Annotated in this window: 52 protein-coding genes and 6 tRNA genes (1 of these 58 cut by a window edge); 30 read left to right on the top strand and 28 right to left on the bottom strand. The window is 55.7% G+C overall.

Going from position 1 to position 57,671, the window contains the following annotated elements; all coding sequences use genetic code 11:
* The 11 genes from C816_RS15230 to C816_RS15180 form a co-directional block, all read right to left on the bottom strand.
* The coding region annotated (locus C816_RS15230; RefSeq protein WP_016323292.1) for an RNA-guided endonuclease InsQ/TnpB family protein crosses the window boundary (this coding region is incomplete at its 3' end): on the bottom strand, positions 1 to 137 show 137 of its 674 nt. The annotated region extends 537 nt beyond the left edge of the window.
* A 516-nt stretch (positions 138 to 653) separates the two neighbouring features.
* Positions 654 to 1,406, bottom strand: coding sequence for an amino acid ABC transporter ATP-binding protein (locus tag C816_RS15225; RefSeq protein ID WP_016323291.1), 753 nt, complete (start codon positions 1,404 to 1,406; stop codon positions 654 to 656).
* Positions 1,407 to 1,419: 13 nt separating this feature from the next.
* Positions 1,420 to 2,109: an amino acid ABC transporter permease gene (locus C816_RS15220; RefSeq protein WP_016323290.1), complete on the bottom strand. Its 690-nt coding sequence runs from the start codon at positions 2,107 to 2,109 to the stop codon at positions 1,420 to 1,422.
* A 394-nt stretch (positions 2,110 to 2,503) separates the two neighbouring features.
* Positions 2,504 to 3,328 carry a transporter substrate-binding domain-containing protein gene (locus C816_RS15215; RefSeq protein ID WP_016323289.1) on the bottom strand — a complete coding sequence of 275 codons (825 nt, stop codon included), beginning with the start codon at positions 3,326 to 3,328 and terminating at the stop codon, positions 2,504 to 2,506.
* Between the two features lie 444 nt (positions 3,329 to 3,772).
* A complete protein-coding gene (locus C816_RS15210) occupies positions 3,773 to 4,162 on the bottom strand; it encodes a VOC family protein (RefSeq protein WP_016323288.1) in 390 nt (129 codons plus the stop codon).
* 207 nt (positions 4,163 to 4,369) lie between these two features.
* Positions 4,370 to 6,742 carry a glycyl radical protein gene (locus tag C816_RS15205; protein WP_016323287.1) on the bottom strand — a complete coding sequence of 791 codons (2,373 nt, stop codon included), beginning with the start codon at positions 6,740 to 6,742 and terminating at the stop codon, positions 4,370 to 4,372.
* A 425-nt stretch (positions 6,743 to 7,167) separates the two neighbouring features.
* Positions 7,168 to 8,103 (bottom strand): S1C family serine protease, encoded by a 936-nt coding sequence (locus C816_RS15200; protein WP_207636940.1) that lies wholly within the window; start codon positions 8,101 to 8,103, stop codon positions 7,168 to 7,170.
* A gap of 86 nt (positions 8,104 to 8,189) precedes the next feature.
* A complete protein-coding gene (locus tag C816_RS15195; protein ID WP_016323285.1) occupies positions 8,190 to 8,840 on the bottom strand; it encodes a GTP pyrophosphokinase in 651 nt (216 codons plus the stop codon).
* Position 8,841: 1 nt separating this feature from the next.
* Positions 8,842 to 9,039: a hypothetical protein gene (locus tag C816_RS15190; protein ID WP_016323284.1), complete on the bottom strand. Its 198-nt coding sequence runs from the start codon at positions 9,037 to 9,039 to the stop codon at positions 8,842 to 8,844.
* Entirely contained in the window at positions 9,036 to 9,293 is a 258-nt protein-coding gene (locus C816_RS15185; protein ID WP_016323283.1) for a hypothetical protein, read from the bottom strand. Before C816_RS15185 ends, C816_RS15190 begins: the two co-directional genes overlap by 4 nt.
* A gap of 90 nt (positions 9,294 to 9,383) precedes the next feature.
* Positions 9,384 to 9,800 (bottom strand): MATE family efflux transporter, encoded by a 417-nt coding sequence (locus tag C816_RS15180; protein WP_016323282.1) that lies wholly within the window; start codon positions 9,798 to 9,800, stop codon positions 9,384 to 9,386.
* A gap of 53 nt (positions 9,801 to 9,853) precedes the next feature.
* On the opposite strand from C816_RS15180, the gene C816_RS25710 reads away from it, so the two are divergent.
* From C816_RS25710 to C816_RS23835, 9 genes are all read left to right on the top strand, one after another.
* The gene (locus tag C816_RS25710) at positions 9,854 to 10,264 is read left to right on the top strand and encodes an ATP-binding cassette domain-containing protein (protein ID WP_016323281.1); all 411 of its coding nucleotides are present in this window, start codon (positions 9,854 to 9,856) and stop codon (positions 10,262 to 10,264) included.
* On the top strand, positions 10,237 to 11,001 hold the full coding sequence (locus C816_RS23840) for an ABC transporter permease (RefSeq protein WP_242832213.1): 765 nt from the start codon (positions 10,237 to 10,239) through the stop codon (positions 10,999 to 11,001). The genes C816_RS25710 and C816_RS23840 overlap by 28 nt, the downstream gene beginning before the upstream one ends.
* A gap of 402 nt (positions 11,002 to 11,403) precedes the next feature.
* Entirely contained in the window at positions 11,404 to 11,835 is a 432-nt protein-coding gene (locus C816_RS25060; RefSeq protein ID WP_016323279.1) for a Gldg family protein, read from the top strand.
* A 32-nt stretch (positions 11,836 to 11,867) separates the two neighbouring features.
* Entirely contained in the window at positions 11,868 to 12,182 is a 315-nt protein-coding gene (locus C816_RS25055) for a hypothetical protein (protein ID WP_016323278.1), read from the top strand.
* Between the two features lie 36 nt (positions 12,183 to 12,218).
* Positions 12,219 to 12,455 (top strand): hypothetical protein, encoded by a 237-nt coding sequence (locus C816_RS25050; protein WP_016323277.1) that lies wholly within the window; start codon positions 12,219 to 12,221, stop codon positions 12,453 to 12,455.
* Entirely contained in the window at positions 12,442 to 12,705 is a 264-nt protein-coding gene (locus tag C816_RS25045) for a hypothetical protein (RefSeq protein ID WP_016323276.1), read from the top strand. Before C816_RS25050 ends, C816_RS25045 begins: the two co-directional genes overlap by 14 nt.
* 41 nt (positions 12,706 to 12,746) lie before the next feature.
* The gene (locus C816_RS25040) at positions 12,747 to 13,226 is read left to right on the top strand and encodes a DUF4340 domain-containing protein (protein ID WP_016323275.1); all 480 of its coding nucleotides are present in this window, start codon (positions 12,747 to 12,749) and stop codon (positions 13,224 to 13,226) included.
* Positions 13,227 to 13,340: 114 nt separating this feature from the next.
* Entirely contained in the window at positions 13,341 to 13,571 is a 231-nt protein-coding gene (locus tag C816_RS25035) for a hypothetical protein (protein WP_016323274.1), read from the top strand.
* A 96-nt stretch (positions 13,572 to 13,667) separates the two neighbouring features.
* On the top strand, positions 13,668 to 13,820 hold the full coding sequence (locus tag C816_RS23835) for a hypothetical protein (protein ID WP_016323273.1): 153 nt from the start codon (positions 13,668 to 13,670) through the stop codon (positions 13,818 to 13,820).
* A gap of 208 nt (positions 13,821 to 14,028) precedes the next feature.
* Here the strand turns inward: C816_RS23835 and C816_RS15155 are convergent, their stop codons facing one another.
* Complete coding sequence (locus C816_RS15155; protein WP_016323272.1) at positions 14,029 to 14,595, bottom strand: TetR/AcrR family transcriptional regulator; 567 nt, start codon at positions 14,593 to 14,595, stop codon at positions 14,029 to 14,031.
* Positions 14,596 to 14,698: 103 nt separating this feature from the next.
* On the opposite strand from C816_RS15155, the gene C816_RS15150 reads away from it, so the two are divergent.
* The 7 genes from C816_RS15150 to C816_RS15125 all read left to right on the top strand — a co-directional run bounded on the left by C816_RS15150 (position 14,699) and on the right by C816_RS15125 (position 26,046).
* Positions 14,699 to 17,233 (top strand): hypothetical protein, encoded by a 2,535-nt coding sequence (locus C816_RS15150; protein ID WP_016323271.1) that lies wholly within the window; start codon positions 14,699 to 14,701, stop codon positions 17,231 to 17,233.
* A 41-nt stretch (positions 17,234 to 17,274) separates the two neighbouring features.
* A complete protein-coding gene (locus C816_RS15145; protein ID WP_016323270.1) occupies positions 17,275 to 19,380 on the top strand; it encodes an efflux RND transporter permease subunit in 2,106 nt (701 codons plus the stop codon).
* 504 nt (positions 19,381 to 19,884) lie between these two features.
* Positions 19,885 to 20,043, top strand: a complete 159-nt coding sequence (locus C816_RS23830) for a hypothetical protein (protein ID WP_155979032.1) — start codon at positions 19,885 to 19,887, stop codon at positions 20,041 to 20,043.
* 511 nt (positions 20,044 to 20,554) lie between these two features.
* A complete protein-coding gene (locus tag C816_RS15140) occupies positions 20,555 to 21,757 on the top strand; it encodes a PucR family transcriptional regulator (RefSeq protein ID WP_207636939.1) in 1,203 nt (400 codons plus the stop codon).
* A 173-nt stretch (positions 21,758 to 21,930) separates the two neighbouring features.
* Complete coding sequence (locus C816_RS15135; RefSeq protein WP_016323268.1) at positions 21,931 to 23,457, top strand: Na+/H+ antiporter NhaC family protein; 1,527 nt, start codon at positions 21,931 to 21,933, stop codon at positions 23,455 to 23,457.
* A gap of 24 nt (positions 23,458 to 23,481) precedes the next feature.
* Positions 23,482 to 25,152, top strand: a complete 1,671-nt coding sequence (locus C816_RS15130; protein WP_016323267.1) for an amidohydrolase — start codon at positions 23,482 to 23,484, stop codon at positions 25,150 to 25,152.
* Positions 25,153 to 25,257: 105 nt separating this feature from the next.
* The gene (locus C816_RS15125; RefSeq protein ID WP_242832212.1) at positions 25,258 to 26,046 is read left to right on the top strand and encodes an EamA family transporter; all 789 of its coding nucleotides are present in this window, start codon (positions 25,258 to 25,260) and stop codon (positions 26,044 to 26,046) included.
* 530 nt (positions 26,047 to 26,576) lie between these two features.
* Here C816_RS15125 and C816_RS15120 read toward each other — a convergent pair.
* On the bottom strand, positions 26,577 to 32,699 hold the full coding sequence (locus C816_RS15120) for a DUF7601 domain-containing protein (protein WP_016323265.1): 6,123 nt from the start codon (positions 32,697 to 32,699) through the stop codon (positions 26,577 to 26,579).
* Positions 32,700 to 33,031: 332 nt separating this feature from the next.
* On the opposite strand from C816_RS15120, the gene C816_RS15115 reads away from it, so the two are divergent.
* A complete protein-coding gene (locus C816_RS15115) occupies positions 33,032 to 34,138 on the top strand; it encodes a carbamoyl phosphate synthase small subunit (protein ID WP_016323264.1) in 1,107 nt (368 codons plus the stop codon).
* Entirely contained in the window at positions 34,138 to 37,434 is a 3,297-nt protein-coding gene (gene carB, locus C816_RS15110; RefSeq protein ID WP_016323263.1) for a carbamoyl-phosphate synthase large subunit, read from the top strand. The genes C816_RS15115 and carB overlap by 1 nt, the downstream gene beginning before the upstream one ends.
* Before the next feature lie 268 nt (positions 37,435 to 37,702).
* On the opposite strand, the gene C816_RS15105 is transcribed toward carB, so the two are convergent.
* From C816_RS15105 to C816_RS15070, 8 genes are all read right to left on the bottom strand, one after another.
* Positions 37,703 to 37,777: transfer RNA gene (locus C816_RS15105), tRNA-Cys, on the bottom strand.
* Between the two features lie 93 nt (positions 37,778 to 37,870).
* A tRNA-Gly gene (locus C816_RS15100) sits at positions 37,871 to 37,946 on the bottom strand.
* 5 nt (positions 37,947 to 37,951) lie between these two features.
* A tRNA-Phe gene (locus C816_RS15095) sits at positions 37,952 to 38,027 on the bottom strand.
* Positions 38,028 to 38,111: 84 nt separating this feature from the next.
* Positions 38,112 to 38,188, bottom strand: a tRNA-Asp gene (locus tag C816_RS15090).
* A gap of 9 nt (positions 38,189 to 38,197) precedes the next feature.
* Positions 38,198 to 38,274: transfer RNA gene (locus C816_RS15085), tRNA-Val, on the bottom strand.
* 79 nt (positions 38,275 to 38,353) lie between these two features.
* Positions 38,354 to 39,244, bottom strand: a complete 891-nt coding sequence (hslO, locus tag C816_RS15080; RefSeq protein ID WP_016323262.1) for an Hsp33 family molecular chaperone HslO — start codon at positions 39,242 to 39,244, stop codon at positions 38,354 to 38,356.
* A gap of 15 nt (positions 39,245 to 39,259) precedes the next feature.
* Entirely contained in the window at positions 39,260 to 40,015 is a 756-nt protein-coding gene (locus C816_RS15075; protein WP_016323261.1) for a class I SAM-dependent DNA methyltransferase, read from the bottom strand.
* Positions 40,012 to 40,302 carry a YerC/YecD family TrpR-related protein gene (locus C816_RS15070; RefSeq protein ID WP_016323260.1) on the bottom strand — a complete coding sequence of 97 codons (291 nt, stop codon included), beginning with the start codon at positions 40,300 to 40,302 and terminating at the stop codon, positions 40,012 to 40,014. Before C816_RS15070 ends, C816_RS15075 begins: the two co-directional genes overlap by 4 nt.
* A 200-nt stretch (positions 40,303 to 40,502) precedes the next feature.
* On the opposite strand from C816_RS15070, the gene C816_RS15065 reads away from it, so the two are divergent.
* Positions 40,503 to 41,213, top strand: coding sequence for an RsiV family protein (locus C816_RS15065; RefSeq protein WP_016323259.1), 711 nt, complete (start codon positions 40,503 to 40,505; stop codon positions 41,211 to 41,213).
* A 50-nt stretch (positions 41,214 to 41,263) separates the two neighbouring features.
* Here the strand turns inward: C816_RS15065 and upp are convergent, their stop codons facing one another.
* The 4 genes from upp to tsaE are packed head-to-tail and all read right to left on the bottom strand — an operon-like array spanning position 41,264 to position 43,599.
* Complete coding sequence (upp, locus tag C816_RS15060) at positions 41,264 to 41,896, bottom strand: uracil phosphoribosyltransferase (RefSeq protein ID WP_016323258.1); 633 nt, start codon at positions 41,894 to 41,896, stop codon at positions 41,264 to 41,266.
* A gap of 23 nt (positions 41,897 to 41,919) precedes the next feature.
* Positions 41,920 to 42,477 (bottom strand): hypothetical protein, encoded by a 558-nt coding sequence (locus tag C816_RS15055; protein WP_016323257.1) that lies wholly within the window; start codon positions 42,475 to 42,477, stop codon positions 41,920 to 41,922.
* Positions 42,455 to 43,171 (bottom strand): tRNA (adenosine(37)-N6)-threonylcarbamoyltransferase complex dimerization subunit type 1 TsaB, encoded by a 717-nt coding sequence (gene tsaB / locus C816_RS15050; RefSeq protein WP_016323256.1) that lies wholly within the window; start codon positions 43,169 to 43,171, stop codon positions 42,455 to 42,457. Before tsaB ends, C816_RS15055 begins: the two co-directional genes overlap by 23 nt.
* Positions 43,168 to 43,599 carry a tRNA (adenosine(37)-N6)-threonylcarbamoyltransferase complex ATPase subunit type 1 TsaE gene (gene tsaE / locus C816_RS15045; RefSeq protein WP_016323255.1) on the bottom strand — a complete coding sequence of 144 codons (432 nt, stop codon included), beginning with the start codon at positions 43,597 to 43,599 and terminating at the stop codon, positions 43,168 to 43,170. The genes tsaB and tsaE overlap by 4 nt, the downstream gene beginning before the upstream one ends.
* 305 nt (positions 43,600 to 43,904) lie before the next feature.
* On the opposite strand from tsaE, the gene C816_RS15040 reads away from it, so the two are divergent.
* From C816_RS15040 to C816_RS15025, 4 genes are all read left to right on the top strand, one after another.
* Positions 43,905 to 45,092: an FtsW/RodA/SpoVE family cell cycle protein gene (locus tag C816_RS15040; RefSeq protein ID WP_016323254.1), complete on the top strand. Its 1,188-nt coding sequence runs from the start codon at positions 43,905 to 43,907 to the stop codon at positions 45,090 to 45,092.
* A gap of 113 nt (positions 45,093 to 45,205) precedes the next feature.
* The gene (locus C816_RS15035) at positions 45,206 to 46,195 is read left to right on the top strand and encodes an Ig-like domain-containing protein (protein ID WP_016323253.1); all 990 of its coding nucleotides are present in this window, start codon (positions 45,206 to 45,208) and stop codon (positions 46,193 to 46,195) included.
* Between the two features lie 145 nt (positions 46,196 to 46,340).
* Positions 46,341 to 46,874: a phosphatase PAP2 family protein gene (locus C816_RS15030; protein ID WP_016323252.1), complete on the top strand. Its 534-nt coding sequence runs from the start codon at positions 46,341 to 46,343 to the stop codon at positions 46,872 to 46,874.
* A gap of 95 nt (positions 46,875 to 46,969) precedes the next feature.
* Positions 46,970 to 47,046: transfer RNA gene (locus tag C816_RS15025), tRNA-Arg, on the top strand.
* 121 nt (positions 47,047 to 47,167) lie between these two features.
* Here the strand turns inward: C816_RS15025 and C816_RS15020 are convergent.
* Positions 47,168 to 48,313, bottom strand: a complete 1,146-nt coding sequence (locus C816_RS15020; protein ID WP_016323251.1) for a tyrosine-type recombinase/integrase — start codon at positions 48,311 to 48,313, stop codon at positions 47,168 to 47,170.
* 752 nt (positions 48,314 to 49,065) lie between these two features.
* Here C816_RS15020 and C816_RS24575 point away from each other — a divergent pair.
* Positions 49,066 to 49,212, top strand: a complete 147-nt coding sequence (locus tag C816_RS24575; protein ID WP_207636938.1) for a hypothetical protein — start codon at positions 49,066 to 49,068, stop codon at positions 49,210 to 49,212.
* A 222-nt stretch (positions 49,213 to 49,434) separates the two neighbouring features.
* Here the strand turns inward: C816_RS24575 and C816_RS15015 are convergent, their stop codons facing one another.
* Positions 49,435 to 49,971, bottom strand: coding sequence for an RNA polymerase sigma factor (locus tag C816_RS15015; RefSeq protein WP_207636937.1), 537 nt, complete (start codon positions 49,969 to 49,971; stop codon positions 49,435 to 49,437).
* A 257-nt stretch (positions 49,972 to 50,228) separates the two neighbouring features.
* On the opposite strand from C816_RS15015, the gene C816_RS15010 reads away from it, so the two are divergent.
* The 5 genes from C816_RS15010 (at position 50,229) to C816_RS14995 (ending at position 54,210) form a co-directional block, all read left to right on the top strand.
* The gene (locus C816_RS15010; RefSeq protein WP_081646375.1) at positions 50,229 to 50,810 is read left to right on the top strand and encodes an RNA polymerase sigma factor; all 582 of its coding nucleotides are present in this window, start codon (positions 50,229 to 50,231) and stop codon (positions 50,808 to 50,810) included.
* A gap of 136 nt (positions 50,811 to 50,946) precedes the next feature.
* Positions 50,947 to 51,552 carry a DUF4367 domain-containing protein gene (locus C816_RS15005; protein WP_207636936.1) on the top strand — a complete coding sequence of 202 codons (606 nt, stop codon included), beginning with the start codon at positions 50,947 to 50,949 and terminating at the stop codon, positions 51,550 to 51,552.
* Positions 51,553 to 51,624: 72 nt separating this feature from the next.
* A complete protein-coding gene (locus C816_RS23825; protein ID WP_155979031.1) occupies positions 51,625 to 52,056 on the top strand; it encodes a hypothetical protein in 432 nt (143 codons plus the stop codon).
* Between the two features lie 330 nt (positions 52,057 to 52,386).
* Positions 52,387 to 52,917, top strand: coding sequence for a hypothetical protein (locus C816_RS15000; protein ID WP_016323246.1), 531 nt, complete (start codon positions 52,387 to 52,389; stop codon positions 52,915 to 52,917).
* Between the two features lie 30 nt (positions 52,918 to 52,947).
* Positions 52,948 to 54,210, top strand: a complete 1,263-nt coding sequence (locus C816_RS14995) for a DUF4367 domain-containing protein (protein ID WP_016323245.1) — start codon at positions 52,948 to 52,950, stop codon at positions 54,208 to 54,210.
* Between the two features lie 212 nt (positions 54,211 to 54,422).
* Here the strand turns inward: C816_RS14995 and C816_RS25030 are convergent, their stop codons facing one another.
* Complete coding sequence (locus C816_RS25030) at positions 54,423 to 54,554, bottom strand: helix-turn-helix domain-containing protein (protein WP_242832211.1); 132 nt, start codon at positions 54,552 to 54,554, stop codon at positions 54,423 to 54,425.
* A 586-nt stretch (positions 54,555 to 55,140) separates the two neighbouring features.
* Between C816_RS25030 and C816_RS14985 the strand changes: the two genes are divergently transcribed.
* Entirely contained in the window at positions 55,141 to 56,934 is a 1,794-nt protein-coding gene (locus C816_RS14985) for an NACHT domain-containing protein (protein ID WP_016323244.1), read from the top strand.
* The last annotated feature ends 737 nt before the right edge of the window (positions 56,935 to 57,671 follow it).

Genomic DNA, 57,671 nt, shown 5'->3' with positions numbered 1-57,671 from the left:
ATCTGGTTCCAGATGTAGCGGCAGCATCCGAAGGTTTTTTCAAACAGCTCCGCCTGCTCCGCCGTGGGCTCAAGACGCACCTTGATCGTGGTGTACTGCGTCTTCCCGCCCTTCCTGGCAGCGCCTTTTCCATACATCCGGCCGTCTCCCCCCTCAAATTCTGCTCTTGAGACAGCGCTTCTGATTTTGTTATGGTGTACCTTTTCAAACTGAAAATGAGTGTTCAAAAAAATTTCTGAAAACCCCTTAATTTTCTGAATAGACCGCCGATGATAAAGGTGTAGACAGCAAAGCCCTCTGGTTCGTAAAAGTACACTTTTACAAATCAGAGGGCTGGTTATTTATAAAAGAAAAGTTTCGATACCGGCATCCCCGTACAGAAGATGAAACACAGGAACATGATTTTTTCTAAGACGGTTTTCTCTCCCCGCAGGCAGCAGCAGGTGCCGGCGGCGGCTTAAAAGGACCGGCGCGGCCGCGCCGGTCCTTTTGTGGGCTTGGGGGAAATCGCCGCCAGGGACGTACGCCGGGCGTACGGAAAACGTAAGAAAAGACAACCACATGACACTTTCACATCATGCGGCTGCCTTCAGTTGGGAATACTTTTTTATAAAGGCACCTCTGCCCCGCCGGCGTTTTATAATTGTTTCAGATCACCCGTCGCTCTGGGTCTTGCGCAGGAATTGAATGGTCCGCTCGTTCTTGGGGGATGTGAAGAACTCCTCCGGCTTGCCTTCTTCCACCACGACGCCGTCGGCCATGAATACCACCCAGTCCGCCACTTTTCTGGCAAACTCCATCTCATGGGTAACCACCACCATGGTGGAGCCGTCATAGGCCAGCTGGCGCATGACCTCCAATACCTCGCCGGTCAGCTCCGGGTCCAGCGCAGATGTAGGTTCGTCAAACAATATCACCTCGGGATTGATGGCCAGTGCCCGGGCAATGGCCACACGCTGCTGCTGTCCGCCGGACAGCAGATCCGGATAGTGATAAGCCCGCTCGGTCATACCCACCTTATCCAGCATTTCAAAGGCGATCTTCTCCGCCTCAACAGCGGGCACCTTACGGGCGCGAATCAAACCCTCCTCCACATTTTCCAGCGCGGTCATATTGCGGAACAGATTAAAGCTCTGAAATACAAAGCCCATCTTCATCCTCAGCTGGCGGATCTCTTTTTTTGTCACCTTGGTAATATCCTTGTGAAAATCGTCGAACGTAATCTCGCCCTTGTTCGCCGGTTCCAAAAAGCTGATGCACTTGAGCAGCGTAGTCTTGCCGGAGCCGCTGCTGCCCAGGACGGCGATTACATCGCCCTTATCCACAGAGAAGTTGACGCCCTTGAGCACCTGATTCTCGCCAAAGGATTTGTATATGTTCTTTACTTCTAACATGCTGTTACTCATGATCAATCCCCCATTACTGACGGGCAGCCCTTACGGCTTTGGGCTTGTCCCATACCATCTTCTTTTCCAACCGGCTCTGCACCCAGGTAAGGACCGTGCAGATGATCAGATAGAACACCGCCGCCTCGCAATACAGCGCAAAAGGCTCGAACACGCTGGCGGAGATTTGCTGCGCTTTGGTGAAGAGTTCCACGATGGTAATGCAAGATGCCAAAGAGGTATCCTTGGTCAAGCCAATCAGCGAGTTGAACAGCGGCGGGAACGCAATGCGAAATGCCTGCGGCATTATAACCCGTGCCATCGTCTGGGGATAGGTCAGGCCGATCATCGAGGCGGCCTCCCACTGACCCTTGGACACCGCCATGATGGCGGAGCGGAAAATCTCCGCTGTATAGGCGCCCAGGTTCATGGAAAAGGCAATGATGGCAGATGGAAACGCCGGAATGATAATACCCAGAGAGGGCAGGCCGAAAAAGATAATAAACAGCTGAACGATCAGGGGCGTACCTCTGAAAATCCAGATATAGAATCTTGCGAACTGTTTTAACCCCTTGATGTTTGCCACTTGCACCAACGCCAGAAACAGGGCGATAGAACAGCCAAAAATGAAGGACAAAACCGTCAGGGGAATCGTCAGCTTGATGGCCGCCAGACCAATCTGCGGAAATGCCGTGACAAGTATATTAAATACTCTAGAACTCATTGTGGGTCTCCCTTTTACATTATATATCTACCGCACGTACACGGCACAGGTCTTTTCCTGGCCTTGTTTGATAAACAGCGAAATGCCCAGCGGTGAGAGGTTTTTCGCCAGTTGAGACGATTTTCCGCCGCGCTTTGGAAGCCGAGAAGATCACCGCAGAGCGGCGGAAAAACCGCTGTTTGGGCATTTTGACATTTTTCAAACAGGGCCTAAAGCTGTACCAATCGACAAAGTACACAGATACGGCTGTAATCGCTGTTGAAAAGGGGAAAACACGGAAAACTTGTTTGGTAAAATTTTAGCGCAGTCAACGGCGATTTTAACCGCAAAGCTGTGTGCTGAGACGATTGATAAAGCTTCTGAATTTTTTTGCGATGGTTAATCGACTGCCGGCTTACTCAACAGGGTTCGTATAATCGCCCCGCAGATACTTCTGGGACAGCTCTTCCAGAACACCCTCGCTGCGCAGATCATCCAGCGCCTGATTGACCGCGTCATAGAATTCCGTCTGACCCTTCAAAATAGGAATACCGTACTCCTCAGACAGGCCGGGCACCATGAAAGCGACCTTCAGCTGGGCCTCGGGATGCTCGTCCAGATAGTCGTTCAGCGTAGTGGGATCGAAGTTGCAGAAATCGGCACGTCCGGAAAGTACGGTCTGTGCAGCCTGGTCAGTGCCCTCAATCAGCACAATCTCCGCACCGGCCTCGGCATAAATCTGGCCGGTGGTAGAGGCCTTACTGGTGGCAACCTTGGCTCCTTTCAGGTCATCCCAGGATTGAAGCGTATCGTTATCTGACCTGACAACCACTTGACGAGGGATGTAGAGATACGGTCCGGCAAAGTCATATTTCTCCTGACGCTCGGAAGTAATACCCACGGTGTTGATAACCGTATCCAGACGGCCGGAATCAATGCCTGCCAGCAGGGAGTCCCATGCGGCCTCGGTGAACGCTACCTCTACACCCAGCTTCTCAGCAATGGCCTTAGCCAGATCCACGTCGTAACCGGTGAGGTTGTCGTTCTCATCATGATAGGTATAGGGCTTATAGGTACCTTCAATACCAACTTTCAACACACCGGCGGATTTGATGGCATCCAGCTGGCTCGCAGCAGCGCTGCCGCTCTTGCCTTCATCCTGGGCAGCATTGTTCTGGCCGCAGCCAACCAGCGCAACGACAAGAATGAGGCAAATGATTGCAGAAATAAACCGTTTCATTTTTGTACTCTCTCCTTCATCTTTTTTGTTTGCGTTGGACGTTCTTTGGATTGCCCATGTTAATTATACTTCGCATCAAATAGTAACGCAAGTTTATTGTGCCTAATAGCAATCTAATTAGCAATTGTTGACCTTTCAACAATGCCGCATCATGTGTCAATTTGCACAACACTGATGAAGTCCTCTGCGTTCCTCCTTGTGCACCGCGCCGTAATATTGCACTTATTTTTTCCTCATACACCGTTTTTCTTCTCCAACTTGTTAAAAAAATACACAAATTCCTTTCCGCAATTTACGCAGTCCCGCTCTTTTCAATCCTCTAAACGCCATACAAATCCTGGTAGAACTGAAGCCGCCGCTGTGCCTCTTCCAGCTGTGCCACGATAAAAACCAGCCGCCCATAAGGGCGGCTGGCAGCGTTGTACCGCGACGCTCACACAGAGCTTATTGGCCCTCCTCGCAGCTGACTTCCAGGACATTATCCTCAAAAGTGACGGCACGGACCTCGCGGCCGCCGGTTGTGGCGGGCTCATAAAAAATCTTGTAATTTGCGGCGTGGAATTTGGCGATGACCTCATTGAGTTTCTCGCGGCTGTCCACACGAATGGACAAGTGGGCAAAGCCGGTGCGGTTGGGCTCCTTCTTCTCGTCCACAATCTCAGGCTTGGTCATCAGCTCCAGGCGGGCGCCGGTGCCCACGTCCATGATGTAGGAATAATACTGATTTTCCGGCTCATTGTAGGAAAAGGCCACCTTGGCGCCAAAGTAGTCCTCAAAGAACTTTCTGGCCCCCTCCAGATCCTTGACAAACAGTCCCGTGTTGGCAATGTACATGCTGCGTCCTCCTTAAAAAATGTCTGCTCTGATACTTCTTGAAATGAGGTATTGCGTTCCCGGGCTTCTGATATTCTGCCCAGTATCTCGACCTCCATGCCGGCAAGTATCTGGAAGAGATGCCGCCTCTCCTCCACACGCTTGTCTGATGGGGGATCAAAGACTTGCGATGCGCCGTCGATAAGCGCAGCTTTCCTGCCCCTGAATCTACACTTCCTTGAAATGGGCGGTACGATAGATGATGGTGTCCTGGGCATCTTTGTCCAGCTCGGTAAAATAGGCCATGTAGCCAGCCACGCGGACCATCAGCCCCTTGTACTTTTCGGGTGTGCGCTGCGCCTCCCGCAGCGTCTCATCATCTACCACATTGATCTGAATATGCTCGCCGCCGTGCTGGAAATAGGTCTTGATCACGCCCTCGATGCTGGTCAGACCCTTTTCACCCTCCACACCTTTGGGGTCAAAGCGCAGGTTGAACAGCGCGCCGTCGTGGAAGGACGCCTGTCCCATGGAGGCCACGGACTTCACCGTGGCAGTCGGCCCCTTTGTATCACGGCCCATCATGGGCGAGGCGTTATCGCAAAATGCTTCGCCGGCCCGGCGGCCGTCAGGGGTAGCGCCGCACACGGCGCCGTGGGACACGTTGACCGTCTGAGAGTGGACATTGAAGGAATAGGCGCCGCCCCGAGCGTCCGGCCAGGTCTGCACATTTTGGGCAATAAACTGCATCATCTCCCGATAGATACCGTCCACATAGGCATTATCGTTGCCGAATTTCGGGGGCTTGTTCAGCAGCATCTGGCGCAGGCGCTCCTCACCTTCAAAGTTCTTGTCCAATGCCTCGATCAGTTCCGCCATAGTAATATCACGATCCTGGAACACACAGGTGTCAATGGCGGCAATGGAGTCCGCCATATTAGCCGCACCGGTGATATACAGGCCCGCGGTACTGTATCGGGCGCCGCCCTCCTGTACAGAGCGGCCAGCCTCTACGCAGCCCCGGGTAACCATGGAGGCAAAAATCACCGGATAGCGGGTCATATGCATGCTCTGCATGATGTTATACCCGGTGGTAACCATCTTATAGTGGTGCAGGATCTGCTTTTTCAGCGCGTCCTTAAATTCCTCAATATTTCGAAACGCCCGGGGATCGCCGGTCTCCAGCCCCATCAGCTTGCCGCTCTGGGGATCTACGCCGTTGTGCAGAACAAATTCCAGCATCTTTCCCATGTTGACATAGCCGGCATCGGGAGAGCCGTCGGTCCCGCCGCCCCCGGGACCAGGCTGGATACAGCCCACGATGGTCCAATCCCGGGCCTCTTCCATGGTGCAGCCCTTGCCCAGCGCCATCTGCATGGCCACATTGTCGTTGAAAAAACCAGGGTTCGCCTGCCCCTCCTGAATCATTTTACAGCCCTTTCGGATCAATGCCTCCGGCGTGCCTTCCCAAACGCGGACGGCCATTACCGGCTGGGTGGTCTGCAATTCAGAGGCCGCATCCAGACACAGATAGGACAGCTCATTGGTGGCGTCTTCGCCCTCGGGAGTCTGGCCGCCTACCACCAGCAGCTCCCACATGGGATAACCGGCAAAGGAAGTGGCATACCACTTGTCGCGCACCTCGAATACCTCGCAGGCTTTCAGATAAAAGCACTCCAGCATCTCCAAGGCCTCATCCTTGGTGATATTCTTCTCAATCAGAACATCTTTTTCATAGAAGGGCCACATGTACTGGTCAAAGCGGCCGAAGCCGTTGGCAGTGGTGCAAACCTCAATATGGAAATACACATGGACAAACCATATCAGCTGCAGCGCCTGCTGGAAACTGCGGGGCGGATTTTCCGGTACCACCCGGCAGTTCTCCGCGATGGTCAGCAGCTCCTTTTTCCGCTTTTCATCGGCGCAGGCCGCCTGCGCCTCAGCCTCCGCGGCCATACGGCGGGCATACTCGATCAGGCCCTCGCTCTGGATGATGCAGGCCTTCCAAAAGTCAATTTTCCCCTGATCCTCCCGACCGCAGCTGACGGTGTTTCTGATATTTTCACGGCACTCCTCAATATAGCCCTTCAGGCCAACCGTCACCAGCTTTTCGTGGTCGCAGGTGGTCTCGCCGGACACGCCGTTGGTCAGCCCCACCGTAATGATGTCGTCATGAATCCGATCACAGATCTCCGGTGGCAGCGCCTCTTTGGACATATCCTGCATGGACTTTCCCTTCCAGTATTCGAGTGTCCTGCTGATGGTCTCTCGATCTTCGGGGGAAATGTCATAGGGATCGGTCTTTCTCACCGGGAAGGCGTCCAGCTCCGGCAAATAGAACTCCGTGCTGGACTGAAACTCCGGAAACAGGCTGGCGCCCCGGTACTTATTGGTAGGAGTACCCACGATCAGCTCGTCATCCATCAGCAGCGTGGTCATGTGTTCCATGATATACCGAACCACTTTGGCCCGGAAGATAGGGACCGCCTCACCGGCAAACTTCTGATACGCCTCCGTTTGCAGCACCAGACGCTCCGCCGTGATGCAGGGCCTGGAATCAAACAGTTTATTCCGCATTCTTTGAAGCCGTTCATTTAACATGTATGACCCTCCTTTTCGTAACTGCTGAAACGCAATGTATCGCGGGAGATAGTATCGCCATTGTACCCGGCAGATGATTTTCATGCAATATTATTCTTGCGGACAAAAATCTATTTTCTTGCGAACTATTGCCGCATTATTGCTCTCACCGTATCCGGCACCCGCCCGCAATGAGCAACTCCCCATACCGTCACACATCTTTACCTGAAATGGTACGGCAGGAGCAGGCATACCGGCGTATGTCCAAAATTTTTATCCAGCAGTTAGGCCTTGTTTGAAAAATGTCAAAACGCCCAAACGGTGGATCTTGATCCGCCACTCTGCGTTAAATGTTCTTGCCGGGCGTCAGCCCGCCTGCAAAAATCTGCCTTGATTGGCGAAAAAATCTCTCGCCGTTGGGCATTCCGCCTTTTTTCAAACAAGGCCTAGACTGATTTTTGTTCCGTAAGCCTGACAGTGACAACTGCCTCTCTGCCGCTTCGAAAGACGGTGATTTTGACCTGATCTCCGACGCTGTGCCGGTCTAAAACCGCGGTGATGTCCGCGGTGCCGGCAATGGGCGTGCCGTCAATGTCGATGATACGGTCTCCGCTTTTCAAGCCGTTGTCCGCGGCGGAGCTGATTACATAGATTCCCGGTTGGTCGAAATAGGCCGCCGCTCCCGGTCTTGTGAGCTGCGCCGCGCTGATGCCGAGCTGCGGCCGCCCGGTCACGTAGCCGTGTTGGATCAACTCCTGTGTAATCTCCCTGACAGTGTTTGCGGGAACGGCAAAGGCCAGCCCCTCGATGTCACTGCCGGAGGACTTGGCGTTGACAACGCCTACCAGTTCCCCATCCAGGTTGAACAGTCCGCCGCCGGAATTGCCCGGATTCACTGCCGCCGAGGTTTGCAGCAGCGTCATGGTCTGTCCGTCAATGGTGATCTCCCGGTCCTTCGCGCTGATAATGCCCTCTGTCACCGTGCCGCCCAACTCCCCCAGCGGGTTGCCGACGGCGATCACAAAGTCCCCCGCCCGTGCCTGAGAGGAGTCCGCCAGCTCTGCCGGCGTCAGCCCGGCGGCGTCAATTTTCAGCACCGCCAAATCTGTTTTTATGTCGGAGCCTGCCAGCTGAGCGGCGTAGGTCTGGCCGCTGTTCAGGCGCACCTTGACGGTGCTGGCCCCGTCTATGACGTGGCGGTTCGTGACAATATAGCCGTCCGCCGTCAAAATCACGCCGCTTCCGGCTCCTTCCGTCACATACTCCCCGTACCAGCCGCTGACCTGTTTGGTCTCCGTAAACACTTCTACCACACTGGGGAGTGTCTGGTCCACTATGTCCGCCAGGTCGATTACAACCAGGGAGGCGGCAGATGCGTTCATGCCCAGAGCTCCAATGCACAGTAAAACTGTGCAGAGGACTGGTGCAATCCGTTTTTGTAATTCTTTCATATGGCGTTTCCTTTCCGTCACGTAATTTCCATCGGGCCTTCCATCAGCTCCCGAATGGTTTGCAGGGACAAATCCGTGGAGGCGATCCCGTCCGCGCAGTGTTTCAGTTCCTGGACAATCAGCGCCTGATGCGCGATGTCCCGTTTATATTTCAGCTGGTGTTCAATGCTGGCCCAGCAGTCCATGGCGATGGTGCGGAGCTGGCCTCCAGCCGGAAGCGGATGCTCCGGCTCCCTCTCCAAAAACCGCAAGGGCATTGAGAGAATCATGTGATAGCTGCGGTATCCGTTTGGCTTTGGGCGCCGGATATAGTCCTTTTCTTTCAGAATTTCAATGCCTGGGATTTTTCGAATCAGCGCAACCGTCTGGTCAATGTTCTGCACAAAGGGGCAGATCAGCCGTACTCCCGCCGCGTCCTGCACGTCCCGGAGTGCACTGTCTGCTGTAACGGGGAGCTTTTGGCGTTCCAGCTTCGCTTTCATGCTCGCCGCGCTTTTGATTCTGGCTTGAAACGAGGCGATGGGATCTCTCTGTCCCCGGCTGATCTGATACCGGCGGATCATATGGACACAGGAGAGAAATTCTTCTATCGCCCCCTCTAAAAGAATCAGATATTCCCCGTAAAACTCATGCTCCGCGCCGGTAATATCCAACAAAAAATTCTCCATATCAAGCTTCCTTCCGCAATTCGTCCCCGTGAGGCAAAACGGCTCTTGTCAGCCAAAGCGCACACCGCAGAGTACCGTCTTCCGCCAGGACAAAGACCAATGCCACCTCATTTGTGTCATTTCGGATCGTGATATGTCCCACGCCGTCCTCGCCGGCAGTGGCGTCGATCACAGCTCCCTCAGAAAAGGAGAGCGTCATGGCTCGCCGCTTCTCGGAACGCCGGAAACGCTGACCTCTCCGCCGCTGTCCAACAGACAGGTTCCGCCGGTTTCCTCAGTGGAAAACCGAGCGGCGCCGCCTTGAAGCGCGTCCCCATTCTCCGTCTGGAACAGCGCCGCAAGGAAAAGCAAGTCTTTTTCCGCCTCCTCCTCGGAAAAGGCGTCCGGACCCGCGCAGCCGGATAAGATCAGCAGCAGCAATAGAGCGGCCCCTATTTGGGGGACACACAGCATAGGAACCTCCTTCCGGCCGCTTCTCTATCATTGAGACTATGACACCAGTATAGCTGCCAAACCCAAAAACAACTTAAAAAAGGCTGGAAATCAATTTTTTTCACAGGGACGGTCTGCCGCTGCCATCAGTCTGCGGGATGTCCGCAAATACAGCGCGGCTACAAACGCGGTAGAGAGAAGGTCGGCTGCCGGCTGGGCCCAGGCCAGGCCCTCCGCCTCCAGCAGCGCCTGGAGGATGTACAGGGCCGGAATATAGATGATGCCCTGGCGGCTGAGGCTGATTATCAGGGCCTGCGCCGCCGCGCCCATGGCCTGCAAAGCGTTGGTCAGCACATAGAACACGCCGAACAGGAAACTGGTGGTCAGCAGGATATTTGTGAAGGCGAGCGCGTAGTCAGACGACGCCGGTTCCGATAAAAATACGCAGATCACTGAATCCCGGAGCAGATAGCACAATCCCGTCATAACCGCGCTGAGGCCCAGAGAGAAGAGAATGGAAAAGCGCATGATCTGCCTGAAACACCCCAAAGCCTTGCGCCGATGCAGTAGCCCAGCAACGGGTGGGCATCGCGCAGGCCCTGCTGGGAAGTCCCAAGGTCATCATCCTAGACGAGCCCACCGTGGGCCTGGACCCCATCCAGATCATCGAAATTCGGGATCTGATTAAGGAATTGGGGCAGCCCCACACCGTTATTTTCAGCTCCCATATTCTCTCCGAGGTCCAGACGATCTGCGACCAGATGATCATGATCGCCAGGGGAAAGCTGGCGGCCTTTGACACGCCGGAAAATCTGGAGAAACACCTGCTGTCCCCCAATGAAGTGGCGCTGACCTCTGATGCCGCCACGGAGGAAGTATGGAAGCTCCTGTGCGGCATCGGCAGCATTCTGGACCTGACGGTGGAGGGGGCGGGGGCCGGCTTTTGGCCGCGGGCCTTGGAGCCATGCTCTACAATATCGAGGCAGCTGTGAGCAACTTTGAATTTGCGCTCAGCTGTTTCAGCGTGATCTGCGCCGCCATCGTTCCCATCCTGACCATGCGGGTCACCGCGGAGGAGCGGAAGCAGCGGACCGACCAGCTTTTGTACGCCCTTCCTATCACCACCGTGCAGATCATCGTGGGCAAATATCTGGCGCTGCTGGCAGTCTATATGATCCCCCTGGGCATGATTGCGGTGTATCCGCTGATCTTTGCTCAATTTGGAGAGGTGTATCTGCCCACATCCTACGGCTCCATTCTGGCCCTTTTCATCATGGGGGCCGCGCTGATTGCATTGGGCGTGTTTATCTCCTCGCTGACTGACAACCAGGGGTTCGCCGCCGGGATCGGAATTGTGGTGATCCTGCTGAATGATTACAGCGTCAGCCTGTCGGAGTACGTCTCCGCAACCGCGTTCGGGTCTACCGCGGCGCTGGTAATCCCGATCCTGGGCCTGGGCTGGGTTTTTAAATTTCTGACCGGGAACGGAAATCTGGCCTATGCGGTTTGGTTTGCACTGATGGCGCTGGTCGCAGCCGTCAATTTCGCCAACAGCACAGTATTTGAGGGTCTGCTGCCCAGTATTATGACAAAGCTGTCCCTCTTTGACCGGTTTGCCGGTTTTGTCAACGGGGTCTTTGATCTGACCGCGATCACCTACTATTGCAGCGTAATTGTATTTTTCCTGTTTTTGTCCATCCAGTCCCTGGAGAAACGGAGGTACAACTGATGAAAGCGTGGAACGCCCATCTCACCGGCGGGGCAGACGGCCGAAACGCCCTTCGCGGCGGCTCCTATTCCGCTGCAGTCTCCGCCCTTGCGCTGGCAATTTTAATCGCGGTAAACATGTTTGTCTCCGCCTTGCCTGCAGCGCTGACAAAGTATGAGATCAGCGCCTCCAAGCTCTACTCCGTCACCAGCAACAACAAGGTGGTGGTCAACGCGCCGGACCAGGACGTGACCATCTATTGGGTGGTGCAGGCCGGGGCGAAGGACGAGATCATTGAAAATCTTTTGAGTAAATACGAGAGCCTGTCGGACCATTTGAGGGTCGAGAAAAAAGAACCCGGACGTCTACCCTACCTTTGTCCAACAGTATACGGACGAAACCGTACAGAACAACAGCCTCATTGTGGAGTGCGGCAGCAAAAGCCGGTACATCAGCATCAATGTCATCTACCGGGGCGAGGCGAATCTGTACACCGGCACATACGACGTTACCGGCTTCGACGGCGAGGACGCAATCACTTCCGCTATTGACTATGTTGTCAGCGAGGAGTTTCCTCCGCTCTATGTTCTGCAGGGGCATGGGGAGCAGGATCTCCCGGCCTCTTTCAGCGAGCAGATCGAAAAGGAGAATATCGAGACCCGTACACTCTCCCTGCTGACCATGGACGCCATTCCAGAGGATGCGGACTGCGTGATGATCTACGCCCCGGAGAGCGACATTTCCCAGGATGAAAAAGAGCTGCTGGCGGACTGCGCCGCGGAAGGCGGCAGGCTTCTGGTGATAGCGGGTCCCGTGCAGGAGGGTATATCCTGGAAAATCTCTATGGCCTTCTGAACAATTACGGTATTGAAGCCAATGAGGGGGTCGTGGTAGAGGGCAGCCGGGAGCATTATACCTTCCAAGGTCCCGCAGTTTTGCTGCCGGAGCTGTCCGCCGGCTCCATTACAGATTCACTGATCGAGGAAAACTACTATCCGGTGATGCCGATTTCCCTGGGCCTTACGGTCACCGGAAACTCCGGCGGCGGAACGGTGACCGAGCTGCTGACCACCTCTGCCGCCGCCTACAGCAAATTGGCCGGTTTTGAGATGACCAGTTATGAGCGGGAAAACGGGGACATCGCCGGGCCCTTTGCGCTGGCTGTTTCCGTTGATACGGCAGACGATGGAAAAATCGTCTGATTCACCTCCTCCTATTTCCTGGAGGACACATACAACATGACCTCCTCCGGTTCCAACGTGAACCTGGGAATGAACGCCCTTGGCAATCTAATCGGCGAGACGGAGGCTATGGCCATCCGCAGCAAGTCGCTGAACTACAATTATCTGACAATCAGCGGCTCCGGCGCCTCGCTGCTGAAGGCGGTTATGATCGGCCTGTTTCCGCTGCTGTATCTGGGCATCGGTATTGGGGTAGTATTGAGAAGAAGGAGGCTGCAATATGAGCCGGCCTAAGAAGCTGTGCGCGATGCTGGGCATTCTGGCGGCGGTCTGCGGCGCAACGCTGATCCTGCTCCAGATCGAAGAGCGCCAGGAGAAGATTAAAAACAGCGGCAAGGTCATCCTGCGGATCTCCGAGGAAGCTGTGACGTCCCTGCCCTGGGAGTACGAGGGAACCACGCTGGCGTTTCACAAGGAGGAAACCTGGCTCTATGACGGAGACGAAGCGTTTCCGGTCAGTGAGAATAAAATCAAGAGCTGCTGAGTCCGTTCCAGGCGCTCAGCGCCGCCTTTATCATTGAGGACGTGGAGGACTGCGGCCAGTACGGCCTGGACGATCCCATCTGCACCATCGGTCTTTCAACGGAAGAGCAGTCCTGTCAGATCCTGCTGGGAGATTACAGCAGGATGGCTTCCCTGCGGTATATTTCCATAGGGGACGGAAACGCATATCTGGCGCAGAGCGACCCTCTGGACTATTTTGACACCGGTCTGAGACAGATGATCGAAAATGATGCGGTTCCAGACCTTGGCCATGCGGCGGAAATCCGCTTCACAGGCAGTGAGCATTACAGTGTCGTCTATGAGGAGGACAGCATGGAGGACGCGGCCCAAAACGGCGATCAGGACACCGAGTCCGAAATTCCGGCGGGCTATGTGCGGATCGGCGAGTCTCCGATCATCTACGAGATCTCCGCAGACCGGTATCAGGAGCTGATGGCCACAGCCTATGACGATCTCCGGCATTCTGAGGTGCTCTGGGCGGATTTCGCGGATGTCCGGTAGATTGATATTTCCCTGGCCGGAGCGGCATACACGTTTACCTCCGAGGAAAACGGCGGCGGACGCGCCTGGTTCTATCGGGAAAAAGCGCTGGAGGTCACGGGTATTCAGACCGCTTTGGAAGCCCTGTCCGCGGGGGAATTCACCGACCAGCAGCCGACACAGAAACGGGAAATCGTCCTGACCATCCATTTGGACAATGAGAATTTCCAAGAGGTTCAGATCGATTTGTACCGTTATGACGGCAGACTCTGTCTCGCGGCGGTGGATGGCGAGAGCACATCTCTTGTCGCTTGCTCCGATGTGGTCAATCTGATGGAAGCCGTCCGCGCGGTCGTTCTGAAATAGCGGCGCCGGCATTTTGGAAAGGGCGGCGAAAGAATATGAGGGAATCACCATGACTTATGAAAAATCCGGGGCGCGTTTTTCAACCGGGGAACTACATTGAATATCCTGCGGGATCAGCAGTACTCCTTGAACCGGCAGATGCTGCTGGCAATCCAGCTCTCCGACGCAGCGGCTCAAAAGAGAATCAAGGCGCAGCTGGCGGAGGTTCAGATCGAAATTGACCGCTTCATCCTGCGGCTGAAGGAATAGAGCTGAGCGCCGCTGATGCCGAGGCCTCCCTCTCCATTATCTCTGTCATCCCCGGCCGGCGGTCAGCCCGCCGGGGGATTTGGGCAAATAAACAGCCGGTGCCTAAATTTTAGGCACCGGCCGTTTATTTGTCTATTGCTGTTTTTTCCCGTCTCCGATAAACTGCATACAGTGAAGCGCGGCCCTGCCGGAGCCGCCTGCGCGGAAGTCAAAGCGGCAGCGGCTCCTCCGTTTTTTTCAGCAGCACCTTTTGAAAAGTCCCCTGAAAAAGCGCACACACTGTCTCCAGAAAATCCGGCATATCGTAATCCATGTCCCGATCCAGCCAATCCAGCACCAGCCCGATTCCCGCACACTTATAAAAATGGCACAAAACCGGCAGCGCCTCCAAATCCGCCTCCAGGGTGCTTGTCACCCCGTCGGCGTAAACGCTGACCGCGTGATCAATCATGCCGTTCAAATGACGCACAAACTCCTCCCGCTGCACAGAGCGGTAAATATGAAGGATGGCCCGCTTCCGAACAATACAGCCCTCCACCAGGGGGAGCAGACATTCCTGCGGATTTCCGAAGTTGAAGTGCTTTTCCAGAATCCCGTCCACCCACTCCTGCATGGTGGCCTCCGCCAGGGCGGGAATATCCTGAAAGTGGTAATAGAAGGTGTTCCGGTTCACGTGGCACCGGTCCACGATTTCCTTGACAGTAATCCTGCTGTATGGCATCTCCTCCAGAAGCTGCCAGAAGGTCTCGCTGAGGACCTGCTTTGTGCGGTTCATCGTCGTCCTCCTCTTCGCTTTTGAAAAACAGTATAGCAAAAAATCTGCTCGCTGGCAAGGCGTCGAAAGTTTTGATTGTATTTTAATTTTGGAGTGATTCAACATGAAGCGATTCCCTGGAACAGGCCCGCGCGTCCTGGCTCTCGCGCTGGCCGGCGCCCTGACCGCCTCCCTGATCCTCCCCGCGGCGGCGTCGGGGGCCATCGGCGACGGTGTGTCCCCCACCTATGACGAGGCCTACTACGCCACGCTGGACTACTACGGCAATCTCACAGAGGGCAGCGTGGTGAAGAGCTATACCCTCAACGGCGCCTCGGTCCTGACAGACCGCGGCGTCTACGACCAGGTGGTGAACCTCACCGACGGCACCGTCCCGGTGGTCCGGGAGGGTGTTACGGAGTTCCGTTTCGATCAGGCCCCTGCCCACTTCTACTTTGAGGGCAAGACGGCGAAGCCCTTTCAGAGCCTGCCCTGGACCCTCTCCATCTCCTACACCCTTAACGGGGTAGCTGTCCGGGCGGAGGATCTGGCGGGCAAGACCGGCGTGGTGGAGATCACTGTGGACGCCGTTCCCAACGAGGAGGCCAGCGAGTACGCCCGGTACAACTACACTCTGGAAGCCATGGCCATGTTCAACCAGGACGACATCCTGTCCCTGGAGGCTCCGGGGGCTCAGGTGCAGCTGATCGGCAACCTGCGGGCGGTGCTGTTCATCGCCCTGCCGGGAGAGGAGCAGCACTTCGTCATCCGGGTGGGAGCCGAGGACTTTTCCTTCGGCGGCATGACTTTTCTGATGGTTCCCGCCACCCTCAGCCAGTTGGAGGAAATCGCAAAGCTCTCCCAGCGCAAAGACGAGCTGGAGGAGGACTACGACGCCCTCTCCGGAAGCCTTGACACGCTGCTGGACACCTTCATGGACCTCAGCGGCAGCCTGCGGGACACCGCCGACGGCCTGGATGAACTGAACCAGGCCCGGAATACCATCTCCGCAGGCAAGGACCAGATCTACCAGGACGGCGACAGGGTCCTGGCGGATCTGGAGCGGCTGAGCGGCTCTCTGAACACCCTCCCCGGCCATCTCACCGGCACCGGGGACGCGGTGGATGACGTCACCGGCGCCCTCTCCAGCGTGGCGGACGCCGCCGTAGGCCTGCGGGGCAGTCTGGACGATGTGAACGACAGCCTCCGGGACCTGCAGCGGGATATTCGGGACATCCGCAGCGGCAGCGGCAGTATGGAGGCCAATCTGAACCGGCTGGCGGCGGACTTAAAGGCTCTCCAGGACAGCCTAGAGGAGCTGGAGACCCTGCTGAAGGCTCTGGATATTCAGATCAGCGGCGGCATCATCTCCGAGATCCCGGAGAACATCCGGCAGCATATCAAGATTCAAGGGCAAAAGCTCTCGGACATCCTGACCCAGGTCCAGGGGCTGGAGACTGTTTGGAACGGCACGGCGGCCGGAGCGGAGACGATTACATACTCCCAATTCCAAATTGCCGCCCTGCTGGCCTCCAAATCCGCCGCCAGCGCGGCGGAGGCCCAGGCCCTGCTGGGCCAGGTACAGGCCGTGGACAGCGCCGTCGCCCAGGTCCAGGCGGCCCAGCCGGGGCTGACGGCAGAGCAGGCCCTTCAATACCTCATCGGCGCAAGCCAGCTGACACCGGACCAGGCGGCGGCATACGCTGCCGCAAAGCCAAAACTGGTCGTGATGGAGCAGGTCTACGCCGCCGTCACCGGCGGCGCGGACCGCCCCATGGATAAGGCGGGCTTCTTCACCGCCATGCTGATGCTGAGTGACATCAACAAACTCCCGGCAGACCAGCAGACGCCGGAGAACATCGCCAAGATCCTGGCCCAAAAGGCCTTGTACGCTCAGACCGGAAAAACTCTGGCCCATCTGAATCAGGATCACGACGCCACAAGGTTCACAGGGCTCCTGGAAAATCTGAAAAACCTGCTGAACCACCTGGGAGGCGGAGGCCTCGCCGGGGATCTGGGCAGCCTCGTGGGAAAAACGGACACCACCCTGGGGCATCTGGACAGCCTGGCGGACGTAGGCAGGGACATTCTGAACCAGGTGGACGATCTTCTGGCGGAGGTCCGGGACCTGGACGACACCATCAACCGCCGCGTCCCCGGCCTCCACAACACCTTGGAGGACACCCGGACGCTGGTGGAGGACATGGTGGTCACCGTGGACGACACCACCGGCTTTCTCACCTCCTTCCGCAAGCTGGCCAAGGAATCCGGCACACAGCTGGACAGCGGCACCCAGGAGAGCCTGACAGGTCTGGCCGCGGCGCTGCGGAAGACCGCACGCAGCGTGGACGCCACCGGCGATGTCCGGGAGGCCAAGGAGAAGATCGACCAGATCATCGAGGATACCTGGACAGAGTACACCGGCGACGTGAACAACCTCTTGCTGATGGATGCCGGAGCCCCGGCGGTATCCTTGACCTCGGAGGAGAACCCCTCCCCCGTCAGTGTGCAGGTGCTCATCCGCTCTCAGGAGATCAAGACGGAGGATGCGGCCCGGGAAGTCCCTGCCGAGTCTCAGGCCGCGGAAACCACCTTCTGGGGCCGGGTGACCCAGATGTTCCGGGACTTCTGGACCGCCATCACAGGAATTTTTCAATAATACGGTGAAACAGCAACTTCTGAGAACGGACGGTGTTTTCCTTGCTTGACAAAATTGCCCGCCTGCTGACCCGAAATCCCAAGCTGGTGGCCCTCATCGCCGCGGCAATGCTGATTCCCTCCGCCCTGGGATACCTGGGCACCCGAGTCAATTACGACATCCTCACCTACCTGCCCCAGGACCTGGAGTCCTCTCAGGGGGAACGGCTGCTGGAGGAGCCCTTTCACATGGCCGCCACCAGCATGCTCATTGTGGAGGGAATGCCCGCCGCCTACACCAACGACCTGATTAACGCCATCAAGGACGTGCCCAGCGTCTCCAACGCCGTGTGGCTTTCCAACGCCGTGGGCATCCAGATCCCCATCGACTTCATCCCTGTAAGCCTGCGGGATATGTTCTACGCCGGGGACGCCACCATGATGATTATCCAGTACGACAAGTCCGGCGCGGACCAGGAGACCATGGAGGCCATTGACGCCATCCGCTCTATCTGCAACGAGAAGTGCTTCCTGGCAGGGTTCTCCGTGGTCATCAAGGACACAAAGGACCTGGTGGACCGGGAGCTGCCTGTGTATGTGGGGCTGGCGGTGGTTTTGTCACTGGCGGCCATGTCTCTGACCATGGAATCTGTGGTGCTGCCCTTTGTCTTTCTCGCCAGCATCGGCATGGCCATTATCTACAACTTCGGCACCAACATCTTTCTGGGGGAGATCTCCTACATCACCCAGGCCATCGCCGCCGTTTTGCAGCTGGGCGTCACCATGGACTACTCCATCTTCCTCTACCACCGTTACAAGGAGGAACAATCCCGCTGGGACGACAAGCGGGACGCCATGGCCAAGGCCATCGTGGCGGCCTTCACCTCTCTCTCCGGCTCCAGTCTCACCACCATCGCCGGCTTTCTGGCCCTGTGCTTCATGCGGCTGACCCTAGGGCGGGACATCGGCATCGTTATGGCCAAGGGCGTGGTGCTGGGTGTGGCCACTGTGGTGCTGGTGCTGCCCGCTCTGCTGCTGCTTTTTGACAAGCGGATCGAAAAGCACCGGCACAAGAGCCTCCTGCCGGACTTCACCAAGCTCAATCACGCGGTGATCCGCCGCCGCAGGTGGATGACAGCCCTCTTCCTGATTCTCTTCCTCCCGGCGGTATACGCCCAGTCCCATACCGGTGTGTACTATAAGCTGGACGAGGCCCTGCCCCAGGACATGACCTCCATCGTGGCCAACAACAAGCTCAAAGACGAATTCGATATGGCCGGGTCTCACTTTATCCTCCTGCGGGACGACATCCCCGCCACGGATATGAACCAGCTGGAGGCCTCCATCCGGGAGATTGACGGCATCACCTCCGTCCTCTCTTACCACGCCATGCTGGGCTCCGGCATTCCGGATTTCTTCATCCCGGAGGAGGTGCGGAATATGCTCAAGCAGGACGGCTGGCAGCTGCTGATGGTGAACTCCGAGTACGCCACCGCCTCCGACCAGGTTTCGGCTCAGCTGAAAACCTTGAACAGCCTGGTGAAGAGCTACGACCCGGAGGCCCTCATCACCGGCGAGGCCGCGCTCACCGACGACCTGATCACCACCTCCGCCGTGGACTTCCAGGTCACCAACTACATCTCCATCGGCGCCATTCTGCTGATCGTGGCCTGGGTGTTCCGCTCCCTCTCCATGCCGGTGGTGCTGGTGGCGGCCATTGAGCTGGCCATCTTCATCAACCAGGGCATTCCCTATTTCACCGGCGCCGTAATTCCCTTTGTCTCTCCCACCATCATCGGCTGCGTCCAGCTGGGCGCCACAGTGGACTACGCCATATTGCTGGCCACCCGGTTCCGGGAGGAGCTTCAAAACGGCAAATCCGCTGTGGAGGCCATTGAGATCGCCGCCACCGCCTCCGATGGCTCCATCATCACCAGCTCTCTGGTCATGTTCTGCGCCACGCTGGGCGTGGGACTCATCTCAGAGATCGAGATTATCAGCTCCATCTGCGTCATGCTGGCCCGGGGTGCGCTGATCTCGGCGGTGATGAGCATGTTCCTCATGCCCTCCATCCTGTGCGTATGCGAGCCGCTGATTCACAAAACCAGCCTCCACTGGCGGAAGGCCAAAGAGTCGAAGCGGGAAATACCTGCGGCGGCAGCGGAATGAACAGGGTAAAAGTAATTCGGGCGAGGAGTGCGCTGTGACATACAGGAACAAAATTGCCCTTTGGTTATCCGCACGCAAGCTGCGGGCTAGAAGAATCAGGAGTTTAGAATCTCTCAGGGCGTGTAAAATTAGACAAAACCTGTGCATAACAACGTTATGCACAGGTTTTGTTATGTTTATGAAGGAATAAAAACATAGAACCTTAAAAAGTAAAAATTTCAGATCGCAGGACTTTAAGAAGCTGTATTCATCGTTCCACACCTGTGAATACAGCTTCTAAGCCCTGGCAGCGGAAAAACACTCACTTCCCGTGCTTAAGCTGTAATGCTGACTATAACACGGCTAACGCGCCATGCAAATATACTTGCTATATCTTGCATGCTATTTCAAAAAGGTAATTCCTATTTCAAAATTTTGCTATGTCTGCTATAATTGCTTCAAAAGATGTGCTATGCGGCAGAAAATAGAAAAAAACCAGCTGGCAGATCAAATTGGAATTAGGCCATGTTTGAAAAAAGTGAAAACGCCCAAACGGTGGATCTTGATCCGCCACTCTGCGTTAAATTTTCTTGCCGGGCGTCAGCCCGCCTGCAAAAATTTGCCTTGATTGGCAAAAATATCTCTCGCCGTTGGGCATTCGGCCATTTTTCAAACAACGCCTAGATACTTATTAGAATATCTCGCAGCAAAAGATTTTATTACCCGCAGGGAACGAGACAGAATCATATCTGCAAATATTCAGCACAACTCCGCCGGGAAGCAAAGGCTCTAACTTGAGGAAAATGAGGGATGCAGTATGTGTAAAATAGACGATCTCATCACACTTGCCAATGAAATGGGCTGTACGGAACTGGCCGGTCTCCTGATTTCTGTAAAGCCACGGCTGAATATTCAGTCAATTGAACAGATTAAAACGGAAGATCCTGATCCTTCCTGCCAAAAGACCCTGTATCTGTCACTAAATCGGAATGACATAACCTCCGCTGGCAAATTTCAACCAGAAGCCGCTGCTCAGGAGAACCAGCTGTGCTTCAACAGCCTGGAATCATTATACAAAACTGCCTATCAGCTCCAGACCGTATTTGCAGAACACAAACGGATCTGGTACGAAAAAATCATTGAAACCAATCTGAGGTTTAATGACATTACGCTGAAGCAGCCAAACCTGCTTACCATGATTCAATATTTTCACAGCCTGATGAAAAATCCGGTTATCATTTATGACGAGTTTTTTGACGTCACAGATATAACGGACGAGCGGATCAGCGAGTATGACCGGGATGAAAGCGATTTGCAGCGCTGTGAGATGCACAATCTCTTTTACTATAAACAGCGGGTATTCTTTTCCAGGCCGGATGCGCCGAAGCCCGGCTGTACCCGTCTGCTCTATCCCGTGCTGCTGGGGGGAATGCCCAAGGGATACCTCGCTATTTTCGACCTGGAAACTCCCTACGAAGAAATGGACATGATGATTCTGGAGATCTTCGCCAATTCTGTTTTGACGGAAATGCGCCGCCGGCTGGAACTCCGAAATGTGGAATATAAATTTGTCAGCGATTTTATCTATGATTTGATTTACCGCAAGGAGAACAAGGAGGAGGAAATCAAACGCCGCGCGAAACGGCTGGGCGTGACGATCAATGCAAATTATTGCTTCCTGGCAATCAATCCGGCCGGACCAATGAATGAACTCAAATTTGATACCAACGGATATATCACCCAATATGAATTCATGAACGACCGCATTATGAATCATATTGAAAATTTCAACCGAAAAGTCTATAAGCAGGATATTGTGAGTAAATTTAACACCACCATTTATATTCTGCACAGAACCGGACAACACGGAAATGGTGAAAGCTACGACGACATGAAGGCCTACTGCGGAAAACTGCTCCACATGCTGGAGCAGCAGTTCGACGGCATGCATTTTCAAATTGGTATCGGCGATATTGTTCAGGGACTGACCAATGTCTCTGCCAGCTACCACCAGGTGTGGGCTACCATCTCCTATGGCGAGCTAATCAACGGAAAAGGGCAGAGCTTTATCGCCTGCTATGCCGATAACAGCCTGCTGCGTCTATTCATGCGCCTCAATGAAATCGGCGGATTGGAAGAGGTAATCCCTCAAAACCTGCAGGACATCTGGAGCTATGACCGGCAGAATCACACACAGCTCTATGACACGCTGAAGGTCTATCTGGAGTGCAATTGTAATGCCCGGCGGGCGTCCGAAAAACTTTTTATCCACTATAAGACCATGCTCTACCGTATAGAAAAGCTGAAACATACGTTTCGCATTGACCTGGAAAACGGAACTGCGCGGCTTTTTTTGGAACTGGGTATTCATCTCCTGGACATCCAAAGAGATCACTGACAGGTGAAAACAGCGCCAAAACGGAACTATCCTTTTAGGAGTAATCTATCTGCATGTTTCAGACATTGCAGATAATGATTTATCAATAAAAATGTAATATACTGTCCATAATGGATATCCAAAAAGACGTGCAGAAAGAAACAAATCATCAATTGCTGTGAAAGGAAATTCTTATGGAATACGGTATTTTAACAATCGTTCCACCATTGGTCGCTATCGGTCTAGCACTGATCACCAAGCAGACCATCCTTTCCCTGGTTGTAGGTCTCTGGGTCGGCACAACTATTATAAGCGGCTGGAATCCGCTGGTCGGACTCCCGATGATGATTTCCGACTTTTTTATCCCAAACATCGCAAGTTCCGGAAACGCAGGCACTTTGATGCTGATTACAGCCTGCGGCGGCTTTGTCTATATGTTCAAGGTTTCCGGCGCCTCCAAAGCCTTTGGCGAGCTGATTACCAGAAAAGTAAAGACCAGAATGCAGGCACAGCTGATTACCTTTTTCAGCGCCTTCGCTTTTATCTTCACAGAGCCGACATTGACACTGGGCTCCATTATGCGCCCGATTACAGAGAAATTAAATGTTTCAAGAGTTAAGCTCGCTTATATCTGCGATGTTATGGGCTGTCCGTTCGCCACGCTCTCTCCCATCACCAGTTACAGCTCTTATGCAACAAGTCTGATTGCCGCTGCATTTACCGCATTGGCGATCTCTGAAAATCCTTGGCTGACATTCGTAAAAGCCATACCCTTCAACTTCTACGCCATTTTTGGAATGTTGGCCCTTCTCTTTGTAATCTTGACCAAATTGGATATTGGCCCCATGTATGCGGCAGAAAAGCGCGCAATCGAAACCGGAGAACTCATTGGTGAAAACGATGTGCCAATGACAAAATACGATCTGGACGAGGACGCGCTTTTTGCCGGCAAAAACATTACGACAATGAATTTTATTCTTCCGCTGGTCACGCTGTTTGTCACTCTGCTTCTCATGATTTTGTGGACTGGCGACGCAGGCGCAAACGGCATTGGCGGAGCATTCCGGAACGCAAACATTGTACTGTCCATCACGCTGGGTTTCTTTATTGCCTCCGTTGCCGCAGGCCTGCTGGGCGCAAGATCTGGAATCTTCGGTTATAAAAACATAGTTGAACAGTTTACAAAGGGCGTCGCTTTGAATGCGGATATTCCGGTTATTTTGGTATTGGCATGGTCCATCGGTTCTCTGACCGGCATCATGGATCTGAAGGGCTATCTGATCCATCTGGTGGAGGCAAACTCCATTGCGCCCGGACTGATGCCGATGATGATTTTCATAGTAGGCGCTTTTGTAGGGTTTTCTACCGGGAGCTCCTGGGGTGTCTGGGCCATCACAATGCCGATTGCGCTTCCTATCGCCGCACAGTTTAACATCCCCATGGAACTGATGATCGGCGCGTGCTTAAGCGGCGGCGTTTTCGGCGATCACTGTTCTCCGATCTCCGATACTACGATACTGGCCTCTACCGCAGCGGGCGCAGATCATATTCAGCATGTCAGAACGCAGCTTCCATACAGCCTGACCGTGGGCATCTGCTCCGCTGCCGGTTTTTTGATCGGCGGACTGTTCTCTCCGCTGTTCGGCCTGATAGTGGCCGCGGCTGCAATCGTGGCTGCCTTCTTTGGCCTTCATAAGTTTGCGGCCCAAAAATACGCCTGAGCGCGGCTGAAAGGATACACCGATATGTTATTAAAGCAGAAGGAAATTCCCGATATTATACTGTACAATGCCGTAGTACACTCTATCAACGAAAATGACGATATTTTTCAGGCTGTGGCAGTTTGCGGAAATCGGATTATCGCCGTAGGCAGCAGCGAAGATGTCTGTGCCCTTGCTGACAGTCATACGAAAAGAATTGACTGCCGCGGAAAGTCCCTGATTCCGGGTATCCACGATGGACACAACCACATCTGGGAAGCCGGCCTGATGTATGACGGCATCGTAGTGTTTGGCATTACCACCGTTGCGGACCTGCAAAGGAAAATCGCAGACCGGCTCTCCGGAATGAAGAAGGGGCAGTGGCTTCAAGGCGGCAGCTACATTGAATCGCAATTTGAGGAAAACCGTGCGCCAAACCGCTATGACCTGGACGCCGCCAGTCCTGAGAACCCCGTAGTAATTGAACGGATCTTTGGGGCCAGCAGCGTTAACAGCTTAGCTCTTGCGGCAGCCGGCATCACCAAAGACACCCCCGACCCCGAGAAGGGGAAAATTGAGCGGGACCCCAAAACCGGGGAGCCCACCGGCGTACTCCACGGCAATGCGGTGCTTCTGGTCAGGGCGGTCATGCCCGGTCCCTTCGGCTCCGATGAATTCGGCGCAGGCAGAGGCGAGCCGTCCACAGGTATCCTGGAAAAGTCGATCTCTCTTGCCCTGGAGCGGTATAAGACCTATGGCATTACCAGCGTTTCAGAGCCGGGGGTCAGCGCAGCGGTCTGCAAGGCGTATCATAATCTCAAAAAACAGGGCAAATTAAGCTGCCGTATTGATCTAATGCCCAACTGGTATGGTTTTACGCTGATGCAGGACGAGGCTGCCCTGAGCACACTGATTGACCATTATCACTTCAGCTCCGGCTATGGCGACGAATGGATTCGCTACACCTCACTGAAAATGGCCGTTGACGGCGGCCTGACCTCCGGAACCGCTCTGAAATCCTGGCCCTATAAGGGAGAATCCGGTCTGCGGAAGCTGAACCTGCGCCTTGACCTTGACAAGCTGGACGGCTATATCAAAACCGCTCATAACAGCGGCTGGGATGTGGGAATCCATGTGATGGGCGATGTGGCAATTGAAAAGGCAGTGGACGCAATGTACAAGGCAATCAAAGCCAATCCCCGGCCGCACAGGCACCACATTATCCACGCCTATTACCCGACCGCAGAAACGCTCTCCAAAATGGGCGAGGTCGGCATTATGGCATCGGTCCAGGGCTCCTTTATCTATGGAGAGGCGGACGGCTATGACGCCATCTTGACACCGGAAAAGCAAGAGGAGTTTCTGCCGTTGAAATCCTATCTGAACGCCGGCGTCATTTGCTCGCTCAGCACAGATATGCCCTGCGCTGATGTCAATCCTTTCTGGAGTATGTACTCCGCAGTCACGCGGAAGGGAATGCGCGGCCACTGCCTTGGGGAAAAGGAAAAAATCACACTGACGCAGGCCCTGCGGATGCTCACGCTGAACGGCGCCATCCAAAATGGAGAAGAACATTACAAAGGCTCGATAGAACCTGGAAAAGTCGCCGATATGGTCCTGCTTGACAGAAATCTCTTGACCATCGACGATGAATCTATTAAGGAAATTAAGGTGGAAAAGACAATGCTGGATGGAACGTTTATCTATGAGCGGTAACAGCAGAGGACGCGGCAGTTTCTCTCCGCCGGGAAGCTGCGACAAAAAAACAATATGGGCAGCCTTTTGATTGCCATTGCAGCCAATTCAACTCTGGTTTTTTCCATGAAGTATGCGGAAAAAGCCGGAACACATCGAGCCTCTGTCGTCTTATATAATTACGTATTCGGCGCATGTCTCATTCTTCTTTTAAGCGGCGGATTTACCGGCCAGGAGCTCTCTGGAAAAACCATATGGCCTCTTTTGGGGCTCGCATTGGCAAGCGCCTGCCTCATGACAGCGTGTATGCTGATCCAGCAGCGCAGTCTTCACAGCAATGGCGCGGGAATCACCACCACATATAACCGTCTTGGAATTCTAATCCCCACCATACTCTCCGTTTTCATCTTTCGGGAATATCCAACGGCAGTAAAGGCCTGTGGGATTGTATTGGCGGCCGCGGCTGTCTTCTATTCCTACGACAGGCATATGGACAGCGGAAAAAAGAACTATATTCTGTTGTCACTGGTTTTGATCCTGGGCGGTTTTATCGACTTCATTTCCAAAATATTCGGAATTCTCTTTTTGCCGGAGATAAAGAATCTGTATACCTTCATTACATTTTTCCTCTGTGCTCTCATCATGGCCGTAATTGTTCTGCTCCAAAAAGCGCCTCTCTCCCGTAAAGATATTATTTATGGAGCATTGGTTGGTATTCCAAACGCAGGAATTACCTATGGAATGATTGGCGCCGCAGCTGCGCTGCCGTCCTACATCGTATTTCCTGTTTACAGCGGTGCGGTTATTTTAATTGTCAATACCGCCGGCGTACTGCTGTTCAAAGAACGCCTTACCAGACGAGAGACAATCTCCACCGCAATGATTGCCGGAGCGCTGATTCTATTGAATATCTGATCCCGCATGCCGTCCAAGCAATATCCATTGCTGTTTCCTGTAAAAAATGCAGAAATCTTTTCGTCTGATGCAAATCTCCCCGCGGCGGCTTACGGAAAGGTTAGCGTTCCGAATCACAGAGCGGCTATGGGCAATCTATCGGGGCTTGAACCGCGCGGAGCGCCCGCTTTGACTTTCTGTCCAATATGGAATATTTAAGCCCGGACTCTACCTGCTTCAAGGTTCATGAAAGTTCCAATGGAGGGGAAAACAGAGAATACGTCAGTCAGGCGAACCGGGAGGGGGACACAAAATTGCACGCAACCGTGATCGGCCCCGATGGAGTCTCTGCTGTCAGCCGAAAACGACCGCGATTCCCTCCATACTTTTGAGTTGATGGACCGAGACTGACACAACCGGCACGTTTGCCGCATCACTGTTTATGTGCTCTTTGCGCCTAACTCATATCTCCACGCTCCAGCGTTGTGCAGTAAAAGAACCGGACGCCCTCAAGGCGTCCGGTTCTTTGCTTTACCCCTTTTGTGGATTCATCAAGCCTCCTCTTCAGGCCTTTTCTTTTTCAGCAGGAGCGCGCAGAGGCCCGCCAGAGAGGCCAGACACGCCATAGTCCATGGCATGGAATCCACCGCATCCTCCGTCATAGGAATCAGAGGCACCTCATTCTCTGGAATATAGACCCACTCCCCTTTTTCTGGGTCCCAAATCTTGATATAGGTCGTAGGTACGCCATCCTCCCAGATCGTGATCGTGTTTGGACTGTCAGGGTCGTTAGGGTCCGGGAGCTCCGTAGGATAATCGGGGAATTTGGGCTCCGGATCGGGATCGGGTTCAGGGTCAGGATCGGGGTCGGGGTCGGGGTCGGGATCTGGATCTGGATCGGGGTCGGGATCGGGGTCTGGATCTGGATCGGGGTCTGGATCTGGACCAGGGCCGGGATCTGGAGTCGGAGTGGAGCCCGGCCTGTTGTTCGTAAAAGCAGCCTCCAATTCCTTCCCGCTCTCAATGGTTCCCGTCTCTCCGGAACTGATTACGGTATAGCCCTCATGATCGCTCTCCTCCACCGTGTACAGCGTTCCAAGGGGCAGACCTGTGATTTTGACAAACTCATCATGCTTGAGCTTGACGCTCTGACCACTGGACAGCGTGCCGATTTTACTGCCGGTGTAATTGTAGGAGCCCTCAAGCGTATCGCCATTGACCTTTTTCAGAATCACAGTAAATGTAAATTCCTTCGTCTTGTCTCCACCGGAGCCGGTGACTGTCTTCTTAATCCGCAGACTGCCGGCCGCTGGGTCTTTCGGCGTATAGGTGTTGGTGACCGTAACGGATTCCCCTCTGCCGGCCGTGACTGTGACACTCCCCTCACCCGTCACACTTACGGTGTAATCCTGGATGTCAATGCCGTCCCTCTTTTCCACAACCTGATACTCACCGGGAACCAGGCCAGTGAGGGTCTGGCTGCCATCTCCGGTAATACTGACAGCCTCGGAGTAGCCGTCTGGTCCTGTAACAGTAAATGTAAAGACCTTGGTCTTTGCCTCGCCGGGCTCAAACACGCCGCCGAAGTCCTTTTTGATAGTCAGACTGCCAACCACCGGCTTCTCTCTGCTGTTGATGAACTCAGCTCTCTCAGTCTCATCTTTCCGGATGGTTCCAGAGATGACGCCGTCGGTCGGAATCACATACCAAATGCCGCTCTCCGTCCCAGGCAGCGTCTCCTTTACCGTAAACCTTGTTCCCACGGGCAGGCCCTGAATGGTAATGCTCTCATCATGGTGCAAAAAAAGTGTTTCACCGCTGGCAACATCTCCCGCCTTGTCGCTGCCATAGAAGTTGTATCTGCCGGTCAGAGTCTTGCCATCGGCATCCTCCAGGGCAATCAAAAACTGGAAGCTCCTGGTATAGTCCGCAGGATTGCCGCTTCCTGTGACCATCTTACTAATCAGCAGATCCCCGGTATCTTGAGCAGGGCTCTCCTCCCGGTCGGTCACCACCACGATATTCAGCAGGCTGAACAGGCTGGTGAGATTCAGCTCTCCCAGATCATCCCTGTTGGTATCCGCGTCGTAGCCCTCATAAGGGCCGCCAGGCCAGCGGCTGGAGTCGTACTGCTCCACCCTGGCGCGGATGAAGCCGGTGTCAGTGACAAAGAAGGGGTTAAAATTTTTCCCGCCGTCCTCGTCGTGAAGGCCATAGTCCACCACCGCGTTCCGCTGATAGTGCAGATTCATGGAGCGTAAAATAGGATTGTTTTCCAGCGTGGTTTCCAGCTCCATGTCCGTCCAGTCGCCGGGAAGCGCGTCTTTCCCGGACGGCTGGTACTGTCCAATGGCGGTAATATCCCGGAGCGTGATGTCCACATCGTTGTCCATGGCGTACTGGCGCATGGTCTGTGTCAAACGGCCCACGCCGGCTATGACGGAGACATCATTGTCCGCCTCGCCCGCGTCGGCATAGATGGAATAGATTCCCACCACCACGGGAATGACGGCGCTGTTCAGCCTGCACCCGGCGGGCGCACCTGTCTCCTTGAGGTAATAACGGGTCTGTGCGCCCTGGGACCAAACCATTTTCGCGTAACCGGCGCCGGTATCATCACCGGGGGAGAACACCAGCCGTCCATCTGCGCCGGTGACGCCCTTGGCGGCAGCATCTGTGCAGGCCTGATCCTTAAAAAGCGTAAATTCCGCGCCGCTGCGGGGAACTCCCTTCTGGTCCACCTTCATAACCCAGAGTTCACGCTGCTCGTTGGGAATATAGATCAGGGAGCGGAAGTTCCGGTTGAACTGGTCCACATTCAGGAAGCTGAATCCCAAATTGCTTCCCGTGTCAGAGACCTGCACCGCCATAATAGCTGCCAGGGTTTTCTCCACGCCATTTGCCTGCACATAGTCTCCCAGGGCCTTGTAGCGGGCAGCGGAATCCGCGCCGGAGATCCCCAGCGCTGACAGCGCCGCCGGCTCGATGATGCCATACACCATGCGCATATCATCGCCGCCATTGATCTGATACCGGCTGGCGAGGCCTGGCAGATCATCCAGCTCGCCGATCAGACGATTGTTCTCCGCATCCCAGTCCAGGTGCCATTCGGCGTATCCCTCTCCGGCCGCGGCCTGCCGCAGCGCGGCCCCCAGAACCGCTTTCCGCCACTCTTCCGCAGTCCGCTCCGCCGGACGGACCGAACCGAAGCCGTACAGATTGCTGCCATACAGGGCGATCCATTTTGACTGGCTCCTCTGCAGCAGCATAGGGACCGCCAAAATCAGGCCCTTTTCCTGCTTGTCAGCGGAAACCGGTTTGTTTTTGTCCTGCTGGATATTTCCGTTCTCAAAGTGGCCATATGTCAGCGCCCCCGCACCCGAGATGTTGGAGACAGAACAGGCGTAGGCTCCCGTGGTCCAGCGGTTGGCCACGGAGAGCATGGACGTCTCCGTGTCGTAGTGCAGCACGATATCCACCGGCAGCGGCCGGTATCCGGGAGGCGTGCCGCTCTCTTTCAGAATGTAGTACCGCTCGCCCAGGTCGGCGAAGTTAAAGGGATTCCCGTCACTGTCCAAAAACTTCGCAGCGCCGTCTATATCGGTTTTCAGTGTACAGAGCGCCTGATTGCCGCTCTGGGTGACATAGAACTTCCGGTTGTTCTGTACACGCATCCTGCTGCTGGTCTTGCTGTCGGTATAGAAGCACTCCACAGCGCCCTGGCCATTCCCGGTCTCCTCAGCAGGATACAGCTTAAATTCCACGCCCTGCATAGGCTGCCCCGCCTGATCCACCTTCTTGATCTGCTGGTTCAGCTGGGGCTGGAGATTAAAGCGGAGAGCCAGGCTGGAGTCATAGTTGCCCCGTTCCAGATAGAACATCTTCAAGGTGTGGTCGGTGTCGCTGGCAAAGGTATTGCCGTTCCAGCTGACCGTATCCTCTTTTCCGACTTCCTCAAACTGCTTCTTCAGCGTCGTGTTTTGAATGGCGTTCTGGGTCAGTGCACCAACGTCTACGGTGCCATCGGACTTGTAGGGAAACCCGTTGGTTTTCCAGCTCTGTCCCACGGAAACCGCTCCGGTAGAAAAATCAATTGTTCCATAAATCTCGCTGTGCGTGCCGCCCAAATCCAGCACCAGCACATCGTCGATGAACACCCAGACATCATCGTCACCGGAGAACTGGAAGGTCATGGGCACATTTCCGCTGATACCCGCATTGACCAAGCCTCCCGCAGGCTGGCGGAAGTCAATGCTCACTGTCATTCCAAGATGGTGATTCAGATAATTGCCGCCTTGTACAAGGTTATTGCTGGTCTTGATATTTTCACTGCTGTAAAGTTTGCCGTCCCTGATCCCGTCAAAGACCTGTTCAGCGGTATTGAAAGGCAGGAAGTTGCCAACGCTCCGCTCACCGTCAAATCCGCCGTTTTGGTAGCTGTTGTCGGTACGCTGGGCGGCTGGGGCATCAAAGAGGACAAAGCTGTTGGTGTCTTCGTCATACTCAGCAAAATTCCGGCGCATGTCGTAATAGTAATAGCCCATGGAATCCAATTGGAAGAGGCCCTTTACATCCGTATGAGCAACTTTTCCATCATGGCTTTCAAGGGGATCAAACAAATAATCCAGAGAGGCGTTTCCATCCCATTGGCTCCGCACTGTATTGCTGATGTTTTTCGGCTCTATTGAGCTGTAAGGCGCGCCGGTCCACTGGCTGCCCTCCGCCCCCTCGTGATCGCCGCAGAGCTTCCAGTCGGCAATTCCCTCATAACCGGAAATCTGATCGTCCATGCTGCCTGTATTGATCGTCGGATAGCCATTTTCGCCCAATTCCGATTCAACAATCCCCATCATACCGGCGTGGGTCTTGCCATAATCAGTGCCCGCGCCCGCGCCCTTGTTCCAAAAGCCGGCGTGAATCACTCCATCTCCAAAAATCAGCAAGTGACCGTTGTTGATGCCTTTGTCCTGCCAGTCCTTTACCGTGGTCCGCACAGAATTCACGCCATTTTGACCCACGTGCCACTCTGATTTTCCCAAAAGGTCATTCTCGCCATCGGCCCCATCCCGGTCCGGGTCAACACAGTAGTCAAACAGGTTCACTGTGGTATTGGCGGGATTGGCCGCAGTCTCAACATGGCGGCTCAAATCCACATCGTGCAATGTAACCGTCAGATTCAAAACGCCTTGAATCTCGGAGGTATCGTTCGCGTTGTCCGGCAAGGCCATATTATTTGAGTTCACTCGAATATTATAACCGGAGTTGGAAACGGGAGCTCCCTCAAACGTAAACGTGGACATGTCTCCAAACGCAGCGGAATTCAGAACCGCCTCAATATTCCATGTGATTCCAACATATCCGCGCAGAAGTCCCGTGCCGGTCTGTCCCTCTGCCGGAGTAAATCCCGCCAGCACCAACTGATTTTCGGTATTATAGCCCGTACAGAGGATTTTCTCCGGAAGCAGATTCTTCAGCCGGCTAATCAGAGCAGACCGGTCGGCTGGGATCGGAAAATACAAACTGGTATCATAGCGGAAGTCCGTCTTCTCCGTAATCGGAGAGCCACTGTGGGAAACGTAGCTCCAATTGCTAACATATTTTTGCGTATCAGCATACATCTCCGCCCCGCCCAGATCCAGCAGGACAGACAGGGCCGGAACACCCTCGTCCAGGCGGTATTCCCCGGGCAGGGCAGCGTAAACGAAAAAGTCCCCCTCATAGACCCCCTCCTCGGGGATGCCGCTCAGGTCCCAGACGACCGCGGCAGTCTCCCTCCTGCCGCCGCTGAGCTCCACCTCCGCCTCGCCGGGCAGGAGGACCGACAAATCAGCGGCGCTCAGAGGATTCTCCTGACTGGTGCCGGGAAGGGCCAGCCCCCACGCCGCCGTCTCCTCGTTGTAGATCAGCACCTCGTCCTGATCTGTCCAACTCCAGGAAAGGACCTCCTTGGTCCCGCACAGCAGGCACTCGTACTCACAGGGACGGCCCTCCACGGCCTCCGCATAGCCGCAGGCCTCGTCGTGGACGTGGGCGCAGGCGGCCCCTGCAGGCGCAATGTAGCCACAGTCCGCATTATGTACATGCTCACAGCGCAGCGTGACACAGCCACTCTCCGCCGTACACAGGTGAGCGCAGTTCATCGGCTCCCGGCCCTCGAAGAGCCCGGCCAGGGGCGGTTCCGCGTCTTCGATTTCCGCGGGCGGGGTCGCCGTTTCCTGCGGGGCCGCGGGCACTTCCTCCCCGCTGTCCGCATCGTCTTCACCGTCCGCCGGAGGCGGGGCCGCCTCTGAATCCGCAGGAGGCGGAGTCTCTCCAGTGTCCATCTCCGCCCCGGTATCCGCCGGGGGCTCCGGCACGGCATAGCAGGAATCGTCGTGGACGTGAACGCACTCCGTCACATAGCAGTCCTCCGTGTGCCGGTGGGTACAGGGAGCCCCCGGGGTCTGCTCCACATAGCCGCACTCCTCGCTGTGGATGTGGGCGCACGGACGCCCCTCCACGGCCTCCACGTAGCCGCAGTCCGCAGTGTGAGCCGGGTGGTGCTCACACAGTCCATCCTGGCTGTCCATCTGCGCCGCCAGGGTAAAACCGTTCAGATAGGGCAGCATGATACACACGCACAGCAATACGGACAACCACCTAGAATAATTTGGTTTTTTCCTGACTGCTCTCATGAATCACTCGCTCCTTTCCAAAATAATAGCCAGATCATGGCCAGTTTCCGCTCTATTATATCGATAAGTTACAGAATACGCAATAGGTAACTTCTCAAAGAATTACCATTTTTGCAAAAATTTTTCAGCCCCTGCAACGCAGATCTCCACTGTCATAAACAATGAGGTGGTATTACCTCTCCGGCGCATTGCCCGTATCTTCCCGCCCCTGTCCTCCGGATTTTGTCCAAAACCACAGTTTTGAAAAAACCGGGTGAAATAAGGTTGCCAGCCCCGGCGATTTGCGTTAAAATCAGACGGAACATGAGGAAGAGAAAGGCTGGATAAGACTGATGAAGGCAACCTTGATTTTGGCCAACGGCAGCGTCTTTCGGGGGCAGAGCATTGGCGCCGCGGCGGACCGCGTGTGCGAGATGGTGTTCAACACCTCCATGACGGGCTACCAGGAAATTCTGACCGACCCGTCCTACGCGGGGCAGGGCATCGTAATGAGCTATCCCCTTATCGGCAACTACGGCGTCAACCACGAGGACAGCGAGTCCCAGCGGCCCTGGGCCTCGGCGTTCGTTGTCCGGCATCTGGCCCCCCGGGGCAGCAATTTCCGCTGTGAGGGCGATCTGGACTCCTACTTAAAAGAATACGACATCACCGGGATCGAGGGTGTGGACACCCGTGCGCTGACCCGGATTCTCCGCAGTCAGGGGACCATGAACGGCATGATCACCTGTGCGGAGCATTTTCATATGGAGGACTGTCTGGCCCGCGTCCGGGCCTATCGGGTGGAGGGTACCGTGGAGCGGGTCACACGCTCCGCTCCCCAGGTATATCCGGCCGTGGCGGAGCAACGGCTGCGGGTGGCCCTGCTGGACTACGGCGTCAAGCAGAACATGATCCGCTGCCTCCAGGACCGGGGCTGTCAGGTGACGGTCTACCCCGCCCATACCGCCGCCCGCACCATTCTGGAGGGCGGATTTGACGGGGTGATGCTCTCCAACGGTCCCGGCGACCCGGCGGACAACGATGGGCTTATCCGGGAGGTCCGGGCGCTGTATGACAGTGACCTCCCCCTCTTTGCCGTGTGCCTTGGCCACCAGCTGCTGGCCCTGGCCACCGGCGCCAGCACACGAAAAATGACCTTTGGCCACCGGGGCGGCAACCATCCGGTTCGGGACGTGGCCTCCGGCCGGGCCTTCATCACCAGCCAGAACCACGGCTATGTGGTGACTCGGGACAGCGTGGACCCGGCCGTGGCGGAGATCTCCCACGTGAATGTCAACGAGGGCAGCGTGGAGGGTCTTCGGTACGTGCGGCCGGACTGCTTCACCGTCCAGTTCCACCCGGAGGCCGCCCCCGGCCCCCAGGACACGGAGGATCTGTTCGACCGCTTTGTGGAGATGATGCTCCATCCCACGGCCCGCAGGAAAGGAGGCGCGCGGTAATGCCCAAGAATCCATCCATTCAAAAGGTGCTGGTGCTGGGCTCCGGCCCCATCGTCATCGGTCAGGCCGCGGAGTTTGACTACGCCGGCACCCAGGCCTGCCGCGCCCTGAAGGAAGAGGGCGTAGAGGTGGTGCTGGTGAACTCCAATCCCGCCACCATCATGACCGACAAGGACATTGCCGACCACGTGTACATCGAGCCGCTGAACCTGGCGTCGGTGGAGCAGGTCATCGAGAAAGAGCGGCCGGACTCCATCCTACCCACCCTGGGCGGCCAAACGGGGCTGAACCTGGCCATGAACCTCCACGAGCGGGGCATTTTGAACCGCTACGGCGTGCGCCTGCTGGGCACCTCACCGGAGTCCATCCGCAAGGCGGAGGACCGCCAGGGCTTCAAGGACGCCATGGAGTCCATCGGTCAGCCCTGCGTGGTCAGCGATGTGGTGGAGAGCATCCAGGCGGCGGTCAGCTTCGCCTCCTCCATCGGCTATCCTGTCATCGTCCGCCCGGCCTACACCCTGGGGGGCACCGGCGGCGGCATTGCCTACGACGAGCCCTCCCTGCGGGAGATCGCCGCACGGGGCATTCAGCTGAGCCGGGTGGGACAGGTGCTCATCGAGCGGTGCATCGCCGGCTGGAAGGAGATCGAGTTCGAGGTCATGCGGGACTCCGCCGGCAACGTCATCCAGATCTGCTCCATGGAGAACATCGACCCCGTGGGCGTCCACACCGGCGATTCCATCGTGGTGGCCCCCACCCAGACCCTGGCCAACCGTGAGTATCAGATGCTCCGCACCGCCGCCCTGGACATTATCTCCGCCCTGGAGATCGAGGGCGGATGCAACTGCCAGTTCGCCCTGAATCCCGACAGCTTCGAGTACGCGGTCATCGAGGTCAACCCCCGGGTGAGCCGCTCCTCCGCCCTGGCCTCCAAGGCCACGGGCTACCCCATCGCCAAGGTGGCGGCCAAGATTGCCCTGGGCTACACCCTGGACGAGATCCCCAACGCCGTCACCGGCAAGACCACCGCCTGCTTCGAGCCCACCCTGGACTACTGCGTCTTAAAGCTCCCCCGCCTGCCTTTCGACAAGTTCACCACCGCCAGCCGAACCCTGGGCACCCAGATGAAGGCCACCGGCGAGGTCATGGCCATCGGCAACTCCTTCGAGGGGGCGCTGATGAAGGCCATCCGCTCCCTGGAGCTGCCGGTGAAGTCCCTGCGTCTACCGGGCCTGGAGGATGTGTACACCGAGGACATTGAGGACCGCCTGGTGAACATCGACGACCAGCGGCTCTTCGTAGTGGCGGAGGCCCTGCGCCGGGGCTTCTCCCCGGAGAAGATCAACAATATTACAAAATACGACCTGTGGTTTCTGGACCGCTTTAAGAACATCGTGGATATGGAGAGCCGTCTGAACCACGGGCACCTGGATGAGGACACTCTCCGCGCCGCCAAGGAGATGGGCTTCTCCGACGCCTGGATCGCCGCCCTGGCGGGAAAGGAGCGCGGGGAGATCAAGGCCCTGCGGGAGTCCTTCGGCATCCGGCCCGCCTTCAAGATGGTGGATACCTGCGCCGCAGAATTCGAGGCCCAGACCCCCTACTACTACTCCACCTACGACGGGGAAAACGAGGCGGACCAGCCCCTGTGCCTGCCGGAGGTGGGCCGGGTGGCCCCCGGCATCCCCGCGGCCCCCTGGCTGGCCGCCTCCACCCAGGCGCCCCACCGCACCGGGGAGCCGCTGCAGCGGCGGAAGGTGCTGGTGCTGGGCTCCGGCCCCATCCGCATCGGCCAGGGCATCGAGTTTGACTACTGTTCCGTCCACTCCGTGTGGGCCTTGAAGCGCCTGGGCTGTGAGACCATCATTATCAACAACAATCCTGAGACCGTCTCCACCGACTTCGACGTGGCGGACAAGCTCTACTTCGAACCTCTCACCGCCGAGGACGTAGAGGCCGTGGTGGAGCAGGAGCGGCCCTGGGGCGCGGTGGTGCAGTTCGGCGGACAGACCGCCATCAAGCTCACCCAGGCCCTCACTGATATGGGCGTCCCCATCCTGGGCACCCCCGCCGACGGCGTGGACGCCGCCGAGGACCGGGAGCGGTTCGACGAGATTTTGCAGCAGTGCGGCATCCCCCGGGCACAGGGACGGACGGTTTACACCACAGAAGAAGCCCTGGCAGCCGCCCGCGAGGTGGGCTATCCCGTGCTGGTGCGCCCCTCCTACGTGCTGGGCGGCCAGGGCATGGAGATCGCCTACAACGACCGCAACATCACCGAGTTCATGCGCATCATCAACCAGGTGGAGCAGGAACACCCCATCCTGGTGGATAAGTACCTCTGCGGCCGGGAGGTGGAGGTGGACGGTGTCTTTGACGGCGAGGATCTGCTGATCCCCGGCATCATGGAGCACATCGAGCGGGCCGGCGTCCACTCCGGGGACTCCATCTCCGTCTATCCCCCCATGCATATTGAGGAAAAACACAAGCAGACGATCCTGCGCTACACCCGGGACCTGGCCAAGGCCCTGGGGGTCATTGGCCTGGTAAACATCCAATTCATCATCTATGACGACCAGATCTATGTCATCGAGGTCAACCCCCGCTCTTCCCGTACTATCCCCTACATCTCCAAGGTCACCGGCGTGCCCATCATCGACCTTGCCACCCGGGTGATGCTGGGCGGAAAACTGCGGGATCTGGGCTGCGGCACTGGAATCTACCGGGAGGCAGACTACTATGCTGTAAAAATGCCGGTATTCTCCTTTGAGAAGCTCACCGACGTGGACACCGGCCTGGGCCCGGAGATGAAATCCACCGGCGAATGCTTAGGGTTGGCGGAGTCCTTCCCCCAGGCGCTGCTGAAAGCCTTCAAGGGCGCCGGAATGAAAGTCCCCAAACGGGGCGGGCGGATCATCATCACCGTCCGGGACGAGGACAAGGGCGAAATCGTGGACATCGCCCGGGGCTTTGCAGACATGAATATTGAAATTCTGGCCACCCCCGGAACCTGTGACGCCCTGCGCGCTGCAGGCGTCCCCGCCCGCAAGGTGGCCCGGGTCTCCGAGGCCCACCCCAACATTCTGGACATGATCTCCTCCGGCTCCGTGGATCTGGTCATCGACACCCCCACCCGGGGCCGTCGCCACGATACCGACGGTTTCCGCATCCGCCGCTCGGCGGTGGAGCACTCCGTCCCCTGCGTCACGGCTCTGGATACCGCCCGCGCCACGCTCACCGTTCGCACCCAAGGCCGCAGCGCCGATCTGCGTCCTCTGGACATCACCAGAATCTGACTATAAAAGACAGCCAGTGGATATGTTGTATCCACTGGCTGTTTCAACAAAAGAACGCATCCCCTGTCACACGCTCCAGGAGAGATAAGGAAATCCGGCGCACGCACCACCAAATTTCGCAAGGAAAAGGGTGTGTGCGGGAAAGACCTTTGCGGGTTTTTCCTGCATGATTTCAATCGTCCCGCCCTCAGGCGTCCGCTTTTGCCCTCTGGGCAAAAGCGTGTCACCTCCAATAAAAAAGACACGCCAACAGGCGTGTCTTTTTTATTGGAGGTGACACCCGGATTTGAACCGGGGAATCAGGGTTTTGCAGACCCTTGCCTTACCACTTGGCTATGTCACCGTCTCTGTACTATATTATATGCGGCTTTTCCGGAAAAGTCCACACTTATTTTTTGAAATCGCGATTCCCACACATTTGTGTGGGAATCGCCTATGGAGCGGGCAACGAGGCTCGAACTCGCTACCTCCACCTTGGCAAGGTGGCGCTCTACCAGATGAGCTATGCCCGCAGGAGTGGTGCCCAGAGCCGGAATCGAACCAGCGACACGTGGATTTTCAGTCCACTGCTCTACCAACTGAGCTATCTGGGCAGATCATTCTCCGCACCATGGAGCGCGGACGGGGAATCGCAACCCCGAGGGGGCCCACGGGATCATATCAGATCCCGTGGGAGATGGCGACCCGGAACGGGCTCGAACCGTCGACCTCTAGCGTGACAGGCTAGCGTTCTAACCAACTGAACTACCGGGCCATCGAACCATGGTGGGAACAACTGGACTCGAACCAGTGACCCCCTGCTTGTAAGGCAGGTGCTCTAACCAGCTGAGCTATGCTCCCAGGTCACCGCCTTTCGTCAGACGGCAAAAGTTATTATACGCAAAAAGATCCCATCTGTCAACCCAATTTTACGAAATTTTCAAAATTTTTTCCGCATCCCCGCCAGCAGCGCTTCCAGCTCTTCTTTAGTAAAGTTCTGTACGTTGTCGCAGAATCGGCAGGTCAGCTCGGCGCCGCCCTGCTCGTCAATGATTCCCCTCAGCTCCTCCGGCCCCAGACTAATCAGTGCCCGCTCCATCCGGTCCCGGCTGCAGTCGCAGCGGTACTCGACGGGAGACCGCTCCAAGATCTCCAGCTCGAAATCGGACAGCACCTGCCGCAGCATCTCCTCCGGACCGGCGCTGCCGCTCAGCAGTCCCGTCACGGAACCGGCGGCCATGACGCCGCCCTCCACCTTGGTGATGACATCCTCCCCGGCACCGGGCAGCAGCTGAATGAGGTATCCCCCCGCCGCCAGGACACTCTGATCCCGGTCCACCAGCACCCCCAGGCCGCAGGCCGTGGGAATCTGCTCCGACTCTACAAAATAGGCCGCCAGATCTTCGGCGATCTCGCCCCCCAGCAGGCCCACGCTGCCTACGTAAGGGTCCTTCATATGCAGATCCCGGATGACGGTCAGGGTGCCGTCACAGCCCACCGCGGCGCCCACGTCCAGCTTCCCGTCGGGGCGCAGGGGGATGTCCACCGCCGGATTGTCTACCGTGCCCCGGACGTTTCCCTGATTATCCGAAACCGCCAGAAGGATGCCCAGTGGCCCGCCGCCCTGGATGCGCAGGGTCAGGCTGGCTCCGTCCTCTTTCAGGGCGTTTCCCATCATGGACGCCGCCGCCAGCGTCCGGCCAAGGGCCGCCGTGGCCACCGGCAGAGTCCTGTGAATCTGCCGCGCCCGCTCCGTCAGCTCCCGGGTGGTAACTGCCACGGCCTTCACCATCCCGTCCTTTGTAATTGCCCGTACCAGCTGATCGCCCATGGTAATGATTCTCCTTTACAAATGATCCTGTTCTCTCACGCACCGCACAATCCAGCGGTCCTCGTCCTCCGCCGGAGGCCGTAGGGACAGATCTCCGGTGATGGTGATCTCCCCGAAACCGGCCTCCTTCAGATACTGCCGCAGCTCCTCCGCCTCCCAGGCCCGCTCCCGGTGCTCTTCAAAATTCCGCTCCCAGGCGCTGTCCCCCTGCAGGCGGAACAGGTCCACCTGGTAGGTGCAGACCTTCGTCCTCCCGGAGAAGAACGTACGCCATACGCAAAAGCTCTCCTCCGTCTCGTCCATATACATCTGTCCGTCCATCCGCCGCAGCTTATAGGGGGTGTTGACATCAAAAATAAACTGCCCGCCGGGCCTCAGCCAGCGGCACACCCGCCGGAAGGTCTCCCGGAGATCCCGCGTTCTTGTCAAATAGTTCAGGGAATCCAGTGTGGAGACCGCCGCGTCCACCGGCTGGAGAAGCCGCAGCCGGGGCATAGCCTGATGGAGAAACAGCGGCGGAGACTCCAGTCCCGCGGCCTTCGCCGCCGCCTGGGTCAGCATCTCCTCCGAGCCGTCGGCGGCAATCACCCGGTACCCCCGCTCCGCCAGAAGACAGGCGATGGTTCCGGTGCCGCAGGCCAGATCCAGCACGCTTCGGACTGGAATCCGGCTCTTTCGGAAGAGCCGTTCCAGAAAGTCCGCCCGCCGCCGGTAGGCCCCGTCCGCCATCAGGGCGTCGTAGCTGGAGGCCAGGGCATCATAACCGCTCATCTCCTCTTCATCCGGGCAAACACCTTGGCATAGCCCCCCGCGCCGTAGCTCAAAGAGCGGTTTACCCGGCTGATGGTTGCGCTGGAGGCGCCGGTGCGCTCCAGAATATCGTTGTAGATCATGCCGTCGTCCAGCAGGGACGCCACCTCGAACCGCTGCTCCATGGACCGGAGCTCTGAGACGGTACACAGGTCCTGAAAAAAGTCGTAGCACTCCTGCTCGTCCTTCAGCTGTAAAATGGCCTTATACAGCAGCTCGCTCTTTTCCTTCTTGCCGATCTTGACCATAGTATGGTATCCTCCACGCCCTTGTTGTACTGGGCGGAAGATCCGCCGGCGGCGGTCTTCCGCTGTTTTTGTATTTTAACACTTCATAGCGTGAAAGTAAAGAGGCCCGGAGCAAAATTTTCCCCCTCCCCCCGCACCACCTCCTGTCCCGCTCCATAGACTGGGATAAACAATCAGAAAAATGGAGAGGAGCTGCGGAAATGGCGCGAGACAGTCTGGCGGAGCTGCACACGGAGCCCTTTACGGCGGAACGGGAGTGGACGGTGGAGGACATCCCCGTGCTGACGGCCTCGGTGGCTGTCCCACGGCCGGTGCCGGCGGCGGACCGGGTATCCCGGCGCATCTACCGGTACTATCAGCTCCAGTGCCGCTCCTATCTCCGCTACTGCGAGCGCTGGCTTCTGCCCCAGGCGGAGGCGGCCTACCGGGAGGCTCTGGCCTCCAGCGCCCCCCTGCCCTGCCTCCGGGCGGAGCTCCGCTATCAGGTGACCTACAGCCAGGGCGGGCTGTGGAGCCTGTACACCCAGTCCCGGGAGACTGCGGTATCCGGCCCCGCCCTGCTCACCCGCCGGGGGGACACCTGGGACTTAAACGGCGGCTACCCAGTGGAGCTCTCTGCGTTTTTCCAGCCCCGCAGCGGCTGGAAAAAGACACTCTTGTCCCTGGCGGCGGATGAGATCCAGCGCCAGGAGCGGGCGGGAGTCTCCCGTTACCACGAAGGCTGGCGGCGGGCGCTGCGCCGGCGGTTCAACGCCCAGAACTACTACCTGACGGCAGAGGGACTGGTCTTTTTCTTCCCCATGTACGCCATCGCCCCCGCCGCGGAGGGTATCCCAATTTTTACCCTCCCCTATGGAACAAAGTCCCTCCGTCTGCCGGAGGAACAGGAAAAAGAGACCGAGGCGGTCTGAACGCCGCAGAAGGGCCGGGAGCAGCGCTCCCGGCCCTTGGCTTCATAATCTCACTTTGTCCCGAAAATCCGGTCGCCGGCATCCCCCAGGCCCGGCACGATATAGCCCTTGTCATTGAGCTTCTCGTCCACCGCGCCGCAGTAGATGTCCACATCCGGATGGCTCCTCTGAATGCGCTGAATACCTTCCGGAGCGGCCAATAGAACCATCAGCTTGATATTGGTGCAGCCGTACTCCTTCATAAATCCGATGGCGGCCTCGGCGCTGCCGCCGGTGGCCAGCATGGGGTCCACGATCAGAATATCCCGCTCCGCCACGTCCTTGGGCATCTTGCAGAAGTACTTCACCGGCTCCAGGGTCTCCTCGTCCCGGTACAGGCCGATGTGCCCCACCCGGGCGCCGGGAACCATCCGCAGCACGCCGTCCACCAGGCCCAGTCCCGCCCGCAGGATGGGCACCACGGCGAACTTCTTGCCCTTGAGTGTGGGTGCGGTGGTTTTGCAGATGGGCGTCTCCACCTCCCGCTCCGTCAGGGGCAGGTCCCGAGTGGCCTCGTAGGTGATGAGCATCCCGATTTCGCTGACCAGCTCCCGGAAGTCCTTGACGCTGGTGTTTTTGTCCCGCAGGATGGTCAATTTGTGAGCAACCAACGGGTGGTCCATGACGTGTACTTTGCCGTTCATACAATTCTCTCCTCCTATTTAAGTTATATTCCCAGAATCTGCTGTTTCAATGTGTCCGCGAGAACGACGGCGTCCTGTCTAAGCAGCGTTCCGACACAGATAAAACGCCGGCCCTCCTCAAGCGCCGCGCCGATGCTTCCAGCCTCTGCCCTATACTCGTCCCACAAAAGCACCACAGCGCCCTGGCCGTCAGGGCTCTGTAAAACCCCGCAGACCGGCGCGGTGAACGGCTGTCCGCCGGCGTCATAGAACTGATCCCCTGCGGGCTCCGATGCCAGGCGGACCCGTGTGCCTGGGTCCATGTCCAGACCACCGATCCAAAAGTCCCCCACAAAGACCCGCTTTCCCGCCCGGTTATAGGTATATGTCCCCCGAATGACAGCCTCGTGGCCCGCCGCGTAATCCGCGTCGTCCGCGCGGTACTCCACTGCCGTACCCGACCAGGAGACCTCCTCCGAGTGAGGCATATACCGGATCACCAGATAGGCCGCCAGACACAGGACAGCCAGCCCGGCCAGCCAGCCCCAGCGCCGCCAGGACACAGGGGCTTTGCTTTTTTCATGGGGCACTCTTTCCACCACTCTCTCTTTCTCTTCTCAGCCGCTCCGCCTGGGGCGGACGCAGGTAGACAGGCAGCAGCTCCTGAGCGGAGACCAGGCCGCCGTGCCCGGCCGCCTCCTCCGCCTCCAGGGCCACGGTAACGGCGCTCTGCATCACCAGATGGGGCGGAGCCAGACGGCAGGCAATCCCCGCCGCCGCCAGCGCGTCCGCGCACAGCTTTCCGCCGTCGCCCACGATGATCTTGGGTCGGGAGTCCTGCCGCAGCTCCTCCGCCAAATCCTCCAGGCCAATGGCCCGGTCCGGCGTCAGACGGGTCAGCCGCCCGTCCCTTGCCGCAAACAGGGCGTTGTAGATCTGATTCCGCCGGGCGTCCATGGCGCAGACCACCAGTCCGTCCACAAAAGCCGCATTCCGGGCCATGGCCGCCAGGGTGGACACGCCAACGGCGGGCTTGTCCGCCGCGAAAGCCAGCCCCTTGGCGGCGGAGACGCCGATACGGATGCCCGTGAAGGACCCAGGCCCCACGGCCACCGCCACGGCGTCCATGTCCGCCATGGTGAGGTCCGCGTTTTTCAGGATGTGCTCTACAATGGGCATCAGGGTGCGGCTGTGGGTGAGGCCGGTATCCTGGAAGCCTGCGGCCAGCACCCGTCCCTCCTCCGTCACAGCGGCGGAGACGGCCTTTGCGGAGGTCTCAAGGGCCAGTATCTTCATGTGATCTCCACTCCTTCCACGGTGACGGTGCGCCAGCTCTCATGTTCGGGGCAGCGGCGCAGGGTGACACGGACGGTCTCCGGCGGCAGCGCCTCCTCCGCCCGCTCGCTCCACTCCACGGCGCAGACGCCGCCGCGGTCCAGGTAGTCGTCCCAGCCGATGTCAAACAGGTCCTCCGCGCCCTCCAGGCGGTACAGATCAAAGTGGAACAGGGGCAGCCGCCCGCCCTCGTACTCGTTGACAATGGTGAAGGTGGGGCTGGTAACCCGCTCCCGGCATCCCAGGCCCCGAGTCAGACCCCGGGTGAAGGCGGTCTTGCCCATACCCAGATCTCCCCGGTAGGCCACCACCGCTCCGGGGGCGAGATGCTCCGCCAGACGGCGGCCCAGTTCCTCCGTCTCCGCCTCGCTGCGGGTGAGAAATTCCACGGTCTGCCCCTCCTTATTTTGGTATCGATTTAGGCCCTGTTTGAAAAATGGCGGAATGCCCAACGGCGAGAGATATTTTCGCCAATCAAGGCAAATTTTTGCAGGCGGGCTGACGCCCGGTAAGAACATTTAACGCAGAGTGGCGGATAAAGATCCACCGTTTGGGCGTTTTGACTTTTTTCAAACAACCCTTAGTATACCACATTTTGAACAGAGTGTAAAAAGAAATTTCCAGCGTTTACAGCATTTTTTATTTGTGGTATACTGCTTTTGTCAAAATTTGCTTTCAGGAACGGAGAATCCCCATGGCAAACCGGTTAAAAAGTATTCTGGCAGACTTCTTCCAGCAGGCCGATCTAATGCTGCTGGGGCTTTGCTGCGTCTCCACGCTGTATGGCATGGTGCTGATTTTCAGTGCCACCCGCTCTATGGGAACGGACAGTGTCATCCGTTATGTGGGCGTTCAGGGGGCGGCCATGGCCATCGGCGTCTGCGCCTATATCTTCATGTCTATGCTGGACCTGGAAAACGTGATGAAGCGCTGGAAATGGCTGGTGGCATTCAACATCGTATTCATCGGACTGCTGAAATCTCCTTTGGGCAGAGGGCACGAAACCGGCAACGTGGCCTGGCTGAAATTCCCGGGCATCCCCTTCCAAATCGGCCCGGCGGAGGTGGCGAAGATTACCTTTACCCTTCTGCTGGCCAAGCAGCTGGAGTGGCTGCGGGAGGAGAAGCGGGACCTGAAATCCTTCCGCTCCGCCCTTCTGGTGGCGGGCCACACCCTGCTCTTGATGGGCTGGTATGTCGCCATCTCCGGGGACATGGGCAACGCCCTCACATTCTTTTTTATCTTCCTGTGCATGGCCTTCGCGGCGGGCTTCGCCCTGCGGTGGTTCGTGCTGCTGTTTGCCGGCATCGGCGGAACTGTGGCGGCGGTGCTGACCCTGGATCTGGTGCCATCCTCCATGGAGTACATGGTCAACCGCTTCCGAATCCTCTTCGACCACAGCCTGGACCCCCTGGGCGTCGGCTGGCAGCAAACCCGGAGTCTGCTGGCAATCGGTTCCGGCGGCGTATTCGGCCAGGGATACATGAACGGCACCCAGTCCCAGAGCAGCGAGGCCACCTCCCTGCCCAGACGGTGGACGGACTTCATTTTCTCCGTCTGCGGTGAGGAGTTGGGGCTGATCGGGTGTCTTCTCATCATCCTGCTGCTGACGGCGGTGATCTTTCGTGTACTGCTGGTTGCAAAACGGACCCAAAACCACTTCCACAGCTATGTCTGCGTGGGTATCGCCGCCATGCTGATCTACCAAACCATCATCAACATCGGCATGTGCCTCTTCGTCATGCCCACCATCGGCGTCACCCTCCCCTTTTTCAGCTACGGCGGCTCCTCCATTGTCACACTGTACACCGCCATGGGCGTTGTCTCCAACATTAAAAAGAGGACCCTCTCTATGGAACGGCGAGTACGGTCTCTTCTGTGACAGCTCCAAAATGCCTCTGAAAATTCTCCGGCGGCAGCCCTGCCGCCGGAGAATAATTTCTGGAAAGAAGCGGACACTACCACTACATTCCATGAAAACAGGAGGAAAGCCATTTGAAAAGCAGTTTCACAAGACGGACCGCCATTCTGGCTCTGGCGGCGGCCCTGGTACTGAGCGGCAGCGCCTCGGCGCTGTTTGGCAGCAAGACGGAACAGCCTGAGGCGGAGGGGGGCGCCCCCCAGGCCCGGAACCTGGAGGTCAAGACCTACCGGGGCATCTCCTGCCAGGGCCAGTTCCTGACCGCCGGCGGGGAGGACGGGGAGATAACCTTCTCCCTGGTGGACCAGCCCAGAAAGGGCGTGGTGGTCATTGAGGGAAACACCTTCACCTACGCCCCTGACGACGGCATTACCGGCAGCGACAGCTTCACCTACACCGCCACCGACAGCGCGGGCCGCACGTCCCTGCCAGCCGAGGTAAAGGTCTCCATCCAGAAGGCCCGCTCCGGCGTCAACTATGCCGACACCGCTGACAGCCCCGCAGCGGCCGCCGCCCAGGAGCTGGCGGAGGCGGGCATCTTCACCGGCTGTAAAATTGGGAACCAGTACTTTTTTGAGCCGGACCGCCCCGTCTCCCGGGGTGAGTTTCTGGCGCTGGTGATGGAGGCCTCCGGCCGGGAGGTCACTTCCGTCACCATGACCGGCTTTTGTGACGACGAGGCCATTCCCACCTGGGCCAAGGCCTACGCCGCCGCCGGTGTAACGGACGGCGTGATGCAGGGCACCGCCACGGCGGAGGGCCTGGCCTTCCGGAGCGGCGACGCCATTACCTTTAATGAGGCTGCCACCGTGCTGGACCGTGTGCTGGACCTGGGCAATGTGGAGCTGGACGTCTGGTACGCGGACCGGGAGGAGGTCCCCTCCTGGGCGGCCCAGGCCGTTGGGAACATGGAAGCTGTCAGCGTACTGGCGGCAGGCAGCTTTGGCAGCCTGACCATGGAGGAGCCGGTGACCCGAGGCGACGCAGCTCAAATGCTTTCCGCCGCCAGGACCCTGCTGGAAGGCCAGGAGGAAAAATCAGGCCTCTTCGGCTGGCTGAAATAAACGGCGCGCCCTTCGGAGGAACCCAATCCTCCGGAGGGCATTTTTTCTGCCGGGCAGAAAATCTTTGGAAAAGAGTTGTATCTCCGCCTCGCCATTGATATAATTTTTCTATCACTACTTTCCACAGCCAGTTAAAGGAGGACTTATGCAGACCTTGGAATTTGCCGTTTTGGACTGGATTCAGGCCAACCTGCGCTGCGGCTTTCTGGATGCCGCGATGCCCGCAGTCAGCGGGCTTTGCGACCACGGAGAGATCTGGGTTCTGCTGGCGCTGATTCTTTTGGCCGCTCACCAGACCCGCCGCCAGGGCGCCGCTGTCGCCTGCGGCCTTGCACTGGACCTGATCGCATGCAACCTGCTGCTAAAGCCACTGTTTGACCGCCTCCGGCCCTTTGCCCTCAATCCGGCCGTCACCCTGCTGGTCAGACCGCCTCTGGACGCCTCCTTCCCTTCAGGCCATACCGCCGCGTCTTTTGCAGCCGTTTTCGCGCTGAAATTCGCCGGAAGCCCGCTGTGGAAACCGGCTCTGGCATTGGCCGCGGCGATCGCCTTCTCCCGGCTGTACTTATATGTCCACTGGCCCAGCGACGTGCTGGGGGGTGTCCTGTTGGGCGGCGTTGTCGGCTGGATAGGGGCAAAGCTGGCGAAGGCCATTGGACGGCAGCGGCGGCCGCTGTAACGGGCAGAAAAATAATTGGGAAAAATGCAAAAAAACTCTTGCATTTTGGAAATGTCTGTGGTAATATAAATAAGCTGTCCGGGAGGACAGGATGTGCGCCCTTAGCTCAGCTGGATAGAGCGTCTGGCTACGGACCAGAAGGCCGGGGGTTCGAATCCCTCAGGGCGTACCAAAACCACGGAAATTCGTTGAATTTCCGTGGTTTTTCTTTTGATCTCTGTACTTTTTCGGGTGGTTGGATTTTGCGGTGGACAGTTGACCCAAGCCGTGACCCATACGGGAACTTGGAGCGGTTAGGGCTGGAGAGTGTCGGAGAGAAAATTCCCTACCGTGTTTGCCGCCTGCTTCTGCATAGAGGTGGTTACATGGGCGTAGGTGTCCAACGTAAACCCGGCGGAGTAGTGGCCCAGCATGGCGGAGAGGGTTTTGACATCTACTCCGTTTTGCAGGGCCAGCACCGAAAATGTGTGTCTGAGGTCATGGAAGCGTATCCGCTCCAGTCCCGCCCGTTTCAGAACCCTCTGGAGCATATGGAGGACACTGTCCGGCGACATTGGGCCGCCGTATGGCGAGGGGAATACGTACTCATCCCTCTGTTCCATGCCTTTGAGGACTTTGATGGCGTCCGCTCCTATCGCGATGCTGCGGTAGGAGTTTTTCGTTTTCAAGGGTGCTTCCACCACCTCACCGTTCTGACGGAGAATTTGTCGTCGGACGTAGATGATGCCCTTATCCAAATCAATATCGCTCCATTTCAGCCCCAGCAGTTCTCCCCGCCGGAGACCCGTGGCGAGGTCAACGTAGTATAGCTCGAACACACCGCTGCGCCGGGCCTCCTCGAAGAAGGTGCCAAGACTTTCCGGCGGCAGGATTTTCATTTCCTTTCGTTCCAGCTTCGGCAGGACACAGCCTTTCGTAGGGTTGCTGGAAATCAACCGTTGTTCCACTGCACAGTTCAGGGCAGTGGAAATCATCTGGTTGATATTGCGAACCGTCTTGACGCTGAGGCCCTTGGGTTTACTTCTGGATTCTGTACACTCTACCCTGCCGCTTTCCAGCAGATGCTTGTACAGCCTCTGGAGATCCATTGACGTCAGCTTTTCCAGAGAGATGTCCCCGAGGGTGGGTTTGATGTGGTTGTCGATGAAGCCCTGGTAGGTCTTGTAGGACGAGGGGCGAACTTGCAGCTTGGCATAGTTCTCCATCCAGGTATCCAGCCACTGGCCTACAGTGTAGCGCTCTGTCCGCAGGGACTGGACGCCGCTCTTCTCAATTGCCGACTTGAGTTTTGCCTTGACTTCCGCCTGGGTCTTTCCCAAGACATTTTTGTAGATCGTCCTTCCGGTCACCGGATCACGGCCCGCAGTGTAGCGTCCCTCCCAGCGGCCATCCTTTCGCTTGCGGATACTTCCTTCTCCATTAGCCCTCCGCTTTGCCATTGCATATCGCCTCCTATTCAGCGACACACATTACCAGTAACCTCGGTGAATAGCCAGGGATTCATCGGAGAGTTATCAGAAAGTTCATAGTCTGCGGTAGAAAAAGGCAGAGAGAAAAAAGACCTATTCTTTGATTAGGCGGCGCAATTTTTGCGCTGTATGAACTCTCGAAAACTGGTTCTGGTTGGGTAGAGTGACCGCGCCTCTTTCTCCTTGTAGACAGTGGCGCAATCCATGGATGAATCTCCCAGACTTTCCACCCTTGCCGACAACCACCCACAAAGCCCCAACACAGCGGTTTGTCTACTGGAGAGGAGTACCATGGGCGATCCTCTGCGAAACCGCACACAGCGGCTTACACGCTGAAATACGGAGGACACAGGCACTGTTGGTGGGCTTTCTTTTTCTCTGTGCTATTTTGATACCTCTGCTCTCCCTGTTGACAGAAAAACCGGGAATTTCTCTGCCATGCCACAGTTGACACAGCTACATTCGTTGCCGCTGTAGACATTGAGGATAACAAGACGTCAAACTGAGAATCGTTTCCCATATTTGACGTCACATGACCAATTGCACAAAAGCTTTGAAAGAATGACGGTATTCCGTCAAAAGCCCTCGTTTTCCGTTTCCTCGGCCCGCACTGCGGGACGGTGTAATCCGGCGTGGCGGCGCAAGACGCCACGCTTTTATCCTGCTAACAAATCGGAGGGTGGGTTCAACCTCGGTTTCGGCAGATTTACCCTTCTCCCACTATGAGAAAGATTCCGCCGATCCTGCTGATCCCCAAAACAACCGCCCGCTCTTTGTATACACTGGTGCAATCCATCAACTGCTCAGCAACTCTTTTGCAGTTCGTCAGCATCGCCGTACAAAGCCCCAACGCGGCGTCCCACTCCTGAACGGCCCCTTTTGTACTCCTTCCCCAAAAAGCCGCACACAGTGGCTCTCAAGCCTGAACACGAGATGATCTGTCGTATCGCTGTTCTTTCCACTTTCTATATTCTGCTTTCCGCTCCCCTTTCGGAACAGGGGTAGCCGGGGCTTTGCCCCGGCAAATGCAGTCGGCGATAAACCTGCCGCGATGCTCACTCCACCCACGGGTGGGTAAAAACTCTTTTCAGTCATTGACGCGCCCCAACTCGCGCCATGGCCTGCTGTGCTTTCCTCCTTGCCCGAACCAGTGCCATGCGCACGTTGTCCGGCGGCATTTGCAGATCCTCCGCAATCTCTCTGCCGCTCTTATTCAAGATATACCTGGCGACGAGAAGATACCGCGTTTTTTCATCCAAAGTCCTCCAGGCCCTTGATAAGCCGGACAGATCCTCACGGTAAAGGATCTCCTCCTCCGGCATAGGCGCGGGATCGGCAAGCTGTTCCTGCTCCTCCCACACTCTGGCCGCCGGGTGCTTGTCCCGGAGGAAATTCTGCGTCGTGTTCTTCGCAGAGGAGATGACGTAGTTCACAAGCCGGCGCCGCTCCAGATCCCGCAGCAGGTCCACCTTGTGGATCAGCTTCTCGACAACCGTCTGCATCAGGTCCTCCGCCTCGTCCTCGTTCTGAACGAGCTTCCGCACTTCGGAATAGATCAGGCGGTGGTACTGGAGATACAGCCGTTCCATAAACTCCCGGTCATTTTCGTCCTCAATCGCCGTAATCATCAGCGGAAGCATGGAACCATCACCCGCCCTCACAAAACAATTGAGGCAATTATACTATATCCACGCAAATTTTTTCAAGAGCCGGATGATATACATATAAAATAACATTTTGGGGTCATATCCTTACTTTCTGTGTTCAAAATATATGATTTGTTCGAAATCCCGCGTCTCTCACACAGACTGCCCGCAAAAAATCCTGGTTGCAATCCGGCCCTTTGGGTGTCTCTTATTATATAGGCACAAGAAAAGGAGGGATCATGATGATTGTTTTCACTGTGCCGGAAGACAACAAAGCGGGCCTGGCCTTCATGACAGATCTGTACCGCAGGTATTCCCGACTGATGTATACGACGGCCCGGCGCTGTGTTTCCAGCGGTCAGGACTGCGAGGACATCGTGCAGGACGCCGTGGAAAGCCTCTGCAAAAAACTTCACACGCTGATGGACTTGCCAGCCCCTGCCCTGCCGGTGTATATTGTTCATACCGTCAAAAATCAGGCGAAAAATTTTATCCGGCACCAGGCAGTGATCCAGAAACACATCGTGGAGTGGAATGGCGGCTGTCTGGACAGCCGTGAGGCGCCGCTTCCGCCTCTGGAGACGCTGGTGGAGCTGCGGGAAGACGCCGCCCGCCTGTACGCCGTGTGGCCCCGTCTGCCGGAGCAGGACCAGGAGCTCCTCTACCGGAAGTATGTTCTAGGCCAGAGCAATGAGGAGCTGGCGGAGATTTTTCAATGCCGGAAAGACAACATCCGTGTGCGGCTGACACGGGCGAAGAGAAAGGCAATATTGCTGATGGAGGGAGATGATAATCATGAAAAAACACGAACACTTGCTTGAGGAATACGAGGACGCCTATTTTGCCCTGCTCATGGAAGAGGTTGCGAAAAAGGAGGGGGAGCGGCTGGAGGCTCTCAATGAAACTCTGCAAAGTGATCCGGACGCCGCGGTGCCGGAATCGCTGGATAAGCGGTGCATGGAGACCATCCGCCGCCACTTCGCCCACCAGCAGCGCCGCTCTGCTCTGCGGAAGACCGGGAAGGTTCTGCGGCTGGTGGCGGTTATCATGGCTGTCACCGTGCTCCTGTTTACCACCGCTTTTGCCGTTTCTGAGGAGTTTCGTGTGGCGACGCTGAACCTGATGCTCACAATTACGGAGGAGTATACACAATTCAGCATCAACGCGTCTGAAGGAACCGGCGGAATAAAAAAATCCGCCAGCAATACGGATGAAAAAAGTGAATATTTTCAAAATGCGGAGATTGGATGGATTCCGGAGGGATTTGTGTGCAGCGAAAACATTTATAATACATACGTCAGATTTGAAAACGACCTGGGAGAGTTCTTTTATGTTGCCATCCAGTCTGGAGAAGGAGGAGTCTTAAGAGTCGACACTGAGAATCCAGACAGCATTGAAAATATATCTATCAACGGCAATGAGGGACTATGTATCGTTAAAAACGGCGAAATTGGAGTGATTACCGCCGATTTGGAAAACTGCCTGTATATCGAAGTTGGCGCCTCTCTTGCGCTAACGGTTGATACAGCGAAAAAAATTTCGGAAAATATTTTAATTTTGTAGGTTGCATTTTCAGAATTCTGTGTCTCCTTATATAGGGAGCAATCCCAATATTACGTATAGGAGAGCAGACAGATGAAAAAGTACACATTCAAACTGGTAATTTCCACATTGGTTTTGGTATCTTCCCTGCTGTCAGGACCAAGCACGGCGTTTGCGGCAGACATAGACAGCGGTATCGTTGGGCTGGTTGAGCCACGATATGCGACTCTGCGGTCATTTCTTGCTACCTTATCAATTTCTGAAGGACAGGCATCTTGTTCGGTAACGGCCCTCACATATAATTCTTATACGACAGAGGTTGCTATGGAGCTGCAAGATGAAAATAGTGGCTGGCAAACCATAAAGAGCTGGACAAGCAGCGGAGGAACGTCGGTATCCAGCAGCAAAAAGTATTATGTGTCCCGGAACAACACATACAGAGTTGTTGGAACCGTAAGTATATACGATAACAGTGGAAATCTGGTAGAAACCGCAAAAGCATATTCTAATGAGATTAGTTATTAAATCATATTTGGCAAGGCCCGGAGCAAAAGCTCCGGGCCTTGCCTTTTTATGTTGCACTTTCCAATCTCAGGTGTCTTTAAGTAATAGAGGGCAGCAATGGAGGCAAATCGTAGAAATAAGATTTCTTCGAAAAAAGCAAAATTCCTATGTTGCACTTTGGGTGCTTGGTTGTCTTTATATAACAGAGGGCAGTCAAGGCCCCGGACTACAAAAGAGAAAGAGGTGAGTCCCATGCAGAAGTGAACAGGCGCTCCGCCGCCGGACGGCGGGTGCGTCGTGAAGGGAAAATTCAGTACCAAAAACCCGCGATTTATGAAAGGAGTTTACACCATGAAGAAGATGAAGAAACTGACCGCCCTGCTGCTGACGCTGGTCATGAGCCTGGCCCTGGCCGTCCCCTGCTTTGCCGCCGAGCCCGAGGAGAACCCCAGGGAGAATGCCATCTGCCTGAAGGAAGGTGACTCGGTCACCATTAACGGCATTACCGCCACGCTGAAGAAGGTGGATGAGGCAGAGAATCTCGATGCCGTAAGAGCCAACAGGCACTATCTCGCCCGGAACATTCGCTGGCGCCAGGCAAACCCTTACGAAAGAGACTACATCTGCTATAAATCCTATGGCGACACGCTGGTGATCGACCTCGCAAACGATGGGGACGCCGTGGAAATGTATCTCTGGCTTTTCCGGCACGACGATTTGCTGGACGATCTGATGTATTACTTTGATGCAGATCGCCAGAGCAATTACCGCCTTGAGCTGACAAATTATTTCAGCTCTCTGGGGACCGTGACTGTCGAATGGAGCGTCATGCAGCTGGATGACTATCCGATGGATTTTCTTTTCAATGCTTACCAGGAGTAACCATGGGATTGGTCATATAAGGACTAATGTATGAAGAAAAACAGACCAATTACCCCGTTTCTGGGCGGTGCTGTAACCGCCTTGCTGGCAGTCAGCTGCCTGACCACGGCTCTGGCGGCCAGCGGCAAGGTGAGCTATAACTTTGCCAATGTGGCCCTGGACGGAGAAACCAAGATCACCGCTGGAGCCGATATCACCGCCGCCAACGGGCAGAAAGTCCCCGGCACCATCCTCTTTACCGACGCCGCGGGCGGCAAGACCAACTACCTGCCCATCCGGGCTGTCAGTGAGCTGCTGGGAGTGGAGATTGGCTACGACTCCGCCACTAAGACCATCCTTTTGGGCGGCCAGCCGAAGCAGGAGGCGCCAGAGGAGGAGCCGGAACAGGAGCCCTATGAACCGGGGAGCGAGGCCATGGCCGTCTCCGGCCGCCAGTGGCTGCGGGAACTGAAAGACGGCGGTATCTACTACTACTGGCCCAAGACCGGCGAGGTGTCCCAGTACACCGATCTCCCCGCATTCCAGCCCACCTGGCTTCCCGAGGGCTTTGCGCTGAGCGGCGTCGGGGTCAGTCCCATCGGTATACCCAATTCCACCGTTGGCTGGAACTACGAGAAGGACGGAAAGTATCTGGTGTCCTTCACCTGCTACCGCCCCACAGAAAAGCCCTGTGGCTCAGGCCACGGTGTGGAAGTGGACACCGCCGCGCTGCTGCGGGCAGCCACCGTCCAGGGACGCTCCGCAGATTTCTACCAGATCCATAATGTGGCAAATCTGGTCTGGGAGGACAGCGCGGGGAATCTCTTCTGGCTTGAAAGCAATCTGGATCAGGCCACTCTGGAGAAGATCGCCAACAGCGTCAAAGAGGTCAAGGAAGAGGCGCTTCCCGTATATCAAATGGAATGGATGCCGGATGGCTTTAGAAAGTCCGCTTCTACGGTGACGCCCCAGATGGTGACCGAGTCATGGTCCCGGGAAACCCAGACCGAGGGCCAGCCCCGCAACAGGACCCATTTCAGGTGGTATTACTCCAGAGGCTCCCAGGCTGCCCCCGCGGGAACGCCGGAGATGATAACAATAAAGGGTATTCAGGCCCAATACTGGAGGGCTGTCCCCAATGCGGAACCCTCAACGGCCTCCGTTGACGGAAAGGTGATCTCTATCTCCACAACAGAGGCCCAGATGAACACCCTCCTCTGGACAGACCCGCAGACCGGCATCACCTTCCGCCTCCTGGCCCCGTTGGATAAGGACGTAATGATCCGCATGGCGGAGAACATTTTACCAAAATAGCCTCAACAGATTTTTGAAAGTGGAGCGCAGATATAGTCTGCCCTCCACTTTCTTTATCTTGATCTTGAGTACTCTTTTCAAAAATTCCGACCTATAACTTGACTCAAGGCAGGTTAGGTCTGAGGAGTACTGGAGAAGAAATTCCCCACCACACCGCCACTCAATCCAGTGTAGGAGTTTGTCCTTTGGAATCACGATCTGGATTCCAACTTTCAACACCAGGAACCCTCACTGCGTGCCAGCTCATACGCTCCCGCCCGGCTGACGCCCAGCACCGCCGCCACGTCTGAGACCGTCAGCAACATCGGCAGTTCGTCATAGCTTTTGTAGACCTGCTTTTCCATCCCTGTACTTCTTTCACTGCTCGGTGCCCTTTTAATACATACATTCCCCGGTTCCCTATGCCCCCACTCACTCCGGTCCAGCAGATAATACCTGTTCAGGCATGGCGATGGACTCCGCTCTTGAGCCTCCTTGCTTTGCCTTTGATATCTATGAACCCCCGTTCCCGCAGTTCATGGAGACTCTCTTCACGCTGGAACGGGAACAACCACACAGCGTTGCCATGGTCTGTATATTCACAGTACAGGTGTCCTGGCTACCACAGCAGAATTCCAAGTAACTGTAAACCCGTGAATTGAATTGACGTCAGATCGTAGCGAAATAGAACTGCGTTCATTTGAAGCGGTTGATCACGCAGAACCGTCCCAATCTCCCCTGACGTATTTCGTCTACTTCCGTCTTTATTCACCAAATCGTGTAATCGGATTTTGTCGAAACTCATCTGAACGGACCATTTGCGCCATATGGGGCTATATGGCACAAAAAACTAGACACATTCGACAATTTGTGCTATCATTAACGTGTTTTAGGATATAGGAAGTTTATATTGGGATTGAAAACAACTCTATACATGACGGGGGGATATAAATGGACTTTTTGCAGGTAAAATTTGCTGTTAAACTTTTGGAAAAATTTGCGGAACCCCTCATAAAGAAAATCTCGGAAATATCTTTGGTGGAGTGGGAAAAGTTTAAGGTGGATTTTGATTTGGCATTTTCTACATATACAGAAAATGCCTACCAGAAATACAGCAAAATTAAAACTATTCTCTACCGTACAGAGCCAAAATATATTTATGATTTTTTCCAGATCCCAGCTTTGAAAAAAAGCAATGCTTCTCCATTTTTAGCAAATACAATTGAAAATGTGACAGGACTGTCACATTTCCTGCTGTTGTCCGGTAGCGGAGGAATCGGCAAATCTACCTTGATGAAGCATTTCTATTTAAGCGCGCTCAAATCTCAAAAGTATATCCCGATTTTTTTTGAATTGCGAGAAATCAACGATGTCAGCGGCGATTATCATCTGGAGGACCTGCTCTATAAAAAACTTTCTGCACTGGGCAGTACAATGAAACCGTCGTGCTTAGAGTATGCTTTCCAGTCTGGATGTTTTTTGTTTTTGCTGGATGGTTATGACGAAATACATACGGATAAGCAAGGACAGTTTGTTAAGCGTCTAGAAGCATTTTGTGATAAATTCTCGGAAAACTACTACATTTTATCTTCTAGACCATGTAGCGAATTTGTAGAATTCCAACGGTTTTTGGTACTCTCTACCTTGCCACTCTCCAAGGAACAGGCAGTATCGTTGATTCAGAAGATTGACTTTGACTTGGAGATTAAAAACCGCTTTCTTACAGCACTTCAGAACGGACAATATCAAAAATATAGATCATTTGCGTCCAATCCATTGTTGTTGAATATCATGTTACTGACATTTGACAACTATGCAGAGATTCCCGAAAAACTGCATCTCTTTTATTCCAATGCTTTTGAGACCCTTTATTCAAAACACGATGCCACAAAGGCCGGTTATCGAAGAGAGATGCAGAGCAGAATTTCATACGACGATTTCAGAAAGGTATTTTCATATTTTTGCTTTCTCTCCTATTGCCGGGGAAAATATGAATTCTCACATGATGAACTAGTGGATATTCTGCGGAGTGCCAGAGAACTCACTTATGTGGGCTTTGATACGGACAAGTATATTTACGACTTGGAAAGTTCTGTGTGTATGATTTACCGGGATGGCCTGTATTATCAATTTGCACATCGTTCTTTCCAGGAATATTTCTCCGCTGTTTTTCTCAAGGAGCTACCGGATGAAAAGATGAAACAGTTGTCCAAGGAGGTTGTCCATAAGGACATTTCACGGGCTATAAACGACTCTGTATTTGGGATGCTTTATGATATGACGCCTCAGCGATTTGAAAATAATATTTTGCTGCCACTGATTGAGGAGATAGAAAAAAGTGTTGATAATGAACTGTATGACCACTATCTTAGAAAAATTGTTTCCTCTATCGGCTTTTCATTTTTTAGCGCCAAAGAAACGCTAGAGCTGGGAGTGGTAACCGTAAGGGATAGCTTGGAGAGCTTTCTGTTTCATTTTTCTTTTTATTATCGGGATAGGTCAGATATAGCAGAACAGCGGAAGGCTCAGATAGAACAACAGCTGATGGAATATCTGCAAGATAGTGATACAACTGAATTGAGAGACGCTGACATCAAGGAGATTTTGTCCAGTCCCCAGCTATATCAGCTTGTGAAAGATTCGTGGATCGGAGAGAGATTAAAGACTCTATGTTCGCTAAGAAAGGATATTTTACAGCGGCAGGAGAGTACCGATGAATATCTGACACGTCTGATGCGAAAATAAACTGATAGAGGCACTTAGCGCACCTTTGGGAGAGAATTTTCCTAATCAGTAATTTTAGGGCATTTACATTTGATATTATCATGGTTGTAGTCATGCCCTATATTGAGCTTTAAGTTTTCTAATGGCTTGACCCATAACTTGACCCAGAACCGAAAATTTCCCTGCGGAATCCGTGGAATGGACAGCACGAAAAGCCGTTAACATTTTAAGCAAACAGCATCAAATGGAACAAAAAGATCTTGTTAGGAGACCTTAGACAAGCTACGGACCAGAAGGCCGGGGGTTCGAATCCCTCAGGGCGTACCAGAAAAAGAGGTCAAAAAAGATTTTTGGTGAAAAAACTGAGAGATTTCAAGACCTCAGAGGCCCTTGGATAGTGAAAATCCAAGGGCCTCAAAATTTAGATTTTTCCCCACCTCCTATTCACTCAGGCAGGACTTAAACCTGCGGCAAAACAGTTTCAAATAGGGCGCTACGATTTTGAGCGCCTGTATTGAGCGTTGATCCGTCAGTTCTAAAGGAATTGACAGACCGGCGCTTTTTGTTTTTCCAGGAAAACACAATACTCCCAGCGCCTGTTTTCAAAACAGGCAAAATCAAAAAGGGCCCCAGACTTTTGATATGCTCCCCATAGAGTAGACAAAGCGAGAAAAACTTGCAGACTACTCGAAGGGGAGCATCATTATGTCAGCAATCAGTGCGGAAACAAAGATCGATGCAGTGAAGCAGTGCTATGC

It is taken from the genome of Oscillibacter sp. 1-3, from assembly GCF_000403435.2.
GTDB lineage: Bacteria > Bacillota > Clostridia > Oscillospirales > Oscillospiraceae > Oscillibacter.
The sequence above is the reverse complement of the archived record's forward strand: the minus strand, read 5'-3'. Positions and strand labels throughout refer to the sequence as shown.

Excerpts from the sequence above, each read along its gene's own strand:
- C816_RS15225 (WP_016323291.1), bottom strand. The coding sequence starts at position 1,406 with ATGAGTAACAGCATGTTAGAAGTAAAGAACATATACAAATCCTTTGGC.
- C816_RS15220 (WP_016323290.1), bottom strand. The coding sequence starts at position 2,109 with ATGAGTTCTAGAGTATTTAATATACTTGTCACGGCATTTCCGCAGATT.
- C816_RS15215 (WP_016323289.1), bottom strand. The coding sequence starts at position 3,328 with ATGAAACGGTTTATTTCTGCAATCATTTGCCTCATTCTTGTCGTTGCG.
- C816_RS15210 (WP_016323288.1), bottom strand. The coding sequence starts at position 4,162 with ATGTACATTGCCAACACGGGACTGTTTGTCAAGGATCTGGAGGGGGCC.
- C816_RS15205 (WP_016323287.1), bottom strand. The coding sequence starts at position 6,742 with ATGTTAAATGAACGGCTTCAAAGAATGCGGAATAAACTGTTTGATTCC.
- C816_RS15200 (WP_207636940.1), bottom strand. The coding sequence starts at position 8,103 with ATGAACGCATCTGCCGCCTCCCTGGTTGTAATCGACCTGGCGGACATA.
- C816_RS15195 (WP_016323285.1), bottom strand. The coding sequence starts at position 8,840 with ATGGAGAATTTTTTGTTGGATATTACCGGCGCGGAGCATGAGTTTTAC.
- C816_RS15190 (WP_016323284.1), bottom strand. The coding sequence starts at position 9,039 with ATGACGCTCTCCTTTTCTGAGGGAGCTGTGATCGACGCCACTGCCGGC.
- C816_RS15185 (WP_016323283.1), bottom strand. The coding sequence starts at position 9,293 with ATGCTGTGTGTCCCCCAAATAGGGGCCGCTCTATTGCTGCTGCTGATC.
- C816_RS15180 (WP_016323282.1), bottom strand. The coding sequence starts at position 9,800 with ATGCGCTTTTCCATTCTCTTCTCTCTGGGCCTCAGCGCGGTTATGACG.
- C816_RS23840 (WP_242832213.1), top strand. The coding sequence starts at position 10,237 with ATGCTCTACAATATCGAGGCAGCTGTGAGCAACTTTGAATTTGCGCTC.
- C816_RS25050 (WP_016323277.1), top strand. The coding sequence starts at position 12,219 with ATGACCTCCTCCGGTTCCAACGTGAACCTGGGAATGAACGCCCTTGGC.
- C816_RS25045 (WP_016323276.1), top strand. The coding sequence starts at position 12,442 with ATGAGCCGGCCTAAGAAGCTGTGCGCGATGCTGGGCATTCTGGCGGCG.
- C816_RS15155 (WP_016323272.1), bottom strand. The coding sequence starts at position 14,595 with ATGAACCGCACAAAGCAGGTCCTCAGCGAGACCTTCTGGCAGCTTCTG.
- C816_RS15150 (WP_016323271.1), top strand. The coding sequence starts at position 14,699 with ATGAAGCGATTCCCTGGAACAGGCCCGCGCGTCCTGGCTCTCGCGCTG.
- C816_RS23830 (WP_155979032.1), top strand. The coding sequence starts at position 19,885 with ATGTTTGAAAAAAGTGAAAACGCCCAAACGGTGGATCTTGATCCGCCA.
- C816_RS15140 (WP_207636939.1), top strand. The coding sequence starts at position 20,555 with ATGATTCAATATTTTCACAGCCTGATGAAAAATCCGGTTATCATTTAT.
- C816_RS15135 (WP_016323268.1), top strand. The coding sequence starts at position 21,931 with ATGGAATACGGTATTTTAACAATCGTTCCACCATTGGTCGCTATCGGT.
- C816_RS15130 (WP_016323267.1), top strand. The coding sequence starts at position 23,482 with ATGTTATTAAAGCAGAAGGAAATTCCCGATATTATACTGTACAATGCC.
- C816_RS15125 (WP_242832212.1), top strand. The coding sequence starts at position 25,258 with ATGAAGTATGCGGAAAAAGCCGGAACACATCGAGCCTCTGTCGTCTTA.
- C816_RS15120 (WP_016323265.1), bottom strand. The coding sequence starts at position 32,699 with ATGAGAGCAGTCAGGAAAAAACCAAATTATTCTAGGTGGTTGTCCGTA.
- C816_RS15115 (WP_016323264.1), top strand. The coding sequence starts at position 33,032 with ATGAAGGCAACCTTGATTTTGGCCAACGGCAGCGTCTTTCGGGGGCAG.
- carB (WP_016323263.1), top strand. The coding sequence starts at position 34,138 with ATGCCCAAGAATCCATCCATTCAAAAGGTGCTGGTGCTGGGCTCCGGC.
- hslO (WP_016323262.1), bottom strand. The coding sequence starts at position 39,244 with ATGGGCGATCAGCTGGTACGGGCAATTACAAAGGACGGGATGGTGAAG.
- C816_RS15075 (WP_016323261.1), bottom strand. The coding sequence starts at position 40,015 with ATGAGCGGTTATGATGCCCTGGCCTCCAGCTACGACGCCCTGATGGCG.
- C816_RS15070 (WP_016323260.1), bottom strand. The coding sequence starts at position 40,302 with ATGGTCAAGATCGGCAAGAAGGAAAAGAGCGAGCTGCTGTATAAGGCC.
- C816_RS15065 (WP_016323259.1), top strand. The coding sequence starts at position 40,503 with ATGGCGCGAGACAGTCTGGCGGAGCTGCACACGGAGCCCTTTACGGCG.
- upp (WP_016323258.1), bottom strand. The coding sequence starts at position 41,896 with ATGAACGGCAAAGTACACGTCATGGACCACCCGTTGGTTGCTCACAAA.
- tsaB (WP_016323256.1), bottom strand. The coding sequence starts at position 43,171 with ATGAAGATACTGGCCCTTGAGACCTCCGCAAAGGCCGTCTCCGCCGCT.
- C816_RS15040 (WP_016323254.1), top strand. The coding sequence starts at position 43,905 with ATGGCAAACCGGTTAAAAAGTATTCTGGCAGACTTCTTCCAGCAGGCC.
- C816_RS15030 (WP_016323252.1), top strand. The coding sequence starts at position 46,341 with ATGCAGACCTTGGAATTTGCCGTTTTGGACTGGATTCAGGCCAACCTG.
- C816_RS15020 (WP_016323251.1), bottom strand. The coding sequence starts at position 48,313 with ATGGCAAAGCGGAGGGCTAATGGAGAAGGAAGTATCCGCAAGCGAAAG.
- C816_RS24575 (WP_207636938.1), top strand. The coding sequence starts at position 49,066 with ATGAGAAAGATTCCGCCGATCCTGCTGATCCCCAAAACAACCGCCCGC.
- C816_RS15015 (WP_207636937.1), bottom strand. The coding sequence starts at position 49,971 with ATGATTACGGCGATTGAGGACGAAAATGACCGGGAGTTTATGGAACGG.
- C816_RS15010 (WP_081646375.1), top strand. The coding sequence starts at position 50,229 with ATGATGATTGTTTTCACTGTGCCGGAAGACAACAAAGCGGGCCTGGCC.
- C816_RS15005 (WP_207636936.1), top strand. The coding sequence starts at position 50,947 with ATGGAGACCATCCGCCGCCACTTCGCCCACCAGCAGCGCCGCTCTGCT.
- C816_RS23825 (WP_155979031.1), top strand. The coding sequence starts at position 51,625 with ATGAAAAAGTACACATTCAAACTGGTAATTTCCACATTGGTTTTGGTA.
- C816_RS15000 (WP_016323246.1), top strand. The coding sequence starts at position 52,387 with ATGAAGAAGATGAAGAAACTGACCGCCCTGCTGCTGACGCTGGTCATG.
- C816_RS14995 (WP_016323245.1), top strand. The coding sequence starts at position 52,948 with ATGAAGAAAAACAGACCAATTACCCCGTTTCTGGGCGGTGCTGTAACC.
- C816_RS25030 (WP_242832211.1), bottom strand. The coding sequence starts at position 54,554 with ATGGAAAAGCAGGTCTACAAAAGCTATGACGAACTGCCGATGTTGCTG.
- C816_RS14985 (WP_016323244.1), top strand. The coding sequence starts at position 55,141 with ATGGACTTTTTGCAGGTAAAATTTGCTGTTAAACTTTTGGAAAAATTT.